Annotated in this window: 54 protein-coding genes, 1 tRNA gene and 2 pseudogenes (1 of these 57 running past the window's edge); 23 read left to right on the forward strand and 34 right to left on the reverse strand. The window is 71.9% G+C overall.

The annotated features are described in order from the left end of the window. Window positions 1-91: 91 nt before the first annotated feature. The gene (locus ACI79T_RS15835) at window positions 92-868 is read right to left on the reverse strand and encodes a hypothetical protein (protein WP_456611038.1); all 777 of its coding nucleotides are present in this window, start codon (window positions 866-868) and stop codon (window positions 92-94) included. Between the two features lie 357 nt (window positions 869-1,225). Here ACI79T_RS15835 and ACI79T_RS15840 point away from each other — a divergent pair, with 357 nt between their 5' ends. Then, on the forward strand, window positions 1,226-1,774 hold the full coding sequence (locus tag ACI79T_RS15840; RefSeq protein ID WP_456611039.1) for a copper resistance CopC family protein: 549 nt from the start codon (window positions 1,226-1,228) through the stop codon (window positions 1,772-1,774). After that, window positions 1,771-3,165 (forward strand): copper resistance D family protein, encoded by a 1,395-nt coding sequence (locus ACI79T_RS15845; RefSeq protein WP_456611040.1) that lies wholly within the window; start codon window positions 1,771-1,773, stop codon window positions 3,163-3,165. The genes ACI79T_RS15840 and ACI79T_RS15845 overlap by 4 nt, the downstream gene beginning before the upstream one ends. 22 nt (window positions 3,166-3,187) lie before the next feature. Here the strand turns inward: ACI79T_RS15845 and metH are convergent, their stop codons facing one another. After that, window positions 3,188-6,988, reverse strand: a complete 3,801-nt coding sequence (metH, locus tag ACI79T_RS15850) for a methionine synthase (RefSeq protein WP_456611041.1) — start codon at window positions 6,986-6,988, stop codon at window positions 3,188-3,190. Between the two features lie 221 nt (window positions 6,989-7,209). Here metH and ACI79T_RS15855 point away from each other — a divergent pair, with 221 nt between their 5' ends. Then, window positions 7,210-8,079, forward strand: coding sequence for a PAC2 family protein (locus tag ACI79T_RS15855; RefSeq protein ID WP_456611042.1), 870 nt, complete (start codon window positions 7,210-7,212; stop codon window positions 8,077-8,079). A 76-nt stretch (window positions 8,080-8,155) separates the two neighbouring features. On the opposite strand, the gene ACI79T_RS15860 is transcribed toward ACI79T_RS15855, so the two are convergent. The 3 genes from ACI79T_RS15860 to mshC form a co-directional block, all read right to left on the reverse strand. Then, window positions 8,156-8,488: a hypothetical protein gene (locus ACI79T_RS15860; RefSeq protein WP_456611043.1), complete on the reverse strand. Its 333-nt coding sequence runs from the start codon at window positions 8,486-8,488 to the stop codon at window positions 8,156-8,158. A 103-nt stretch (window positions 8,489-8,591) separates the two neighbouring features. Continuing rightward, window positions 8,592-9,644: an HD domain-containing protein gene (locus ACI79T_RS15865; protein WP_456611044.1), complete on the reverse strand. Its 1,053-nt coding sequence runs from the start codon at window positions 9,642-9,644 to the stop codon at window positions 8,592-8,594. Further along, entirely contained in the window at window positions 9,644-10,894 is a 1,251-nt protein-coding gene (gene mshC / locus ACI79T_RS15870) for a cysteine--1-D-myo-inosityl 2-amino-2-deoxy-alpha-D-glucopyranoside ligase (RefSeq protein ID WP_456611045.1), read from the reverse strand. The genes ACI79T_RS15865 and mshC overlap by 1 nt, the downstream gene beginning before the upstream one ends. Window positions 10,895-10,999: 105 nt before the next feature. Here mshC and ACI79T_RS15875 point away from each other — a divergent pair, with 105 nt between their 5' ends. Beyond that, window positions 11,000-11,716, forward strand: a complete 717-nt coding sequence (locus ACI79T_RS15875; protein ID WP_456611046.1) for a maleylpyruvate isomerase family mycothiol-dependent enzyme — start codon at window positions 11,000-11,002, stop codon at window positions 11,714-11,716. A 20-nt stretch (window positions 11,717-11,736) separates the two neighbouring features. On the opposite strand, the gene ACI79T_RS15880 is transcribed toward ACI79T_RS15875, so the two are convergent. The 5 genes from ACI79T_RS15880 to ACI79T_RS15900 all read right to left on the reverse strand — a co-directional run bounded on the left by ACI79T_RS15880 (window position 11,737) and on the right by ACI79T_RS15900 (window position 14,623). Further along, window positions 11,737-12,012, reverse strand: coding sequence for a hypothetical protein (locus ACI79T_RS15880; protein ID WP_456611047.1), 276 nt, complete (start codon window positions 12,010-12,012; stop codon window positions 11,737-11,739). Next, window positions 12,009-12,395 carry a VOC family protein gene (locus ACI79T_RS15885; RefSeq protein WP_456611048.1) on the reverse strand — a complete coding sequence of 129 codons (387 nt, stop codon included), beginning with the start codon at window positions 12,393-12,395 and terminating at the stop codon, window positions 12,009-12,011. The genes ACI79T_RS15880 and ACI79T_RS15885 overlap by 4 nt, the downstream gene beginning before the upstream one ends. Before the next feature lie 156 nt (window positions 12,396-12,551). Next, window positions 12,552-13,301 (reverse strand): SCO1664 family protein, encoded by a 750-nt coding sequence (locus ACI79T_RS15890; RefSeq protein WP_456611049.1) that lies wholly within the window; start codon window positions 13,299-13,301, stop codon window positions 12,552-12,554. Between the two features lie 14 nt (window positions 13,302-13,315). Next, complete coding sequence (locus ACI79T_RS15895; protein ID WP_456611050.1) at window positions 13,316-13,867, reverse strand: DUF3090 family protein; 552 nt, start codon at window positions 13,865-13,867, stop codon at window positions 13,316-13,318. 57 nt (window positions 13,868-13,924) lie between these two features. Next, a complete protein-coding gene (locus ACI79T_RS15900; protein ID WP_456611051.1) occupies window positions 13,925-14,623 on the reverse strand; it encodes a histidine phosphatase family protein in 699 nt (232 codons plus the stop codon). Between the two features lie 183 nt (window positions 14,624-14,806). Between ACI79T_RS15900 and ACI79T_RS15905 the strand changes: the two genes are divergently transcribed. After that, the gene (locus ACI79T_RS15905) at window positions 14,807-16,366 is read left to right on the forward strand and encodes an AMIN-like domain-containing (lipo)protein (protein ID WP_456611052.1); all 1,560 of its coding nucleotides are present in this window, start codon (window positions 14,807-14,809) and stop codon (window positions 16,364-16,366) included. A 127-nt stretch (window positions 16,367-16,493) separates the two neighbouring features. On the opposite strand, the gene ACI79T_RS15910 is transcribed toward ACI79T_RS15905, so the two are convergent. Beyond that, on the reverse strand, window positions 16,494-16,970 hold the full coding sequence (locus ACI79T_RS15910; RefSeq protein WP_456611053.1) for a MarR family transcriptional regulator: 477 nt from the start codon (window positions 16,968-16,970) through the stop codon (window positions 16,494-16,496). A 50-nt stretch (window positions 16,971-17,020) separates the two neighbouring features. On the opposite strand from ACI79T_RS15910, the gene ACI79T_RS15915 reads away from it, so the two are divergent. Then, window positions 17,021-17,863, forward strand: a complete 843-nt coding sequence (locus tag ACI79T_RS15915; protein ID WP_456611054.1) for an alpha/beta fold hydrolase — start codon at window positions 17,021-17,023, stop codon at window positions 17,861-17,863. 12 nt (window positions 17,864-17,875) lie between these two features. Here the strand turns inward: ACI79T_RS15915 and ACI79T_RS15920 are convergent, their stop codons facing one another. Beyond that, entirely contained in the window at window positions 17,876-18,742 is an 867-nt protein-coding gene (locus ACI79T_RS15920) for an undecaprenyl-diphosphate phosphatase (protein ID WP_456611055.1), read from the reverse strand. 160 nt (window positions 18,743-18,902) lie between these two features. Between ACI79T_RS15920 and ACI79T_RS15925 the strand changes: the two genes are divergently transcribed. Both ACI79T_RS15925 and ACI79T_RS15930 read left to right on the forward strand, forming a co-directional pair. Continuing rightward, the gene (locus tag ACI79T_RS15925; protein WP_456611056.1) at window positions 18,903-19,883 is read left to right on the forward strand and encodes an aldo/keto reductase; all 981 of its coding nucleotides are present in this window, start codon (window positions 18,903-18,905) and stop codon (window positions 19,881-19,883) included. Further along, the gene (locus ACI79T_RS15930; RefSeq protein ID WP_456611057.1) at window positions 19,880-21,829 is read left to right on the forward strand and encodes an AAA family ATPase; all 1,950 of its coding nucleotides are present in this window, start codon (window positions 19,880-19,882) and stop codon (window positions 21,827-21,829) included. The genes ACI79T_RS15925 and ACI79T_RS15930 overlap by 4 nt, the downstream gene beginning before the upstream one ends. A 2-nt stretch (window positions 21,830-21,831) precedes the next feature. On the opposite strand, the gene ACI79T_RS15935 is transcribed toward ACI79T_RS15930, so the two are convergent. The 3 genes from ACI79T_RS15935 to ACI79T_RS15945 form a co-directional block, all read right to left on the reverse strand. Further along, window positions 21,832-22,635, reverse strand: coding sequence for a DUF2470 domain-containing protein (locus tag ACI79T_RS15935; RefSeq protein WP_456611058.1), 804 nt, complete (start codon window positions 22,633-22,635; stop codon window positions 21,832-21,834). A 68-nt stretch (window positions 22,636-22,703) separates the two neighbouring features. Beyond that, window positions 22,704-23,024: a hypothetical protein gene (locus ACI79T_RS15940; protein ID WP_456611059.1), complete on the reverse strand. Its 321-nt coding sequence runs from the start codon at window positions 23,022-23,024 to the stop codon at window positions 22,704-22,706. Window positions 23,025-23,127: 103 nt separating this feature from the next. Further along, entirely contained in the window at window positions 23,128-23,400 is a 273-nt protein-coding gene (locus ACI79T_RS15945; RefSeq protein WP_456611060.1) for a hypothetical protein, read from the reverse strand. A gap of 135 nt (window positions 23,401-23,535) precedes the next feature. Here ACI79T_RS15945 and ACI79T_RS15950 point away from each other — a divergent pair, with 135 nt between their 5' ends. Continuing rightward, on the forward strand, window positions 23,536-23,739 hold the full coding sequence (locus tag ACI79T_RS15950) for a DUF5703 family protein (RefSeq protein WP_456611061.1): 204 nt from the start codon (window positions 23,536-23,538) through the stop codon (window positions 23,737-23,739). Here the strand turns inward: ACI79T_RS15950 and ACI79T_RS15955 are convergent. Next, a complete protein-coding gene (locus ACI79T_RS15955) occupies window positions 23,736-24,560 on the reverse strand; it encodes a pentapeptide repeat-containing protein (RefSeq protein ID WP_456611062.1) in 825 nt (274 codons plus the stop codon). The genes ACI79T_RS15950 and ACI79T_RS15955 overlap by 4 nt on opposite strands. A gap of 39 nt (window positions 24,561-24,599) precedes the next feature. Then, on the reverse strand, window positions 24,600-25,556 hold the full coding sequence (locus ACI79T_RS15960) for an NADPH:quinone oxidoreductase family protein (RefSeq protein WP_456611063.1): 957 nt from the start codon (window positions 25,554-25,556) through the stop codon (window positions 24,600-24,602). Between the two features lie 131 nt (window positions 25,557-25,687). On the opposite strand from ACI79T_RS15960, the gene ACI79T_RS15965 reads away from it, so the two are divergent. Beyond that, the gene (locus tag ACI79T_RS15965) at window positions 25,688-26,251 is read left to right on the forward strand and encodes a class I SAM-dependent methyltransferase (RefSeq protein WP_456611064.1); all 564 of its coding nucleotides are present in this window, start codon (window positions 25,688-25,690) and stop codon (window positions 26,249-26,251) included. A gap of 7 nt (window positions 26,252-26,258) precedes the next feature. Here ACI79T_RS15965 and ACI79T_RS15970 read toward each other — a convergent pair whose 3' ends face one another. Next, a complete protein-coding gene (locus ACI79T_RS15970) occupies window positions 26,259-27,068 on the reverse strand; it encodes an SDR family oxidoreductase (RefSeq protein WP_456611065.1) in 810 nt (269 codons plus the stop codon). Window positions 27,069-27,080: 12 nt separating this feature from the next. Beyond that, window positions 27,081-28,406 (reverse strand): M20/M25/M40 family metallo-hydrolase, encoded by a 1,326-nt coding sequence (locus ACI79T_RS15975; protein ID WP_456611066.1) that lies wholly within the window; start codon window positions 28,404-28,406, stop codon window positions 27,081-27,083. Between the two features lie 89 nt (window positions 28,407-28,495). On the opposite strand from ACI79T_RS15975, the gene ACI79T_RS15980 reads away from it, so the two are divergent. The 5 genes from ACI79T_RS15980 to ACI79T_RS16000 all read left to right on the forward strand — a co-directional run bounded on the left by ACI79T_RS15980 (window position 28,496) and on the right by ACI79T_RS16000 (window position 31,674). Further along, window positions 28,496-29,533 (forward strand): diguanylate cyclase, encoded by a 1,038-nt coding sequence (locus ACI79T_RS15980; RefSeq protein ID WP_456611067.1) that lies wholly within the window; start codon window positions 28,496-28,498, stop codon window positions 29,531-29,533. A 68-nt stretch (window positions 29,534-29,601) separates the two neighbouring features. Then, window positions 29,602-29,689: transfer RNA gene (locus ACI79T_RS15985), tRNA-Leu, on the forward strand. A gap of 68 nt (window positions 29,690-29,757) precedes the next feature. Further along, entirely contained in the window at window positions 29,758-30,207 is a 450-nt protein-coding gene (locus ACI79T_RS15990) for a YDG/SRA domain-containing protein (protein ID WP_456611068.1), read from the forward strand. 148 nt (window positions 30,208-30,355) lie between these two features. Then, window positions 30,356-30,817 (forward strand): HNH endonuclease, encoded by a 462-nt coding sequence (locus ACI79T_RS15995; RefSeq protein ID WP_456611069.1) that lies wholly within the window; start codon window positions 30,356-30,358, stop codon window positions 30,815-30,817. A gap of 248 nt (window positions 30,818-31,065) precedes the next feature. After that, the gene (locus tag ACI79T_RS16000) at window positions 31,066-31,674 is read left to right on the forward strand and encodes a TIR domain-containing protein (RefSeq protein ID WP_456611070.1); all 609 of its coding nucleotides are present in this window, start codon (window positions 31,066-31,068) and stop codon (window positions 31,672-31,674) included. Here the strand turns inward: ACI79T_RS16000 and ACI79T_RS16005 are convergent. The 5 genes and pseudogenes from ACI79T_RS16005 to ACI79T_RS16025 form a co-directional block, all read right to left on the reverse strand. Continuing rightward, entirely contained in the window at window positions 31,671-32,537 is an 867-nt protein-coding gene (locus ACI79T_RS16005; protein ID WP_456611071.1) for a DUF4231 domain-containing protein, read from the reverse strand. The two genes, ACI79T_RS16000 and ACI79T_RS16005, sit on opposite strands and share 4 nt — an antisense overlap. Before the next feature lie 263 nt (window positions 32,538-32,800). After that, a pseudogene (locus ACI79T_RS16010) lies at window positions 32,801-33,574 on the reverse strand (transposase). A gap of 184 nt (window positions 33,575-33,758) precedes the next feature. Beyond that, window positions 33,759-35,726 carry a tetratricopeptide repeat-containing protein gene (locus ACI79T_RS16015; protein ID WP_456611072.1) on the reverse strand — a complete coding sequence of 656 codons (1,968 nt, stop codon included), beginning with the start codon at window positions 35,724-35,726 and terminating at the stop codon, window positions 33,759-33,761. After that, entirely contained in the window at window positions 35,723-36,154 is a 432-nt protein-coding gene (locus tag ACI79T_RS16020; RefSeq protein WP_456611073.1) for a TIR domain-containing protein, read from the reverse strand. Before ACI79T_RS16020 ends, ACI79T_RS16015 begins: the two co-directional genes overlap by 4 nt. Window positions 36,155-36,289: 135 nt before the next feature. Next, window positions 36,290-36,856 carry a TIR domain-containing protein gene (locus tag ACI79T_RS16025; protein WP_456611074.1) on the reverse strand — a complete coding sequence of 189 codons (567 nt, stop codon included), beginning with the start codon at window positions 36,854-36,856 and terminating at the stop codon, window positions 36,290-36,292. 518 nt (window positions 36,857-37,374) lie between these two features. Between ACI79T_RS16025 and ACI79T_RS16030 the strand changes: the two are divergent. Then, window positions 37,375-37,773: pseudogene (locus ACI79T_RS16030) on the forward strand (transposase); the annotation flags it as partial. A gap of 260 nt (window positions 37,774-38,033) precedes the next feature. Here ACI79T_RS16030 and ACI79T_RS16035 read toward each other — a convergent pair. Together ACI79T_RS16035 and ACI79T_RS16040 are read right to left on the reverse strand one after the other, a co-directional pair. Next, on the reverse strand, window positions 38,034-39,923 hold the full coding sequence (locus ACI79T_RS16035; protein WP_456611075.1) for an SLOG domain-containing protein: 1,890 nt from the start codon (window positions 39,921-39,923) through the stop codon (window positions 38,034-38,036). A gap of 56 nt (window positions 39,924-39,979) precedes the next feature. Continuing rightward, window positions 39,980-40,654 carry a TIR domain-containing protein gene (locus ACI79T_RS16040; protein ID WP_456611076.1) on the reverse strand — a complete coding sequence of 225 codons (675 nt, stop codon included), beginning with the start codon at window positions 40,652-40,654 and terminating at the stop codon, window positions 39,980-39,982. Window positions 40,655-42,302: 1,648 nt separating this feature from the next. Between ACI79T_RS16040 and ACI79T_RS16045 the strand changes: the two genes are divergently transcribed. Then, complete coding sequence (locus ACI79T_RS16045) at window positions 42,303-43,163, forward strand: Rieske 2Fe-2S domain-containing protein (protein ID WP_456611077.1); 861 nt, start codon at window positions 42,303-42,305, stop codon at window positions 43,161-43,163. A 413-nt stretch (window positions 43,164-43,576) separates the two neighbouring features. Beyond that, the gene (locus tag ACI79T_RS16050; protein WP_456611078.1) at window positions 43,577-45,016 is read left to right on the forward strand and encodes a tannase/feruloyl esterase family alpha/beta hydrolase; all 1,440 of its coding nucleotides are present in this window, start codon (window positions 43,577-43,579) and stop codon (window positions 45,014-45,016) included. 79 nt (window positions 45,017-45,095) lie between these two features. On the opposite strand, the gene ACI79T_RS16055 is transcribed toward ACI79T_RS16050, so the two are convergent. Further along, a complete protein-coding gene (locus ACI79T_RS16055; RefSeq protein WP_456611079.1) occupies window positions 45,096-45,755 on the reverse strand; it encodes a CPBP family intramembrane glutamic endopeptidase in 660 nt (219 codons plus the stop codon). Between the two features lie 59 nt (window positions 45,756-45,814). On the opposite strand from ACI79T_RS16055, the gene ACI79T_RS16060 reads away from it, so the two are divergent. The 4 genes from ACI79T_RS16060 to ACI79T_RS16075 all read left to right on the forward strand — a co-directional run bounded on the left by ACI79T_RS16060 (window position 45,815) and on the right by ACI79T_RS16075 (window position 49,025). After that, window positions 45,815-46,201 (forward strand): hypothetical protein, encoded by a 387-nt coding sequence (locus ACI79T_RS16060; RefSeq protein WP_456611080.1) that lies wholly within the window; start codon window positions 45,815-45,817, stop codon window positions 46,199-46,201. After that, entirely contained in the window at window positions 46,198-46,398 is a 201-nt protein-coding gene (locus tag ACI79T_RS16065) for a DUF6186 family protein (RefSeq protein ID WP_456611081.1), read from the forward strand. The genes ACI79T_RS16060 and ACI79T_RS16065 overlap by 4 nt, the downstream gene beginning before the upstream one ends. 382 nt (window positions 46,399-46,780) lie before the next feature. Further along, entirely contained in the window at window positions 46,781-47,317 is a 537-nt protein-coding gene (locus ACI79T_RS16070; protein WP_456611082.1) for a hypothetical protein, read from the forward strand. Window positions 47,318-47,729: 412 nt separating this feature from the next. Next, a complete protein-coding gene (locus tag ACI79T_RS16075) occupies window positions 47,730-49,025 on the forward strand; it encodes an acyl-CoA dehydrogenase family protein (RefSeq protein WP_456611083.1) in 1,296 nt (431 codons plus the stop codon). Between the two features lie 169 nt (window positions 49,026-49,194). Here the strand turns inward: ACI79T_RS16075 and ACI79T_RS16080 are convergent, their stop codons facing one another. After that, a complete protein-coding gene (locus tag ACI79T_RS16080; RefSeq protein WP_456611084.1) occupies window positions 49,195-49,851 on the reverse strand; it encodes a pyridoxamine 5'-phosphate oxidase family protein in 657 nt (218 codons plus the stop codon). A gap of 155 nt (window positions 49,852-50,006) precedes the next feature. Between ACI79T_RS16080 and ACI79T_RS16085 the strand changes: the two genes are divergently transcribed. Continuing rightward, a complete protein-coding gene (locus ACI79T_RS16085; protein WP_456611085.1) occupies window positions 50,007-50,765 on the forward strand; it encodes a response regulator transcription factor in 759 nt (252 codons plus the stop codon). 51 nt (window positions 50,766-50,816) lie between these two features. Here ACI79T_RS16085 and ACI79T_RS16090 read toward each other — a convergent pair whose 3' ends face one another. From ACI79T_RS16090 to ACI79T_RS16115, 6 genes are all read right to left on the reverse strand, one after another. Next, window positions 50,817-51,215, reverse strand: coding sequence for a hypothetical protein (locus ACI79T_RS16090; protein WP_456611086.1), 399 nt, complete (start codon window positions 51,213-51,215; stop codon window positions 50,817-50,819). 91 nt (window positions 51,216-51,306) lie between these two features. Beyond that, complete coding sequence (locus tag ACI79T_RS16095) at window positions 51,307-52,530, reverse strand: flagellin N-terminal helical domain-containing protein (RefSeq protein ID WP_456611087.1); 1,224 nt, start codon at window positions 52,528-52,530, stop codon at window positions 51,307-51,309. A gap of 418 nt (window positions 52,531-52,948) precedes the next feature. Next, on the reverse strand, window positions 52,949-53,713 hold the full coding sequence (locus ACI79T_RS16100; RefSeq protein WP_456611088.1) for a CPBP family intramembrane glutamic endopeptidase: 765 nt from the start codon (window positions 53,711-53,713) through the stop codon (window positions 52,949-52,951). Further along, a complete protein-coding gene (locus ACI79T_RS16105) occupies window positions 53,710-54,651 on the reverse strand; it encodes an NAD(P)H-binding protein (protein WP_456611089.1) in 942 nt (313 codons plus the stop codon). Before ACI79T_RS16105 ends, ACI79T_RS16100 begins: the two co-directional genes overlap by 4 nt. A 78-nt stretch (window positions 54,652-54,729) precedes the next feature. Further along, entirely contained in the window at window positions 54,730-55,548 is an 819-nt protein-coding gene (locus tag ACI79T_RS16110) for a hypothetical protein (RefSeq protein WP_456611090.1), read from the reverse strand. Window positions 55,549-55,798: 250 nt separating this feature from the next. After that, a protein-coding gene (locus tag ACI79T_RS16115) for a hypothetical protein (RefSeq protein WP_456611091.1) crosses the window boundary here: on the reverse strand, window positions 55,799-55,925 show its end. Its footprint extends 1,478 nt past the window's final position; 127 of the gene's 1,605 nt are visible here — the last part of the coding sequence; its start codon lies off the right edge, out of view — the gene reads right to left on this strand; the stop codon is at window positions 55,799-55,801.

Below are 55,925 nucleotides of genomic sequence, written 5' to 3' on the forward strand. Positions count from 1 at the left end.
CCGCCCCCCCCCCCCCCCCCCGCCCCCCCCCCCCGCCCCCCGCCCGCCCCCCCCCCCCCCCCCCCCCCCCCCCCCCCCCCCGGCAGCCGGATCAGACCTGCTCGGCCTGACGACGGCGGTAGGCGACGGCACCGGCGGCAGCCGCACCGACCGCGGCCAGGGCGCCGACCCCGATGGCGGCCTGGTTCTCGATGCCGGCCGTGTCACCGGCGCCGGTCTCGGCACCACCGGCGGGGGCGGTGCCCATCTGCGCGACCTCGAGCGCACCGCAGGCGGCCGGGGCGGTGGCCTCCATGGGCAGCGACGGGTCGAGGTCGCTCATGACATTCCCGTCGTAGGCGCCGCTGCCGTCCTTGTCGATCCCGTGCACCACGAGCACGGCGGTGCCGTCCTCGAACGCCTGGTGCACGTCGTCGGTGACCTCGAAGGTGCGCTCGTAGCTGATCGAGCCGCCCTCGGCGGTCGGGAAGCGGTCGATCGCCAGGCCGCTGTCCGGGCCGGTGTCGCCGCTGGTGGTCAGCGACGTGCCGATGGCGCCGTAGTACTTCGCGGCCTCGCTGACGCTCACGAAGCCGTCGCCGTCGGCGTCGTCGGCGAGGTCGTTGGTCGGGCACTCGCCCAGGGCGCCGATGTGGAAGTGCTGGGCGTGCGGCGAGCCGGCGAGCAGCCCGGTCGCCTCGACCATGACCGTCGCGGTGTTGCCGTCCAGGGTGACCATCCCGGTGCCGGTGACGCCCGACTGGTTCACCGCGCCGAGGTCGGCCTGGTAGCTGTGGGCGCCCTCGTGGGCGGAGGCCGTGGAGACGGCCAGCAGCGGGAACGCCGCGGCGGCGAGTGCGACGGTCGGGAGTGCGAGTGCCTTGCGCATGGTGTGCTCCTCGTGCTCGGAGTGAGGGCGGCGGTCGGAACCGTCCACCCGTCGTGCCGGCCGGCGCGCCGGTGCGCCGTCCGTGGATCCGGTCCGGAGACCCGGAGCAGCGGCGATCCCCCGCAGGAGGTCCCCCTGCTGTCGCGCTGTCCGACCTGCATTCGGGCCCTGGGGCCGGATCGGTTCACCCCCACCGGAAAACTTTCGACGGCGCGGCACCGGGTTGACCACGAAGGGGTGGTCCCCCACGCTGGCCGGGCCACGGGCAACCGGAAACCCGGCTGCGAACGAAGGACGGGCATGACTCCTCCGCGACGCGCGCCCCTCGACCAGAGCCGCCGGCGACGAGGTGCGGCAGTGCTGCTCGCCCTGGTCGGCGTGCTGTTCCTGGGTGCGACCCCGTCGGCGCTCGCGCACGACGGTCTGGTGGGCACCAGCCCGGCAGCGGGGACCACCGTCGATACGGCGCCCTCCGCCGTCCAGCTGGACTTCACCGGCGAGCCGCTCCCGCTCGGCACCCAGGTCGCGGTGGTCGGTCCCGACGGCACGCCGGTCTCCGCAGGGGCCGCCGAGATCCGCGGTACGTCGGTGGTCCAGCCGCTCGCCGCCGACCTGCCCGCCGGGACCTACCGCGTCGACTGGCGGAGCACCTCCTCCGACGGGCACCCGCTGTCGGGCGGCTTCGACTTCACCGTTGCCACGGCCGGCATGCCGAGCGGTCCGGCGTCCGCGGTGCCGGCGGAGGAGCCGGTGGCGGAGGAGCCCGTGGCGCCGTCGCCGGCGGCCGCGGGCCACGACGTGGCCGCTCCGGCCGACGACGGCTCGGCGGTGTGGCCCGTGGTCGGCGCCATCGTCCTCATCGGGCTCGGCGTCCTCGTGGTGGACCGGCTGCGCAGGCGCGCGTGAGCCCCGCCGGCACCGTGGCGTCTGCGCCGCCCGCACCCGTCGAGGGCCGGCCGCGGCAGGCAGGCCGGGCGCCGTGGCGCGCGGTCCTGCTCACGGGCGGGGGTCTCGCCGCGCTCCTCGCCGGCGCGCTGGTCGTCGGGGGCGGGGCCCCCGCCACCGCACCGTCCGGGCTTCCCGGCGCCGGCCGGCTCGTCGAGTGGGGGCTGCCCGTGGTGACCCTCGCCGGTCGGATCGCCGCCGTCGGCACCGTGGGCGCGCTGCTCGCCGCTGCCGTCCTGCTGCCCGGCCCGGCCGGGCAGCCCGGGGAGTCGCGGCGGGCGCTCCGGGCGGCGTCCGCCTGGGCGCTGGCCTGGACGGTGGCGACGGCGCTGGGCGCGCTGCTCACGGTCAGCCGGCTCGTCGGCACCGCCCCCACCTCGCTGACCGGGGAGTCATTGCGCATCTTCGTCGAGGACACCGGGGCCGGTCGCGCGGCCCTGTTGGGAGTGGCGCTCGGCGGCCTCGTCGCGGTCGCCGCCCGCCGCTGCACCGGCGTGCCCGCCGCGGGCCTGCTGCTGGTCGTGGCGCTGACGGCGCTCGTCGTCCCCGTCGTGCTCAGCGGGCACTCGGCCGGGGCGGAGGACCACCTGCTGGCGGTCACGACGCTCGGCGTCCACGTCGTCGCCGCGACCGTCTGGGTCGGGGGCCTGCTCGCCCTCCTCGTCCACGGCCCACGCGGGGCGGCGGCGGCCGGGGCCGCGACCCGGTACAGCCGGGTGGCGCTGGCCTGCTTCCTGGCGACGGCCGGCTCCGGTGTCCTCGCCGCGGTGCTGGTGCTGGGCGGCACCGCGGCGGCGCTCGCCGCGCTGGGCACCGGTTACGGCGCGTTGCTGCTGGCGAAGACCGCCGGGCTGACCGTGCTGGGCGTGCTCGGCCTGCACCACCGCCGGCTGACCCTGCCCCGGCTGCGCGCGGGCGACGGCCGAGACTTCCGCCGGTTCGCCGCCGGGGAGGTGGTGCTCATGCTCGCGACCGTGGCGCTGGCCGTCGCGCTCGCGGCCTCACCGCCACCGATGGCCGCCGGGCACGCCGCTCCGGGCACCGCCGCCCAGGGGCCGCAGGCGATCGCGACCGCGGACCCGATGGCCGGGCACGACCACGGGGAGCTGTCGGTGGGTGTGCTGGTCGACGCCACGCGCTTCCACGTCGCCGGCCCGGTGGCCGCCGGCTCCCGGGTCACCGTGCACAACGCCACCGACGCCGAGGTGACGCTCACCGCGGCCGACGGGTCGTTCGACGTCACCGTCCCCGGCGGGACGCTGACGACCTTCCTGGCCCCTCAGGAGTCGGGTGAGCACCGGTTCACCAGCCGGCACTCGGCAGCCTTCGCCGACGTGCTCGTCGTCGAGTGACCCCGCCGGATGGCCGGCCGGGTCACTCGTCCTCGGTGCGGTAGCCCAGGTTGGGCGAGAGCCACTTCTCCGCCTCGTCGACCGTCCAGCCCTTGCGCTGCGCGTAGTCCTCGACCTGGTCGCGGCCGACCCGGCCCAGGACGAAGTACTGCGACTCCGGGTGGGAAAAGTACAGGCCGCTGACCGCGGCGCCCGGCCACATCGCCATGCTCTCGGTGAGCTGGATGCCGGTGGCCGCCTCGACGTCGAGCAGGTCCCAGATGGTCAGCTTCTCGGTGTGCTCGGGGCACGCCGGGTAGCCGGGGGCCGGGCGGATGCCGGCGTACTTCTCGGCGATCAGCGACTCGTTGTCCAGGCGCTCGCCGGCGGCGTAGCCCCAGAACTCGGTGCGCACCCGCTCGTGCAGCCGCTCGGCGAACGCCTCCGCCAGCCGGTCGGCCAGCGCCTCGAGCATGATCGCGCTGTAGTCGTCGTTGTCCTTCTTGAACGCCGCGACGCGCTCGGCCGAGCCCAACCCGGCGGTGACGGCGAACGCCCCGACGTAGTCGCGCAGCCCGGTCCGCTTCGGCGCCACGAAGTCGGCCAGCGACTTGCGTGGTGACCCGTCCCGACCCTCCGTCTGCTGGCGCAGCTGGTGCAGCGTCGTCCGGACGGCGGTGCGGGACTCGTCGGTGTAGACCTCGATGTCGTCGCCGTCGACCTGGTTGGCCGGGAAGAGCCCGAACACGCCGCTGGCGCGCAGCCACCGCTCCCCGATGATCCGGTCGAGCATCGCCTGGGCGTCCTCGTAGAGGCGCCGGGCGGCCTCGCCGGTCGCCGGGTTGTGCAGGATGTCCGGGAACCGGCCCCGCATCTCCCAGGCGTTGAAGAACGGCTGCCAGTCGATGTAGCCGCGCAGCTCCTCGAGCGGGTAGTCCGGCAGCGCCTTGACGAACTGGGTGGCCGCGTCGTGCAGGTGGTCGCAGCCGGGACCGGCACAGACGTCCTTGGCCTGCTGCAGGAGCATCCGCGGGCGCGGCGGCGAGTAGTCCGTCCAGTCGATCGGTGGGGCGGCGCTCCGTGCGGTCGCGATCGGCAGCAGCGAGCGGCTGTCCTGGCGCGCGGCGTGCCGCTCCCGCAGCGCCGCGTAGTCCGCGTCGGTCTCGGCGAGCAGCTTCGGGCGCTGGTCGTCCGACAGCAGCGCGGCGACCACCGGCACCGAGCGGGAGGCGTCCTTGACCCAGATGACCGGGCCGGAGTACTTCTGCGCCACCTTCACCGCGGTGTGCGCCCGGGAGGTGGTGGCGCCGCCGATGAGCAGCGGGATCGTGAAGCCCTGCCGCTCCATCTCCGACGCCAGGGTGACCATCTCGTCCAGCGAGGGCGTGATCAGGCCGGAGAGCCCGATGATGTCGGCGCCCTCGGCCTTGGCGGCGTCCAGGATCTTCTGCGCCGGGACCATGACGCCCAGGTCGACGACGTCGTAGTTGTTGCACTGCAGGACGACGCCGACGATGTTCTTGCCGATGTCGTGGACGTCGCCCTTCACGGTGGCCATGACGACCTTGCCGTTGCTGCGCTCGGCGTCGCCGGGCTGCTTCTCCGCCTCGATGAACGGGATCAGGTAGGCGACGGCCTTCTTCATCACCCGGGCGGACTTGACCACCTGCGGCAGGAACATCTTCCCGGCGCCGAACAGGTCGCCGACGACGTTCATGCCGGACATCAGCGGACCCTCGATCACCTCGATCGGCCGGCCGCCGCGGGCGGCGATCTCGCGCCGCAGCTCCTCGGTGTCGTCCTCGACGAACCCGTCGATGCCCTTGACCAGCGCGTGGGTGATCCGCTCCCCCACCGGCAGGCTGCGCCACTCCTCGGTGGCGACCTCCTTGACGGTGCCGTCGCCGGCGAAGTCGCCGGCGATCTCCAGCAGCCGCTCGGTGGCGTCCGGCCGCCGGTTGAGGATCACGTCCTCGATCCGCTCGCGCAGCAGCTCCGGCACCTCGTCGTAGACCTCGAGCGCGCCGGCGTTGACGATGCCCATGTCCATGCCGGCTCGGATGGCGTGGAAGAGGAACACCGCGTGGATGGCCTCGCGCACCGGGTTGTTGCCGCGGAAGGAGAACGAGACGTTGGAGACGCCGCCGGAGACCAGCGCGCCCGGCAGGTTCTGCTTGATCCAGCGGGTGGCCTCGATGTAGTCCAGCCCGTAGTTCGCGTGCTCCTCGATGCCCGTGGCGACGGCGAAGACGTTCGGGTCGAAGATGATGTCCTCGGCCGGGAAGCCGACCTGGCCGGTGAGGATGTCGTAGGCCCGGCGGCAGATCTGCTTACGGCGCTCGAGGTCGTCGGCCTGACCGTCCTCGTCGAAGGCCATGACGACGACGGCGGCGCCGTACTTGCGGCACAGCTCCGCCTCACGGACGAACTCCTCCTCGCCGTTCTTCAGCGAGATGGAGTTGACGATCGCCTTGCCCTGCACGCACTTGAGCCCGGCCTCGATGACCGCCCACTTGGAGGAGTCGATCATCGTGGGCACGCGGCTGATGTCGGGTTCGGCGGCGATCAGCTTCGTGAAGCGGTCCATCGCCTCGACGCCGTCGATCATCCCCTCGTCCATGTTGACGTCGATGACCTGGGCGCCGGCCTCGACCTGCTGGCGGGCGACGGCGAGGGCGGCCGGGTAGTCGCCGGCCTTGATCAGGTTCCGGAAGCGGGCCGACCCGGTGATGTTGGTGCGCTCGCCGACGTTGACGAACAGGCTGTCCTCGGTGACGACCAGCGGCTCCAGGCCGGACAGCCGCAGCGCGGGCCGGGTCACGGCCGGCGTCCGCGGGGTGCTGCCCTCGACGGCCCGGGCGATGGCCGCGATGTGCGCGGGCGTGGTGCCGCAGCAGCCGCCGACGAGGTTGACGAAGCCGGCGTCGGCGAACTCGGCGACGATCGCGGCGGTCTCCTCGGGCGACTCGTCGTACTCGCCGAAGGCGTTGGGCAGGCCGGCGTTCGGGTAGCAGGAGACGAAGGTGTCGGCGACCCGCGAGATCTCGGCGATGTAGGGCCGCATCTCCTTGGCGCCGAGCGCGCAGTTCAGGCCCACCAGCAGCGGCTGCACGTGCCGGACCGAGTACCAGAACGCCTCGGTCACCTGACCGGAGAGCGTGCGGCCGGAGGCGTCGGTGATCGTGCCGGAGATGAACACCGGCCAGCGGCGGCCGCGCTGCTCGAACAGCGTCTCCAGCGCGAAGATCGCCGCCTTGGCGTTGAGCGTGTCGAAGATCGTCTCGATCAGCAGCGCGTCCGCGCCGCCGTCGACCAGGCCGCCGGCCTGCTCCAGGTAGGCCTCGACGAGCTGGTCGAAGGTGACGTTGCGCGCGCCGGGGTCGTTGACGTCGGGCGAGATGGACGCCGTCCGGCTGGTCGGGCCGATGGCGCCGACGACGAACCGCGGCTTCTCCGGCGTGCGCTCGGTCATCGCGTCGCACTCGCGGCGGGCCAGCCGGGCCGAGGCGACATTGAGCTCGTAGGCCAGGTCCTGCATGCCGTAGTCGGCCAGCGAGATCGTGGTCGCGTTGAAGGTGTTGGTCTCGATCAGGTCGGCGCCGGCCTCGAGGTACTCGCGGTGGATGCCGGCGATCAGCTCGGGCTGGGTGAGGCTGAGCAGGTCGTTATTGCCCTGCACGTCGCTCGGCCAGTCGGCGAACCGCTCTCCGCGGTAGCCGGCCTCGTCGGGGCGGTCCCGCTGGATCGCCGTCCCCATCGCGCCGTCGAGCACCAGGATGCGCTGCTCCAGCAGAGCGGTGAGCTGCGCGGTGGCGTCGGGACGGACGGAGGGGGATGCGGGCACGGGCTTCCTCGCGGTTCGATCTGGGGCCGGCCGATCCGGGTGCGGGCCGATCCGGGTGCTGCCGCGCCGCGGTGCCCGGACGGGACACCGGGGGCGTCGACAGCAGCAACGTCTGGGCCATGGTCTCATTCCGCGCGTCCGCGGCCGGGTGTCGGCGCCGGTCACCCGGACGCGTGGCGCGCACCCGGGGCCGGCGACCGGATCGACGTAGGCTGACAGGGGTGATCAGTCCCCAGTCCAGCGCCGCCGACCTCCCGCAGCTCACCGACCCGGTGGTCGTGGTCGCGTTCGAGGGCTGGAACGACGCCGGTGACGCCGCCACGGGCGCCGTCGAGCACCTGGAGCTGATCTGGGACGCCAAGCCGCTCGCCGCCCTGGATCCCGAGGACTACTACGACTTCCAGGTCAACCGGCCGACGGTCTCCCTGGTCGACGGGGTCAGCCGGCGCATCGAGTGGCCGACGACCCGCATCTCGGTGGCCCACCCGGAGGGCCTGGGCCGGGACGTGGTGCTCATCCGCGGCATCGAGCCCAACATGCGCTGGCGCAGCTTCTGCGAGGAGCTGATCGACGTCCTCGAGGAGCTCGACGTGTCGATCGTCGTCGCGCTCGGGGCCCTGCTCGCCGACACGCCGCACACCCGGCCGACGCCGGTGACCGGATCGGCCTACGACGGCGAGTCGGCGCGGGCCCACGGGCTGGAGACCTCCCGCTACGAGGGGCCGACCGGCATCCTCGGCGTGTTCCAGGACGCCTGCGTCCAGGCCGGGCTGCCGGCGATCAGCTTCTGGGCGGCCGTGCCGCACTACGTGTCGCAGCCGCCGTCGCCGCGCGCCACGGTGGCGCTGCTGCAGCGGGTCGAGGAGGTCCTGGAGACCACCGTGCCGCTGGGAGCCCTGCCGCAGCAGGCCGACGAGTGGGTGCAGACCGTCGACGAGATGGCCAGCGAGGACGCCGAGGTGGTTGAGTACGTCCGGTCCCTGGAGGAGCGGGCGACGGAGGTCGACCTGTCGCAGGCCAACGGCGATCAGATCGCCCGCGAGTTCGAGCGCTACCTGCGCCGCCGCGGCGGTTCCGCCGGCGGCGCCTGACGTCCGGTCCGCCGTCGGGTGCCGGCCTGTCGTCGTCCCGACCCGACGGAGGCCGCGACAGCCCGACAGCCGACGCTCAGCCACCCGTGACGAACGCCCGGGCTTCCCGCAGGTAGGCCAGGCAGGCCGCCTCGTCGGGGTCGCGGATCTCCACCCACTCCCGCATGGGACGCCCGGGCCGGGGCGAGCACGGCTCGCCCTGTCCGCCGGCGATCAGCGCGGCGACCCGGTCGGCGGGCAGCTTGACGACCAGTGCGTCCGCGGCGGCGAAGCCGTAGAACTTCCCGCCCGTCCGCAGCCCGGGTGCGTGCAGCATGCGCGCCTGCTCGTCTCCGGGGTGCTGCGCCAGCAGCCGGTCGGCGGCGGCGGCGAACGCGGACGTGCGATCGGTCGGGAGCTGCTGCGCCATGCCGGACCCCTTCGTGGCCGTGGACCCGCTCCGGGCCGGGTCCATCGAAGCAGGACCCGGCCGCGCGCGGGGCGGTCCGCGGCGCGGTGCGGCTGCGGGCCGGTCAGCCGGTGGGCAGCAGCGGGCGCATCTGCGCCGCGGTGTCGGTGCCGAACAGCCGGTCGTGCGTGGCGAGGGCGAACCGGTCGGTCATCCCGGAGACGTGGTCGACCACCTGGGTGAGCGGGTCGGCCTCGGTGTCGCGGTAGGTGGCCGGGATGAGCTCGGGGTGCGCCAGGTGGTGGTCGACGAGCCGGCGGATGACGTCGACGGCCAGGTGCTTCTGGCCCGCGGCGACGTCGGAGGCGTAGACGCGGGCGAACATGAAGTCGCGCAACTCGTGCATGGCCTGCAGCGCCTCGGCGTCCATCACGACCGCGCCGGCCGCGTTGGCCGGGGACAGCGAGCCGGCGACGACGGCGTCGATCATCGCGCCGACCATCTGGCTGCCGGGCTGCCCGAAGACGGCGACGGCGCGCGCCGGCAGGTCTGCGGTGCGGATGACCCCGGCGCGGGCGGCGTCCAGCGCGTCGTGGGACAGGTAGCCGATGCGGTCGGCGTAGCGCACGCACTCGGCCTCCCTGGTGGCCGGCGGCGGGTCGATCTTCCAGCTGTGCGCCCGGATGCCGTCCCGGACCTCCCAGGTGAGGTTGAGGTCCTCGAGCACCTCGACGATCCGCACGCCCTGGGCGGCGTGGTGCCACCCGCCGGGCACGTAGGGGTCGAACGCCTCCTCCCCGATGTGCCCGAACGGCGAGTGCCCGACGTCGTGGCCGAGCGCGATCGCCTCGGCGAGCGGCTCGTTGAGCCCGAGCGCCCGGGCCAGCGAGCGCGCCACCTGGGTGACCTGCAGCGTGTGGGTCAACCGGGTGACGAAGTGGTCGCCGTCCGGGTTGAGGAAGACCTGCGTCTTGTGCTTGAGCCGCCGGAACGCCTTGGCGTGCAGGATCCGGTCGCGGTCCCGCTCGAACGCCGTCCGCAGCGCGTCCTCGGGCTCGGGTCGAGCCCGCCCCCGGCTGGCCGCTGACCGCGTGGCGGCGGGCGCGAGCTGCTCCTCGGCCTGCTCGCGCGCGGCGCGGTCGGTCAGCCGGAACGGGCCGGCGGGGGCGCTGGTCATCAGCTGCCCTGCAGCTCCACGCCGAGCAGCGCGTCGACGGCGTCGCACACCACCCGGGGCGCCTGCTCCTCGAGGTCGTCGCCGTCGGCCAGCGTGCGCTCGGCCCAGGCGTCGACCACGGCGATCGCACCCGGGCTGTCCAGGTCGTCGGCCAGCCGGTCGCGCAGCCCGTGCAGGACCGCGGCGGCCGGCGCGCCGGCGTCGCGAGATACCGCGCGCCGCCACGTCGCCAGCCGCTCCTCGGCTTGCGTCAGCAGCTCCGCCGTCCAGGCGCGGTCGGTGCGGTAGTGGCCCGACAGCAGGGCGAGCCGGATGGCCATCGGGTCCACGCCCTCGCCGCGCAGCTTGGACACGAACACGAGGTTGCCCCGGCTCTTGCTCATCTTCTCGCCGTCCAGGCCGATCATCGCCGCGTGCACGTAGGCCTTGGCGAACGGCTTGGTGGCGGTCAGCGCCTCGGCGTGGACGGCGGAGAACTCGTGGTGCGGGAAGACCAGGTCGCTGCCGCCGCCCTGCACGTCGAAGCCCATGCCGATCGTGTCCAGGGCGATCGCGGCGCACTCGATGTGCCAGCCGGGCCGGCCGCGCGTCCCGCGCGGCCCGAGCCACGCCGGCTCACCGGGGCGCTCCCCTCGCCACAGCATCGGATCCAGCCGGTTCCGCTTGCCCGCCCGGTCGGGATCTCCCCCGCGCTCGGCGAAGAAGCCCAGCATCGCCGGCTCGTCGTAACCGGACTCCGAGCCGAACCCGGGCGCCTGCGCCACGTCGTGGTAGACGTCGCCGGTGCCGTCGTCCAGCACGTAGGCCAGGCCCTCGTCGAGCAGCCGCTCGATGTGCTCGACGATCCGGGGGATCGACTCGACCGCGCCGACGTAGTCCTCCGGCGGCAGTACCCGCAGCGCCGTCATGTCCTCGCGGAACAGCGCGGTCTCGCGCATGCCCAGGACGACCCAGTCCTCGGAGTCGCGCGCGGCGCGGTCGAGCAGCGGGTCGTCGATGTCGGTGACGTTCTGCACGTAGTGCACCGCGTGCCCGGCGTCGCGCCACATCCGGTTGACCAGGTCGAAGGCCAGGTACGTGGCGGCGTGCCCGAGGTGCGTGGCGTCGTACGGGGTGATGCCGCAGACGTACATGCGGGCCGTCCGGTCGGGCGTGGTCGCGACGATCTGCCGCTGGGCGGTGTCGTAGACCTTGAGGACGGGGCCGGTGCCGGGCAGGGTCGGCAGCAGCGGAGCGGGCCAGGAGAGCACGGCACGAGCCTAGAGCCGAGGTCCGACGACGCTGACCCGCCGGTCCGTGCGGGTCATCACGTCGGAGGGGTCGTCCCGGTCCCACCGGCCGCGGGAGGAGGAGCGATGGAGCTCGACGAGTACCTGCCGGCCCTGCGGAGGACGAACGCGCGGTTCGCCGACGCCGCCGCGGAGGCCGTGCTCGCCGGCGGCTGGAGTGCCCGCGTGCCCGGTTGCCCCGACTGGACGCTGGCCGATCTGGTCTGGCACCTGGCCGAGGTGCAGCACTTCTGGGCCTGGATGCTGCGCGTCCGCCCCGAGGCCCCGTCGGCCTACGTCCCGCTCCACCGCCGCCCCGACGGCGAGCTGCTGGGCTACGGCTCCGCGCAGAGCGCCGAGCTGGAGACGGCGCTGGCCGGCGCGGACCCCGGCGGGCGGGTCTGGACGTGGGCCCCGCAGCAGGACGTCGCCTTCGTGCTGCGCCGCCAGCTGCAGGAGGCCACCGTGCACACCGCCGACGTCGAGCAGGTGCTCGGCGACGTCCGGCCGATCCCCGCCGCCGTGGGCCTGGACGGGCTGGACGAGTGGCTGGAGGTCATGGTGCCGGCCGCGCTCCCGGATGGGCCGCCCGAGCAGGCGCACCCGGTCGTCCTGCACGCCGTGGACGCCGACGCCGAGCGCACCCTCTTCCCCGGCACCCGGCCCTTCCCGATCGCGGCGCTCACTGGCACCGCCGGCGACCTGCTGCTCGCGGTCTGGCGCCGGGTGCCGCTGGAGGTCCTCACCGTCGACGGCGACCCGCTCCAGGCCGCCGCGATGATCGGCCTGGTGAGCAACGACTGAACGGGGGCGGCGGGTGGCGATCACTCCTCCACGTACGCCTCCGTGGTCCACGGGTCACCGGGCTCCTGTCGTTCGGCGAGGTGGCCCGATGGCAGCCTCCGCAGGCCGGTCAGCGCCTCCGCGTACCGGGTGAAGACCTCACCGGTGTGCACGGTGACGAGGTGCTCCGGTTCCGCGGTGGTGTTGCACAGGAAGGCCCACGTGCCGTCGTCGTAGTGGATCACCAGTCGCAGCGGCTCCAGGCCACCGAGCACGAACGTGGAGATGATCGAGCGGTGATCCTGGTCCGCCGTCACGGCCAGGTCACCGCGTGGCGGTCGAACTCGTCGCCGGTCTGGACGCCGACCACGCAGAAGACCAGTCCGGCCGGGTCGAGCAGCTGCCAGAACGAACCCATGTCCGCGTGCCGGGTGGCGCCCAGGGCCTCCAGGCGCGCCACCTCGGCGGGGATGTCGTCGGTCTCGACGTCGACGTGCCAGCGCGGCGGCGTCCCCGCGCCCGTCCGCTGCACCTCGACGTGCCACCCGTCGGCGAAGGACCCGAGCGACGCCCACTTCTCGTCGTCCGGATCCGGCTCGGCCGGTCGGCCGGTGGCTCCGGCCCAGAAGGCGCTCCCCGCCGCGTGGTGCTCCGGCGGCAGGTCGAGCAGGAGGATGGAGAGACGGCTGCGATGCGGCATGGCCCGCATCCTGGACCGGCCCACCGACAGCCGGGCGCCCGGACGAGACGAACCGGCGACGACGCACACGAACTCATGGCACGCGAACACGCAGGAACGCGGTAATGGCGGGCCCGATAACCGCGCGGAGACGTATCGGGGCGGTCAGTGGTCAGCTCAGAAGGGCGGCCAGGGCAGGGCGGGCCACTCGCCGCTGGGCTCGGGGTGCCGGCCGGTGCGCAGCAGCTCGGCGACCCGCCGCTGGGTGCAGCGCACCTCGGTGCGGGTCAGGTGCTCGTGCAGCTGCTCCCCCAGCCCGTCCCGCAGCTCGTCGGACAGCCGCTCCAGCACGGCGATCGCCTCCGCGGGCAGCGGCGTGCCCGCCCAGCGCCACAGCAGCGTGCGCAGCTTGGGGTCGACGGAGAAGCAGATGCCGTGGTCGACGCCGTACACGTGGCCGTCGGGCATCGGGATGATGTGCCCGCCCTTGCGGTCGGCGTTGTTCACCACGGCGTCGAAGACGGCCATGCGGCGCAGCGCGGGGTCGTCGCGGCGGACGAACGCGGGCAGGTCGACGTCGGGGTCGCCGTCCACCCAGAGCTGGACCATGCCGGGGCCGAAGGGCCCCTCCCGCAGCACGGTGGGGGGCACGACCTGCCAGCCGGTCGCCTCGGAGACCAGGTAGGCGGAGATCTCCCGGCCGGCGAGCGTGCCGTCGGGGAAGTCCCAGAGCGGCCGCTCCCCCGCGACGGGCTTGTAGACGCACTCGGCGGCGAGGGTGTCCGTCCGGATGGCGCCGACGAGCGTCACGTTGGATGCGTCCAGCATCCGGCCCTCGACGTCGATGACGCCCTCGGTGAGCAGCTGGTGGGTCTCGGTGTCGTCGGCGGGCGGGCGGAGGCCGGGGTCGGCGGGCCGCTCGCTCATCGAGGGGTCGCCGCTCAGCGGCGGTAGCCGTTCTGCCGCGGGCACACGTGGCCCACCGGGTCGAGCGGCAGCGAGCACAGCGGGCAGGAGGGCCGGCCGGCCGCGACCACCCGGAGGGCGCGGGCCACGAACGCCCGCGCGGCCATCGGCGTGATCGTCACCCGCAGGGCGTCGGGGCCCTCGTCGCTGTCGGAGAGGATGGCGTCCTCGTCGATGGGCTCCTCGCCGGCGGCGACGGCCTCGACCACGACCGCCTCCGCGGTGCCGTCCCAGGCCAGGCCCATGGCGGCGACCCGGAACTCCTCCTCGACCGGCGCGGTGAGCGGCTCCAGGTCGTCGACGTCGGCCTCGGCGGGGATGGCGGAGTCGGCCCGGTTGCTGACCTCGTCGAGGAGCTCGTTCATCCGGTCGGCCAGCACCTGGACCTGGGTCTTCTCCAGCGCCACGCTGACCGTGCGGCCGGCGTCGTCGGTGGCCTGCAGGTAGAACGTGCGGTCCCCGGGCTGACCCACCGTTCCTGCGACGAAGCGGCTGGGGCGATCGAAGAGATGGACCTGGCGGGGCACGCGCCCAGGTTACGCGGGGCCGCCGACGGGCCGGGGAGGCAAGTCGGCGTCGGCGGCTCAGGCGGGGGTGCCGGACCCGCCGCCCACCACCGCGTCGGAGGAGGCCTTGCGGCGGCGGCCCTTGCGCGGCGGCGGGATCAGACCCGAGACGTCGCCCCCGGTGTCGTTGATGCGGGCGACGAACGGCCGGGTATCGGTGTAGGAGATCACCGAGATCGATGCCGGGTCGACGACGATCCGCTGGAACTGGTCCAGGTGCAGGCCGAGCGCGTCGGCGAGGATCGCCTTGATGACGTCGCCGTGGCTGCAGGCCAGCCACACCGCGTCGGGGCCGAGCCGGGCGTTCCACTCCCGGACCGCGGCGACGGCGCGGGCCTGGGTCTGGGCGAGCCCCTCCCCCTCCGCCCCGGGGAAGACGGCCGCGGACGGGTGCTGCTGCACGACCTTCCACAGCGGCTCCTTGACCAGCTCCTTGATGCTCCGGCCGGTCCAGTCGCCGTAGCGCGCCTCACCCAGCCGGTCGTCGGTCTGCGGCTCCAGCTCGCGGCCGGCGACGACGGCGCCGACGGTCTGCCGGCAGCGCTCCAAGGGGCTGCTGACGACGGCGGCCAGCGGCACCTTCGCCAGCCGCTCCCCCACCGCCTGCACCTGCGCCTGACCGGTCTCGTCCAGCTGGACGCCGGGCGTCCAGCCGGCCAGCACGCCGCCGGTGTTCGCCGTCGACCGGCCGTGCCGCAGGAGGATGACGGTGGTCACGGGGCGAGCGTAGGCGGTGGTCCGCCCGTCCCCGGGTCCGTGGCCCCGGGGACGGCTTCCTGGGTCCGGGTGGCCCGGTGCACATGACGATCCGATGACAGGAGACCGGATGTGTTGAAGGGGCGCCGTGTGCGGGCAGGGGTCCGAGGGACCGGAAACCCCGAGACCGGAAGCGAGATCGCGATGATGCGACTGCTCCTCGCCGGGCTGGGTGCCAGCACGCTGCTGGTGACCACCGGCTCCACCACGCCAATACCACCGGACGTCGTCCCGACCGGGCCGAGTGGGCCCGGCACGCTCCTGATGGCCGACCAACCACTGCCCCCGGTCGGCGACCCGGGCACCGAGACCGTGGAGACCGGGGACTTCCCGGCCAGCGGCACCCCCGCCTACCTGACCGACGTGCGTGCCGCCGGGCACGAGACCTTCGACCGGTTCGTCCTCGAGTTCGAGGGCGACGAGGTCCCCAGCTACCAGGTCGGCTACGTCGAGCCGCCGATCACCGAGGACGGCTCGGGTCGGCAGGTAGAGGTGGCCGGCTCGGCGTTCCTGCAGGTGCAGGTCAGCCCGGCCAGCGGGGTCGACCCTTCCGGCGAGCAGCCCCGGGAGACCTACACCGGGCGCGAGCAGATCACCGCCCCCGGCGGCCAGGTGATCGCCGAGGCGGTCCAGACCGGCGACTTCGAGTCGTTGCTGTCCTGGACGATCGGGCTGGAGGAGCGGGTGCCCTTCGGGGTGACCACCTTCGCCGACCCGGCGCGCCTGGTCGTCGACGTCCTGCACCAGTCCGGCGGGGACGGCGGCTCCGGCAGCCTCGAGCCCGTCGGCCAGGGCGGCACCGCCGACGTCGACGCCGACGCCACCGGATCGCCGGTCACGCTGACCGACGTGCGGCTGGGTGCGCACGACGGCTTCGACCGGATCGTCTTCGAGCTCTCCGGCGACGGCGAGGCCGGCTACGAGATCGGTTACACCGAGGACCCGCGCAGCGCGGGCTCGGGCAAGCCGCTGGAGGTCCCCGGTGAGGCCACCCTGGGGATCACGCTGTCCAACCTGCTGTATCCCGGTGACGCCCCCGAGGACGTCCAGCCGTGGGACGGCGAGCAGCGGCTGGAGATCGCCGGGACCAGCGTGCTGGAGGCCCTGGTCGCCGACACCCTCTTCGAGGGCCGCTACTCCTTCTACGCCGGCCTGGACCAGCAGCGCCCGTTCGCCGTGGCCCGGCTGTCCGACCCCCAGCGGATCGTGATCGACGTGCTCGACCGAGAGCCGGGCAGCGGCATCTCCCTCGGTGAGACGTGCACCAGCCCGGCCGGGTACGCCGTCGACTACCCCTCGGACTGGTCGGTCAACGCGGGTGAGACCGTGCCGGCCTGCAGCCGGTTCTCCCCGCAGGACTTCGACGTGCCCGACGCCACCGACGTGCGCGTGGCCGCGATCGCCTTCTCGGTCGAGTCGGTGGCCTTCGACCGGGTGACCCAGGAGCAGCCCGGGGAGCAGGCGCGCCGCGAGCTGACCGTGGACGGCCGGGAGTCGGTGCGGATCGAGCGGACCGCCACCGGCGAGGGCTTCTGGCCCGAGGGCACGCCCTCGACCCGGTACGCCGTCCGGCTCCCGGACGGCGAGGACGGCCCGCGCACCCTGGTCGCCGACACCGTCGGTCTGCCGAAGTTCGACCACCAGGGCAACGTCGCGGTGCTCGACGCGATGATCGGGACGCTGGATCTCGACGCCGAGGGCTGAGTTCCACGGCACCCGTAGCGACCCGGAGCCGGTGCGGCTCCGGGTCGCCACCGCGCTGCTCCAACGGTCGTCGTCCGGCCTCGCCGGAGCGGGACCACGTCGGTCACGGAGTGAGCGCAGGGTGTCCTCACCGCTCCCCGGCCGCGCCGTGACCGACCAGGCCGCCCACCGCGGCCACCATGTCGTCGAGGAACGCATCGATCACCGTTCGCTCGTCCGCCGTCCGGGCCGCCAGGACGTCGGCCGTGGCGTCGATGAGCGGGCCGAAGAACGCCCAGCCCAGATCCTTGGCCGACTCCTGCACGACGACGTCGACCCGGCGGCGGTCGTCGGTCCGCGCGGTGCGGCGGACGTGGCCGGCACGTTCCAGGCGGTCCAGCAGGGCGGTCACCGACGCGGTCGTCAGCCGGAGCTCGCCCGCCAGCCAGGTGGGGCTGGCGGGGACGCCGGCCCGCTCCCGGTCCAGCAGGCAGGTCAGCGCCCGGACGTCGGTCGCGGTGAGCCCGTTCCGTGCCGCGAAGGCGCCCGCCGCCGTGTCGAGCAGGACGGTGAGGGCACGCAGCCGGTGGACGGCAGCCGGCGCCGAGCGGGATTCCGGGGCCACCGCCGCAGTCTAGGTTGCCAAGTAGCTAGACAGCCTAGTTACCTGTCGGGGTGGACTTCGCGACGAGCTACGAGGCGGCGGCCGCGCACTGGCCGGCCGGTTCGGCACGGATCGAGGTCCCGACGTCGTGGGGGCGCACGCACCTGCTGGCCGCGGGACCGGCCAGCGCTCCGGCCGTCGTGCTGCTGCACGGCGACGGCGCGACGGCCACCGCGTGGGCCGGGGTGGCCGCCGCCCTGGCCGACCGGTTCCGCGTGCTGGCGCCCGACCAGCCGGGCAACCCCGGGCGCAGCGGCAGCAGCCGCCCGTTCCGGTCGACGGCGGACCAGGCCGGCTGGCTCGGCGAGGTCCTCGCGGGAACCACCGACGGCCCGTTCCACCTGGCCGGTCACTCGGCCGGCGCACACCTGGCGCTCTCCTACGCCCTGGCCGGAGCGGTCCCGCGGCCGACGTCACTGGCGCTGCTGGACCCGACCGCCTGCTTCGCGGGCTTCAGCCCGCGCTACCTGCTGCACGCCGCGCCGTCGCTGCTGCGCCCCTCAGCCACGCGGATCCGGCGGTTCCTGGCCTGGGAGACCGGTGGCCGGCCGCTCGACCCGGCCTGGGTGGAGGTCTACGTCCGCGGGGCGACGGAGTCCCCGCGGACGCCGATCGTGCGCACCCGTCGTCCCTCGGCGGCGGACCTGGCCGCGCTGGACGTGCCCACGCTCGTGGTCGTCGCCGGGCGCAGCCGGGCGCACGACCCGGCCACCGTGGCCGCCGCCGCGGCGCGCCTGCCCACCGGCGAGGTGCAGGTGCTGCCGGAGGCCACCCACCACACCGTGCCCGTCCGGGACGCGACGCCGATCGCCGCGGCGATCGGCGCCCACGCGAACCGCGCGGCGGCGCGGTGAGCGCCGCCGCCGTCAGCGCGGCGCGGGCGAGGGGCTGATCTCGGTCGTGCCCACCGGGTCGAGCACGCCCGCGAAGACCAGCACGAGGATCAACAGGCCCAGCGCGATCCGGTAGACGACGAACGGGGTGAAGCTGCCCCGGTCCAGGTAGCGCAGCAGCCAGGCGATCACCGTGAGGCCGACGCCGAAGGCGATGACCGTCGCCAGGATCGTCGGCCCCCAGGAGATGGCCCGTCCCTCGACGTCGCCGCTCAGCGACTCGTAGACCTGGAAGAAGCCCGACCCGAGGACGGCGGGGACGGCGAGCAGGAACGAGTACCGGGCCGCGGCCGACCGGGAGTAGCCGAGGAAGAGGCCCATCGTGATGGTGCCGCCGGAGCGGGACACCCCGGGCACGAGCGCCATCGCCTGCGCGAACCCGAAGGCGATGCCGTGGCCGACGGTCAGCTCCGGGAGGTCGCGCTGCTTGGCGCCGACGCGGTCGGCCCAGTACAGGATGAACGAGAAGAGGATCAGCGCGACGGCGACGATCCGCAGGTCGCGCAGCGTCGTCTCGATCTGGTCCTGGAACAGCAGGCCGAGGACGACGATCGGCAGGGTGCCGACGATGATCAGCCACCCCATGCGGGCGTCGGGATCACCCTTCCGGCGGCCGGCCAGGGACTGCAGCCAGGCGACGATGATCCGCCCGATGTCCTTGCGGAAGTACAGCAGGACGGCGGCCTCGGTGCCGATCTGGGTGATGGCGGTGAACGCCGCGCCGGGGTCCTCCCAGCCGAAGGCCTCCCCCACCACCCGCAGGTGGGCGCTGGAGGAGATCGGCAGGAACTCGGTGAGCCCCTGGACGAGGCCGAGGACGATCGCTTCGATCCAGCCCATCTCAGCACCCCCCGGGCAGGATGCGGGCGGCCGGACGGAGGCGCGGGCGTTCGGGCACGGGTGCTCACCCTAGGCGTCACCCCGGGACCATCCGGCGCGCCGCCCCGAAGGCCCGGTGCTCCCGGGTGGCCGCCGGCCGGCGGCGGTAGGTTGGCCGGTCGTGGAGCAACGGGCGTTGGGGCGCAGCGGTCTGGTCGTGTCCCGGCTCGCGCTGGGCACGATGACGTGGGGCGGTGACACCGACGAGGACGAGGCCGCCATGCAGCTCACGGCCTTCGTCGACGCCGGCGGGACGCTGGTCGACACCGCCGACGTCTACTGCGAGGGCGAGAGCGAGCGGGTCCTCGGGCACCTGCTCGCCGACGTCGTCCCCCGGTCCGACGTCCTCGTCGCCACCAAGGCGGTCGGGCGCACCGGCAAGGGGCCGATGGGCCGCGGAGCCTCCCGCGGGCACCTGATCTCGGCGCTGGACGCCTCCCTGGAGCGCCTGGGGCTGGACCACGTCGACCTCTGGCAGCTGCACGCGTGGGACGAGACGACCCCGCTCGAGGAGACCCTCGCCGCCTGCGACCTCGCCGTCGCCTCCGGCCGGGCGCGCTACATCGGCGTCAGCAACTTCACCGGCTGGCAGACCGCCCAGGCCGCCACCTGGCAGCGGGCGTGGCCGGGCCGCACCCCGTTGGTGAGCACCCAGGTGGAGTACTCGCTGCTGCAGCGCGGGGTGGAGCGGGAGGTCGTGCCCGCCGCCGAGGCGCTGGGCCTGGGCGTGCTCGCGTGGTCGCCGCTGGGCCGCGGGCTCCTCACCGGCAAGTACCGGCACAGCACGCCGACGGAGTCCCGTGGCGCCTCGCCGCAGTGGGAGGCGTTCATCGACGGGCTCCGGTCGTCGAAGTCCGACCGCATCGTGGAGGCCGTCATCACCGCCGCCGACGGCCTGGGCACCAGCCCGCTGGCCGTGGCGCTGGCCTGGGTGCGCGACCGGCCCGGGGTCGTGGCACCGGTGGTCGGCGCCCGCACCGCCCAGCAGCTGCAGGCCTCGCTCGACGCCGACGTCGTCCGGCTGCCCGCGGCGATCCGCACGGCGCTGGAGGACGTCTCCGCGCCGCCCTTCACCTACCCCGAGCGACGGTCGGACCGGTGACCGCCGACCCCACCACCCCGGGACCGGACCTGGTCTTCGCCGCCTTCTGCACCGCCGGGCTGTGGCCCGGGCTGGGCAAGCGGACGGCGGCGGACCTCCCGGCCGCGGGCATCACCGGCCCCGACGACGTCACGGCCGACCGGCTGATGAAGCTGCCGCGGGTGGGCCGCCAGCGGGCGGAGCGGCTGTTCTCCAGCTTCCTGGCCGCCGCGCCCACCTACGAGGTCGTGGAGATGCTGGTGACCGCGGGGCTGCCGGCGAAGCTCGCCGCGGGCGTGGCCGACGGCCTGGGCCCCGACGCCGCGCGCCGGCTGCGGGACGACCCCTGGGCCCTGCTCGGGCTGCCCGGCGTGGCCCTCGGCGACGCCGACCGGCTGGCGATCGCCGTCCTCAAGGGCGCCGACAGGCAGGACGCCCGCCGCGGCCGGGCCATCGTCGGGCTGACGCTGCGGACCGCCACCCGCGACGGGCACACCGTGCTGCCGGTCGACCTGGTCGTGGCCGCGCTCCGGGCCGAGGGCATCGGCGACCCCGCCGCGGCGGTGATCGCCGCCGTGGACTCCGGGGAGGTGCTCGAGCACGAGCCGCCCCTCCCGGAGGACGACGACGCCGACGAGCCGGCCGAGCCGGACCCCTCGCTGCGCACCCTCTCCCTCGCCCGCTTCGGCATGGCCGAGGAGGCCGTGGCCGAGGGCGTGGCCCGGCTGGCGGCCGCCGCGGAGCGGATCGCCGACCCGGCGTCGGTGCGCTCGGTGGCCAAGGGCCTGGACGAGGCGCAGAAGCAGGCCGTGGCGCAGGTGCTCTCCGCCGGGGTCAGCCTGCTCACCGGCGGGCCGGGCACCGGCAAGAGCCGCACGGTCGCGGCCGTGGTGAAGCTGCTGCAGGCCAAGGGCACCGACGTGGCCCTGGCCGCCCCTACCGGGCGGGCCGCCAAGCGCCTGGAGGAGCTCACCGACCACCCCGCGGTGACGGTGCACCGGCTGCTCGGCGCGCAGGGTGCCTCCGGCGGCTTCTCGCGCACCGAGGAGTGGCCGCTGGACGCCGACGTCGTCGTGGTCGACGAGGCCTCGATGCTCGACGTCGAGCTGACCGCGGCGCTGCTGGAGGCCTGCCCGGACGGCACGCACCTGCTGCTGGTGGGCGACCCGGCGCAGCTGCCCTCGATCGGCCCCGGGCACGTCCTGGGCGACCTGATCGACTCCGGGGTCGTGCCGGTCACCGAGCTGACCACCCTGTACCGCCAGGCGGAGGGCGGGGCGATCGCCCGGCTGGCCGCGGCCGTGCGGGGCGGGGAGCTGCCGCCGGTGGACTCCCCCGACCGCGAGGTGGTCGTGGTGCCCGCCACCGGCAGCGCCGAGGCCTCCCGGCGGGTGGTGCAGCTGGTCACCGACTCCATCCCCCGCGCCCTGGGCATCGAGCCGTCCGCGGTGCAGGTGGTCACCCCCGTGCACCGCGGGCCGGCCGGCACCATCGAGCTGAACAAGGCGCTCAAGGCGCAGCTCAACCCCGGCGAGGGCGCGGTCTTCGGCTTCGACCCGGGCGACCGCGTGGTCGCCACCGCCAACCACCTGGACCTGGAGCCCACCGGCTTCGCCAACGGCGAGGTCGGCGTGGTGACCAAGGCCGGTGACGGCTCCCTCGACGTGGCGTTCGCCTCGGGCCCGGTCACCGTCAACGGGCAGGCGCTGTTCGACCTGCGGCACGGCTGGGCGATCACCGTGCACCGGGCGCAGGGCTCGGAGTGGCCGGGTGTGGTCGTCGTGCTGCCGCCCGAGGCGGGCGGGATGCTGTCGCGCCCGCTGGTCTACACCGCCCTCACCCGGGCCCAGCGGCACCTGTCGATCGTGCACGCCAGCGGTGCGGCGCTCGCCCGGGCGGTCCGCGACGTCGACGTGCGCCCGCGCCGCACCCGGCTGGCGGAGCTGCTGCGGGAGATCGCCGGCTGAGCTCAGCCCTCGCGGACCCGCCCGGCGCGGGCGGCGCAGAGCAGCTGCGCCACCGCCGGGCCGAGCTGGCCGGCGCAGGTGAGCGGCCGCGGGAAGGGGATCCGGACGTCGGTGTCCCCGTAGGGGCCCTCGACCCGCAGCCGGAAGCCGAACCGGTCCAGGCCGAGCGGCCGGACCACGTCCTCGGGGCCGACGAAACCGGCCGGCAGGCGGCCGGCCAGCTGCTGCAGGACGTCGGGGTGGCCGGTGGCGAGGTGCCGCAGGTGGTCGGCCTCGACGCCGGCCAGCAGGTCGGGCGAGGCAGCCGCGAACTCCTGGGGGCTCACGTCGACGCCCTCGCCGCCCTCACCGAGCACCACCTCGGCGAGATCCAGGCGCAGCAGCTCGGCGGTGCCCCCGACGTCGAGCAGCGCCGGGGTCGGCCGGATCTCGGCGAAGTCGAGGACGGCCGCGCGCCGGTCGGCCGGGCGGACCGGCGTCGCCCAGCCCGACAGCCACAGCTGGGCGCGGACGGGCCGGCGCAGCGTCACCGGGGCGTGGTCGCTGATCATCACGAGGGCGGAGAGGTCCTGGTCCGGAGCCACGCGGACCGCCGCGAGCAGGTCGCCGTCCGCCGGGACGACGAGCAGCACCTGGCCGGCCCGGGTGACGGTGTGCGCCAGCAGCCGGCCGCCTTCGACGCCGCGGGCACACGCGGTCGCCGCGGCGCGGGTGGCGACCGTGCGGGCGCGCTCGACGGCGGTGGGGCGCAGCGCGTCGGTCTCGGGACGGCGCTCGGACGCGGGGTGGCTCGGGCAGCTCGGCATGACCCCTCCTCGATCAGTTAGGGCAGCCTAACCAAAGAGGGTGGCCTCGGTAAGAGGCGTCGGCGCGGTCAGCCCCGCGAGGGCGCCGGCCGTCCGGGAGCGCGCTGCCGCCGCTGGGCGTGGATCCGCGTCACCAAAAGGCAGACCGCCCCGGCGAGGACCACCCCCAGGACGGCGGTGATCCCGGTGCCGCGGGCCACGAGCAGCAGGAGCAGGCCCAGCGTGGCGCCCGCCACGGCACCCCGGAGGAACCGGAGCGCGGCCGGCGGCTCCTGCGGCGCCGGGCCCTGCCCCGTCGCGAGGGGAACGCCGGCGGCCCGCGCCCACCGCTCGGTGGCAGCGCGCACCTCGTCCTCGGGAACGGCCGGGCCGTCCTCGTCGCGGGTCATGCGCTCCTCCCTCCACGTGGTCCGGCGTCCACTCTGGCCGGAACGCGGACCCGGGGCAGGTCGGAGCCGGGAATTCACCCGGCCGACGGACCGGTGCGGTGGGTCAACGGGCGACGTCGTCCTCGTCGACCGGGACGGCGGCATCCTGCTCCAGGACGTCGGCGTCGTCGGCCTCGCGGTACCCGATCGGCCCGCGGGGGCTGCCGGCCTCGCCGGGCCGGGCGGCCAGCTGCTGCTCCAGCGCATCGGCCTCCGGCACGTCGCCACCGGGGGGCGTCGCCTCTCCGGCGCGGCCGGGGGCGGGCGGGTCGAGCAGCGCCTCCTGCTCCGCGCGGTCGGCGTCGGGCACGTCGCTCGAGAAACCGGGCTGGGTCACGTCGTCGTCCTCCCTGGGAAGCGGGTGCGGTCGTCCCCCATCGTGCCGTCCGACCGGCGACCCGGCAGGGCGGGGTGGTGTGAGGGAGGTGACGAACCCGTGCCCCGACCGTGAACGGCAGGCACAATCGGCCTGATGGACACGCCCGGGGACTACGAGTTCGCGCCGCTGCGGATCCCGCCGGGCACGTCCCGGTCCGCGGCGGCGACCATGCTGAGCCTGCAGGCCGACGTCGGCGGCTGGGAGCTGGCGCGCCTGCAGCTGCACACCGACGGCACCCGCAAGGTCATCCTGCGGCGCCGCGCGCGGCTCTCCTACCTGCCCAAGCCGGTCATCTAGACCCAGTGCGCCGGGCGGCGCACCGCGGCGGGGATCCGGGTCCCCGCGTCCCCGAGCGCCGCCGAGACCTGCGGCTGGGTGAGGAACAGGCACCGGCTCAGGTCCGCCCCGCGCACGTCGGCCGCGCGCAGGTCCGCGCCCAGGAGGTCGGCGGTCCCCAGATCCACGCCCCGGAGGTCGGCGCCGATCAGGTAGGCGCCCCGCAGGCCGGCCCCGCGCAGGTCCGTGCGCCGCAGGTCCCGGCCCATGAGGTCGGCGCCGCGGCGGTCGCGCGCCCGGCTACCGGCGCGCACCTGGCCGCTCAGCCGGCCCAGCAGCTCCCCCACCTCGGCCCGGAGCCGGCCGACGTCGAGCCCGCTCAGCTCCTCGGCCGTGCCGCCGGCGCACCGCTCGACCTCGGCCCGGAGCCGCTCGACGTCGGACCGCAGGCCGGCCGCCACGGGCAGGGTCCCCGCCTCGGCCAGGTACCAGAGCATCTCGTGCAGCTGCCGCACCACCGGCAGGACGGCGAACTGCGCCCGGGCCAGCTCCGGGGTCTCCCGCCAGGCGCGGCCGCCGAAGGTGCCCTGGGTGATCCGCTGGCCGGCGCCGAAGCAGTCGAACACGGTGCACCCGGGGAAGCCGTCGTCGCGCAGCCGCTCGTGGATGCCGCAGCGGAAGTCGTCCCGCAGGTTCGGGCAGGGCGTGCCCGCCGGCTTGTCGATCGCGAAGTCCGCCGAGGCGGCGAAGGCCGGGGCGACGCAGCACAGGCCGGCGCACCGGGAGCAGTCCGCCCGCAGGTGCGCCCGGTCGTCGACGAGGGGCAGCGGGCGGGACGGCATGGTGGGGACCAGGCTAGGCGCCGGTCCCCACCGGGCCGGTCAGGGGACGAGCACGACCTTGCCGACGGTGTCCCGGGAGGCGAGCCGGGCCAGGGCCTGCGGCGCCTGGTCCAGCGGCAGGGTGGCGCCGACCAGCGGGTCGATCGAGCCGTCGACCACCAGCCGGGTGAGGTCGTCGTGCACCGTGCCGATCACGGCCGGGTCCATCTTCTTGTACAGGCCCCAGTGCAGGCCCACCACGCTGTAGTTCTTGACCAGCAGGTGGTTGGCCGGGGCCTGCGGGATCGTGCCGCTGGTGAAGCCCACGACGACGATGCGGCCCTCGAAGGCGATGCACTTGCGGGACTTGTCGAAGACCTCGCCACCGACCGGGTCGTAGACGACGTCGGCGCCGCGCCCGCCGGTGACCTCCTTGACGACGGGGACGAAGTCCTCGGTCGTGTAGTCGATGACGTGATCGGCGCCCAGCTCGCGGCAGAGCTCGGTCTTGCGGGCACCGCCGGCCGTGGCGATCACCGTGGCGCCGGCCGCCTTGCCGAGCTGGATGGCCGCCGAACCGACGCCGCCGGCCCCGGCGTGCACGAGGAGGTGCTCCCCCGCCTGCAGGTGGGCGCGCCGGTGCAGGCCCACGTGGCCGGTCTGGTAGGTCAGGTACAGGGCGGCCGCCTTCTCGTCGGACATCCCCTCGGGCACCGGCCAGGCGTTGGCGGTGTCCATCAGCGCGTACTCGGCGAACGCGCCCGGCCCGCCGGAGGGGCCGCCGATCACGCGCTGGCCGGTCTCCACGATCTCGCCGCACAGCTCGACGCCGGGCGTGTACGGCAGCGGCGGCTTCTCCTGGTACGTGCCCATGGCCATGAGCACGTCGGGGAAGTTCAGCGCGGCCGCCCGCACCTTCACCAGCACCTGCCCCTCGCCGGGGGTGGGCTGGTCGACCTCGTCGAAGGACATGACCTGGGAGGGATCGCCGAGCTCGTGGACCCGCCATGCACGCATGGCCCCGACCTTGCCAGACCGGTGGTGACGGCGGTCACGCGGCCTGCTTCGCCTGGCCACGGCCCCGGCCCACGTGCCAGGGTGCCCACGAGCGGCCACCCTTCCCTGCCGGTGGCCCGGAGGGGGACCCGATGATCGAGCAGTTCACCGACCGATTGCGCTTCCTGGGCGCGTTCCTCGCCAACCCGCGGCAGGTGGGCGCGGTGCTGCCCACCTCACGGGCGGCGGTGCGGGACATGCTGGACATGGCCGACGTGCCCGGCGCCGAGCTGGTGGTCGAGCTCGGCGCCGGCACCGGCGCGCAGACCCAGGAGATCCTGGCCCGGCTGCGCCCCGGCGCGCGGCTGATCACCCTCGAGATCGACCCCCGCCTGGCCAAGCTGCTGGACGAGCGCTTCGACGACCCGCGCGTCCAGGTGGTCTGCGACTCCGCGGAAAATCTCGGCGCCCACCTCGGCGACGCGCGGGCCGACGTGGTCGTCTCCGCGCTCCCCTACACCTCGCTGGAGCCGGGGCTGCGCCGCCGGATCCTCGACGTGCTCCCCGGCGCGCTGGCTCCCGGCGGCACCACCGTCGTCATCCAGTACTCACCGCTCCTGCTGCCCGAGCTGCGCGCACGGTTCTCGTCGGTGCGGTGGCGGGTGACGCCGTGGAACGTCCCGCCGGCGTTCCTCTTCGCCTGCCGGCAGGACTGACCCGCGCTCAGCGCATCGACGGCGGACGCAGCGCCTCCGGGACGACGGCGGTCTCGCCGGTCGCGGTCCTCGCCGCCGGCACGCCCTTGAACTTGTAGGGCACCGTGCCGACGCCGGGCTGGATGACGTAGGCGGCGCCGGGCTCGGCCGAGGTCCAGGCCATGACCATCGCGTCGGCGACCTCCTCGGCGGTGAGCACCGGGAACTTGGCCGCGGTGAACTGGTCACGGATCCGGTCGATGATCGCGGTGTCGGCGAACCCCGGGCAGATGGCGGAGATCGTGATGCCCTCGCGGTCCAGGCGTGGGGCCATCGAGCGGACGAACGCGATCGCGCCGCCCTTGGCCACGCTGTACCCGGGGTCGCCGGCCATCGGCGAGAGCCCGGCCAGCGACGCGGTCACCACCATCGCGCCGCCGCCGGCCCGCCTGATGGCCGGGCGCGCGGCCTCGACGCCGTAGACGACACCGAACAGGTCGATGGCGACGACCTTCATGAACTCGTCCATGTCGAGGGCGTCGTCGCTCTTGGCCGCGGAGATGCCGGCGTTGAGGTAGGCGGCGTCCAGGCGCCCGTGGTCGGCCTCGATCTGCGCGACGAGGGCCTCGTTGGCGGCCTTGTCCGTGACGTCGAGGACGGCGAACTCGCAGCCCAGGTCGGCGGCGACCGAGCGGTTGCGCTCGCTGTCCAGGTCGGCGAGGACGACGGTGACGTCCAGCGCCCGGAGCTTGGTGGCGAGGGCGCGGCCGAAGCCGCCGGTTCCTCCGGTGATCAGGGCGACGGATCCGGCGGCGGGTGCGGGAGTGGTGTCGGTCACCCCCGCATCGAATCACGCGTTGCGCAGGAACCGGTCGAGCACCCGGACGCCGAACTGCAGCGACTCCACCGGCACCCGCTCGTCGATGCCGTGGAACAGCGAGGCGAAGTCCAGGTCGGCGGGCAGCCGCAGGGGCGAGAAGCCGAAGCAGCGCATGCCCAGGCGCTGGAAGCTCTTGGCGTCGGTGCCGCCGCTCATGGTGAACGGCACCGGACGGGCGGCGTCGTCCTCCGCCTTCAGCGCGGCGACCATCTGGTCGACCAGCGGGCCGTCGAACGTCGTCTCCACCGCCTGGTCGTGCACCAGCCACTCACGCTGGACCCCCTCGCCGATCAGCGCGGCGAGCTGGCGCTCGAACTCCTCCTCCTGCCCGTAGAGGAAGCGGCCGTCGACGGTCGCGCTCGCCGTCCCGGGGATGACGTTCGCCTTGTAGCCGGCGTCGAGCATCGTGGGGTTGGCGGTGTTGCGCAGGGCCGCGCCGATCATCCGGCTGATGCTGCCCAGGCGGGCCAGTGCGAGCTCGGGCTCGCCCGCGTCGATCTCGACGCCGTAGGCGTCCTCGACCGCCTCGATGAACTGGCGCATCGGCGGGGTGAGCGTCAGCGGGAAGCGGTGCGCACCGATGCGGGCGACGGCCTCGCACAGCCGGGTGACGGCGTTGTCCTCGTGCAGCATGGAGCCGTGGCCGGGCTTGCCGGCGGCGGTCAGCCGCATCCAGGCCAGGCCCTTCTCGGCGGTCTGCACGAGGTAGAGCCGCAGGTCGTCGCGGACGGTGATGCTGAAGCCGCCGACCTCGCTGATCGCCTCGGTGCAGCCCTCGAACAGGTCGGCGTGCTCGTCGACCAGGAAGTGCGCACCGAGCTTCCCGCCGGCCTCCTCGTCGGCGACGTAGGCCAGGACGATGTCCCGTGGGGGCTGCACGCCGGTGCGCGCCCAATCACGGACCAGCGCGAGCACCATCGCGTCCATGTCCTTCATGTCGACCGCGCCGCGGCCCCAGATGTAGCCGTCCCGCTCCTCGCCGGAGAACGGGTGCACGCTCCACTCCGCCGGGTCGGCCGGGACGACGTCGAGGTGGCCGTGCACCAGCAGCGCCGGCCGGCTGCGGTCGGCGCCCGGGATGCGCGCGACCAGGCTGGCCCTGCCCCGCTCGGACTCGTGGATGACGCTGCTGATCCCGGCCTCGTCGAGCTTGCCGGCGACCCACTCCGCGGCTCTCCGCTCCCCCGCGCTGGTGGCGGTGCTCCCGGTGTTCGTGGTGTCGATCCGGATCAGGTCGGAGAGCAGCTCGGCGACCTCGTCCTGGGCGCCGGCGAGCGGGGCGGGGTTCTCGGCCATGGGCCGATCGTCCCCTACCGGATCGCCGTCTGCCCCTGACGGGTGATCAGGTGCTGAACTGATCGGTACCTGTAGCCGATGGACCTGGAGTGAGGTCGTTGCGCGCCTACGGCGCCCGAGAGCCCCGTGCTGCCGTCGCCAATGCCCGGGTGCTGCTGGTGGCGAGCGCCGCCATCGTGATGGTCCTGCCGGTCTTCCACGAGTCCGACGGCGGCACGCCTGCGTTCGTCGTCCACTGGACCGGGATCGCCGCCCTGCTGGGTGCCGCGCTCACGTGCCGGCTGGTGTCCCCGGAACGGCTGGACCGGGCGCACATCGGCCTCGTGCTCGGGCTGGGCGGCGTGGCGCTGACCGGAGCGCTGAACGTGCTGACCTCCGACGTCTCGGCCGGCTCCCAGGCCTTCTACGCGTTCCCGGTCCTGTGGGCCGCCGTCCACCTCCGCACGCCGGCGGTGGTCCTCGTGACGGCGAGCGCCCTGGTCACCTACCTGCTCTCGCTCCTGGTCCTCCTGCCGCCTGCGTCGGCGCTGGCCGACTTCGCGTTCTTCGGCGCCCTGCTGGTGGTGATCGCCGTCCTGCTGGTGCGCGCCCACGACACGCAGGACCAGCTCGTCGCTGCGCTGCGGCGGCAGCTGACCGTGGACTCGCTGACCGGCCTGGCCACCCGCCGCGCGTTCGACCAGGCCCTGGAGTCGGCGATGGGCCGGTCGGTCCCCGGCGGCACCGCCCTGGTGCTGATCGACGTCGACTCGTTCAAGTCGATCAACGACACCCACGGGCACCCGGTGGGCGACGACGTGCTCGTGCACCTCGCGCAGGTGCTGCGCGGGCGGATCCGGACCGACGACGCCGTGCTCTCCCGGCTGGGCGGCGACGAGCTCGCCGTCCTGCTGCCCGGGTGCGGCCGCGACATCGCGGCGCGGCGCGCGGAGGAGCTGCTGCACGCGGTGCGGGCCGAGCCGCTGTGCCTGCCCGACGGCACCCTGCTGTCCCTGTCGATCAGCCTGGGCGTGGCGCACGTGCCGCAGGGCTCCCGGGACCGGCGCGGGCTCTACACCTCGGCGGACGCGGCGCTCTACGACGCCAAGCGGGCCGGGCGCGGACGGGTGGCGCTGGCCCCCGTGTGACCCGCCACGACCACGTCGGGGGGTGCGCGATCGGCCCGCGACGGTCAGGTAGTCTTCTCCACGCACTCGTCCGGGTGGCGGAATGGCAGACGCGCTAGCTTGAGGTGCTAGTGCCCTTTATCGGGCGTGGGGGTTCAAGTCCCCCCTCGGACACCACAGTTCTGCACGCCGAGCTCTTCGAGCGTGACGTTCAGGCGCGGGGCGCCGGCGACCGTGACCTCCAGATGGTCTGGGAACAGGGCAACCTCCTCGACCAGCTCCTGAACGAGGACGCGGCGCTCCTCCTGGCTCGCCTCGAGCCACACAGCTTCGACGTCGAGGTCCGCGAGCACCGCGGCAACGGCCTCGAACTGAGCAGCCAGGTCGTTCCGCTGCGCAACCTCGGCCTCTCGAGCACGAGTCTCAGCCGTGCCTCAGCAACTGCCTGGCTTTCCCATCGGAAGCACCTGGAAAACCGAGACGATCTGGCCGCCTCGCAAGTCCACCGCCCAAACCAGGGCGGGATTTGCGGCACCAAGGCCACAGGTGCGGAGTCCATCGTCGTGAATGGCGCGTACGCCGACGAAGACTACGGGTCCGAGCTGATCTACACGGGCGCTGGCGGCCGCGACGCAAACACAAGCAGGCAGGTCGCAGACCAGACCCTCGACCAGCCCGGGAACGCCGCCTTGTGACGAACCAACTCGAGGGCCTGCCGGTTCGCGTAGTGCGTGGCTACCGCGGAGACCAGAGCTACTCCCCACAACGGGCTTTAGATACGACGGGCTGTTCCGCGTCTCAGACCACGAAAGTTGGATCGGCAAGGACGGTTTCCGACTCTGGATGTTCCACTTGGTCAAGCTGGCCTCGGACGAGGCGGCTCCGTACGTACCACCCGTCAACCTCCCGGAAGGTAACCCGACGCCGACGAGCACAACCGGAGTGACTACGAGGGTCGCTCGAAGCACGCGCGTCTCCCAGGCGGTCAAGCAACTGTACGGAGGCGCCTGTCAGGTCTGCAAGGAGACCTTGCGAGTCCCTGGCGGAACTCTCGCCGAGGGAGCTCACATCGTCGCGCTGGGTGGAACGCACGCCGGGCCGGACGTGCCGGAGAACGTCCTGTGTCTCTGCCCGAACCACCACAGCCTGTTCGACGCCGGCGGTCTCTACGTTGATGACGCTCTGATCGTCCGGGACTTCGCGGGCACCACAGTCGCCACTCTCGCCGTGCACCCCGCGCACACCATCAGCCAAGAGCACTTGCAGGCTCATCGCCGGCGGTTCCGGTTTGAGTCGGATGGCTGAGCGACTTCGATGCAGTTTGCGGGTGCTGTGTTACAGAGCACGCACCCGCCGCCGTACGAGTCCGACGGCCCCGTCCCTGCAGGCTCGGCGCCCACCGCGGCCGACAGGGTGTCCGCTCCGCCGCGCGGCAGCTACGGGGCCCCGACAGCCGTGTGTTGCCCAGCGTCTGCTGCTTGCGTGTCGGGCGGCATCTGTCGTACCCGCTGGCTAGCGTCATGCCGGGAGGTTCCACCATGTCATTTGAAACTATGCGTCGCGCACAGCAGCGACTCGTAGAGATCGGCCAGGCAAACGAGCACGTTCTCGAGTACAAGGCTGCCGACGGCAACGTCCGGCACAAGTGCTTCCTGAGCTACCACGCCGCCGACGCCGAGGAGGTGCTCGGGTTCGTGGAATCCTTCGATTCGGTCTTCATTCCAAAGTGTCTCGGCGTCGACGAGGACGACCCGTGGATCGATAGCGAGGACACCGACTACATCATGGACCGAGTCCGCGATAAGTACCTGTCGGAATCCACAGTGACGATCGTGCTTGTTGGCAAGTGCACGTGGGCGCGCAAGTTCGTCGACTGGGAGATCTATTCGTCCCTGCGGCGGGACCGGGTGAACCGACTGAACGGTCTTCTCGCCATCCAGCTCCCTAGCGTTGCCGCGGGTGTCACTCTTCCCGATCGAGTGTCGGATAACGTGCTCCGCGACCGTCAAGGAAGCGACTTTGGTTACGGTCGGTATTACGTGTACCCCTCTAGCAAGGCAAGCCTGCAGAGTTGGATTCAGGACGCTTTCGACGCTCGTAGGACGCGTGACCAGCTCATCAGGAACGGCCGCGCTCGGAAGAAGTACAACTCGGCCTGTTAGACCACGCCTGGCGCTTTCCGTCCCCGACGTGCGAGCCACATCGTGTGTTCGCGGGAGATAGCCTCCTCTGCGTCGTCGACCGCTGCGGGCCAGTCTGCCTCTGAATGCAGCGTCTGGAGCTGGTCCCGGACCATCGCAAGTTCCTGCGCCGCGAGGCTGTACGCGGTGGCGAGTGTCCGGTGCTGCTGTGCCTGACCCCACGCCGCGATGGCGGCGGCCAACGCAGCCAGGACGCCCATGAGGTCGAGCTCGAGCCAGTTCACGACCTGGGCGAGCGCGGCCGCAGCTCCTATGCCTGTAACAACGGCAACCGCAATCCCTAGGCGCCGCTCCCTGTCTCGATGCGCCGTTGCCTTTTTCGAGTACCACTCGAGTTGATCGACCACTCGTCCTTGCACGTACGCCTCCCAGCGTTCCTCCCACGTGCTGGCGCGGAGCGCACGCATGGCGCCCGTGATTTGCTCCGTAGGAGTGACTGGTTCCCAGGCGATTCCGGGAAGCTGATCGGGGATGGATGAGAGTCGCTTCAGTAAGCGAGCATCTGCATCGGGCGCACCCACCGGATAAGGCTCACCACCGACTGCGTAGCGCCACGCGAGCGTCTTCACGGACTCAGCTCCGGCACGACCCTCGTACCACTGTGCTTCCGGGCGTCGAGCCGCCGTAGATAGCCCTAGCACGAGCGCCGCAAGAAAGCCCGCAGCGGCGACCAGCGCGCCGATGTCGAACTGAGCGTCATTCGACTCCCAGTTCCCGGCAGCTCCCCCAGCAGCTAGTACGAGCAGGCCGAGGTAGACCGCCATCCGGCGAAAGGTGCTCTGCCGGCCGCGCTTGGACGACTCGTCGGTTGCCTTGAACATCATGGGTAGCTCAGAGTCACTCAGCGGACGGGGGCGGCCCTGCGATACGGAGTCTGCTGCGTGCGCCACGGAGGCAAGCTATCCGGTTGTCGGTGGCCCTTCCTGCCTGACGCCCCGCCAGATCACCAGCCACCAGGCGCATCCGGTGAGTCGGTCCGCTCGTTCCACGCTCGACCCGGTGGAAGTCCTGTCCGCTGTGTCGCTCAGGGGGACCCGCGCACCCGGTAGCGCCCATCCCCGGCGTGTTCGGCTCCGCTGAGCGGGGCCTAGCCACCGCCGGCAGGCAGGGACCAAGACTCCAGGCGCCACGTGCAATCTGTTGACGTCGGTCCTCGGACACACACGATCGGGTGAGCGGTGTTCAAGCACCGTGAAAGACGCCCGAAGGAATCTCCATGAGGTTCGCAGCTGCCAGGCCGCGCCCAGCAGGACGGCCCGCGGACCTTCAGTAAGCGCAGCAACGCGGTCCAAAAGGCGCCGTCCTCGATGTCGCCGATGGCGAACCCGAGCACCTCCCGGTGCCCGTCAGCCGCGACCCCGGTGGCGATCACGACGGCCTGGGAGACCACGCGGCAGTTGACCCGCGCCTTGCAGTAGGTGGCATCCAGAAACGCGTAAGGGAAGGGCTGCTCGGCCAGGGAGCGGTCGGAGAAGGCGCTGACTTCGGCGTCCAGATCGGCGCAGATCCGGCTGACTTCGGACTTGGAGCTGCCGGTGTCGGCGACCAGCGCCTCAAGCAGGTCGTCGACCTTCCGCGTCGACACCATGCAGGTAGGCCTCCATCACCACCGCGAACGCCCCTGGTCGATCCGCCGCCGGCGCTCCAGCAGCGAAGGGAAGAACGACCCGCCGCGCAGCTTGGGGATCCGCAGCTCCCGCTCCCCGGCGGTGGTGGAAAGTGTCCGCGGCCGGGATTCGACGCGTTGCGTGACCCGGGCGTCGGTGCGCTGGTGCGGCGCGGCGCCGATCACCGCGGTGGGCCCAGCCTCGACCAGGCTGGTAGGTCGTGGTGGTCGCCGACCGGATCCGGTCGTCGACATCGGCGGCCTTCAGTGCGTCGACCACCTCGAGCAGGGAAGACAGGTTAGGGCGATTGTGTGCTGTGAGCTTCCGCGAAAACCTTTGGCGTGGTTTCGCTGACCATCACACGATGGCCCCTCGCACGTGATCACCTACGCGGTCAGTGACCCGAACTTCCGCCACCTCGCGGGACGCCACCCATGCCTACCGACCTGCAGCCACGAGATCAGCGAGCGGTTCGATGACATCCGGGTCATCGCCACACATCAGCAAGAACTCAAACTGGTCCACGGCGGCACGCAGATTGTCTTTGGCCACTGGTAGAGCCACCGCCAACGCGTACGCGGATGCCGCCTTGTTGATCGCGGCCTCCCTTTCCTGCCCATCAAGCAGTAGCGCCCGGTTCAGGTGTACGTCGGCCACGCTGGCCGCTGGATAGAATGCGCTGGAGTCCTGTATTGCTTCGCGCTCTGCGAAGAACAAGGCTACGGGAGCCACGCTAGATGCCTCGGTCAACACAGTTTCGTCTCCGCTGAAGTGCTGGGCTTGGATTCGTAGTCCCGCCAGTAGATTGACCCCCATGTATGCGTCAGGCTCAACTACCCAGCCGCGGCGGTAAAGGTCCACCATGCGCGCGATGTGACCAGAAGCCCTAATGTGATTACTGGATCGCAGGGCGGCAATAGCACGTCGCTTCGCCAACCCGGCGGTGATGCCGCACGTCTCACTGCTGTCGCCAGCGGCAGACAGGGCTTCTTGCAGCAGCGATTCAGCGTGCGAGAAGTGTTGCTCTGGGTCGTTACCATCCCTGATGGCCGCCTCTCCCAGTCGTCGGTACGCCAAGGATGTCTGCTGGGCCCAGAGCAGCCAGAGAGGGCTCTCGGGAGCCGGCTGCGCAAGCTCCAGTAAAGCCTTCGCCTCCGAATACTGTCCTTCGGACAACAGGCCAGCGCCCAGTTGGATGCGTAACCCGGAGCGGGCCGACTCCGTTAGCTCGGGTGTCTCGTCGAGGCGCAGGAGGGCCTCCTGCATTCTCTCGGCATTCGACGAGCGAAGGGCGGCCTGCACCTCGCTACGTATGCCTTGTTCAATCGACGCTAACGCCGCGGCGCTCGAACGAGTCGTAAGCCGACCCGAGCCGGAGGGAGCGAACCAGGCGTGAACAGGGCTGTCTACTTCCTGCGGCTCGGTCGGGCGCAGTGCGGTGTTTAGGTAGTCGCGCAGCGCCCTGATTCCTGCCTCAGCCTGGGTTTCAGTAAGGCGAGCGCTCCGCGGAAACCTCACATGCCTAATCGGCATGACATCGAATGGCGGAGTTTGATGCTTACCTGACGGAGTCAAAGTGGGAAACACCAGAAGGGTGGATTTGTCCGCTAGGGCATGTCGCAGGCCGGTTTCATACGCTACATTGACATTCCCAGCCGATAAGTCACAGATGACTAAATCGCTCGTTGCAAGATCCTGGATCATGCCGACGTGAATGACGCCACTGTCAGTTTCAAGGTCGGCGCGCTTCCAGTGCGTGTCGAAGTCCTCAAGGACGGGCACGTAAACGCGATTGAAGGTATCATCGCAGTTTATGGTTCTGCGCGTCACGGGGTCGAACTTTGACCCGTAGGGCATTGCCACGAAGACCGTAGGCTTTGCGTCAGGCACAGGTGCAAGGTCGAGGACGAGCTGACCTCGGTCAGTGGCCCTGCTGGCCAAGTCATCCGTCACCGTGCCGCTGCTGCCCGAGGGTCTGACGACGACCGTCCAGATTCGCTCGTCCTCCTGCGCGACAGACTGTGCGTGGTCGAGCAGTTCGCCGTTGTGCTGGAGGTAGACGTCCCCGTCCTCGGGATCCTCATAGCCCTCGACTACATCGTTCCTGCACTGGTCCATTAGGCGGTCGTAACGCGCGACCCACTCCGGCCCTCTGTCTTCCACACTTGTAGAGCGGAAGACGTTCTTGGCGAAGGGGAGCACCACATGAACCTCAACGCTCTCCGCTAGTGCACCCTCAATGACCAGAAGGTCGGTTCCATTTGCAGCGGCTCCCACGGCGATCCGCGGCTTTAGGTGTGCTAGAAGCGTACGCAGTCTTTCCGCTACCTCGTCGACAGCCGAAGCCGGGAAGCGATTCTGCTCGGCATCCCGATCTACCTGAACTCCACCGAATACGATGATCATGCTGCGCTCAGTGCGTGCCGACGCACGGCAGCAACGAGGCTGGCAGTTGTCCAGCCGACCAGTTCGACGGCTGCATCAGACACAGCGACGGGTGTGCGATTCGCGCCGCGGGGCTTGAGCCCGATTACTGGTTTACCCCACCCGGAGGCGATGTCAATCTCCGTCTGAATCCAGTCAGACTGAGCCACGTACATCCCGGCAATCACGATGACGGCATGCGTCCCGCGGATTTGGTCCTTGAGTTCCTGTGTCAATTCCGCCTTAGTGGCTCTGCGGCCAGCCGGCACGGCCGGTCTGGCAGTCGGAGCGCTATAATTTTTCCAGGAGAAGTAACTGCTGCCACTCAGCAGACCAACTGCCTGCTCATAGGCGTCCGAGTAGTCCCATGCATGCGAGATGAACAAATTGTACGTACGCAGCCCCGGCATGCATCGCTCCCTCGTGACGTCTGTGTTCACAGTGTAGTGGGTCACAGTGACCGGCCTTCAGTTTCGGTGAGTGTTGCGGTGGTAGTGACCGCTAGGCTGCCCATGTGGGGGCCGACCTGTAGGTGCTTGCCGCAGTTACGGACGAACGCGGGCCCTCTCTGCGATCGGTTCGTCCCGCTTCGCGAAGGCTTGTTCGACCAGCCCTGTGGGGTCGGCGCTGAAGTCGTCCCACGACGCCAGAAGGCAGTAGCGGTCTGCCTCGGACCACGAACAGCGACCGTGCGGAATGTAGTAGTTGTAGCTGAACTCCCTGATCGTCGTGCTGTCGTTGATGGCGACATGATTATGTGAACCGCCGCACTCCCAACACGCGTACGTGCCGCCGAACACACTGAGGTGCGCCGCGGGAAGGACGACGCCGAGGATGCCGCTTCTTGTGTTCCCGCTGCCGTCGTACAGCGACGCTTGCAGTTCCCTCTTAATGAACCTCTGCTCATGCCAGCCACGAGTCTCGGCCCCCCAAGACCCAATAAGATGAATCGTGACGGTCGAGTCGGACAGGTACTCATCGCGGATCCTTCGCAGGATGTAGTCCTCGTCTTCTGAGTTGATCGACTCGTTTAGTGACTTGTGGATGCAGTCCAGGTGGGGCATCTTCAAGACTGCGTCCTTGTACGCCAAGTCTTCTGCCTTGAACGACACATACGTTTTGTGGGCCACTGGCCCTCCTCTGCTGCCCTCGGTTCGGATGGGTCGTCGGACCGTAACTGCGGCCACCGACACTTCCGCGTGATGGGTCGAGCGCCTGGCGAAGCCTGCGGAGGGACTGTCCAGGGCCCGGTTGACTCCTTAACTGCGAGGCTGCGGCCTCGCGGGAAGGATCAGCAGCGTGCCCAAGCCGTTCGCCAAGGTGTTTCGGCGGGACGTGATCGCGGTGGCCCGGCAGGGCGACCGGTCGATCGCGGAAGTCGCCAGGAGTTTAGGGTCTCTGAGTCCTGCTGCAGCGCTTGCTGAAGATCGCGGACCGCGACGACGGCCTCACCGGTGGAACCCCCGCGGCGGCCGCCTCGGGCGCCGGCGTCGACTTGGAGGCGAAGAACCGCGAGCTGCGCAAACGGGCCAAGCAACTGGAGCAGGACAACGAAGTTCTGCTCCGCGCGACGGCCTACTTCGCCCGCGACGGGCTCCCAAAAATGTTGTACCCGCTGGTCCAAGCCTTCGTCGGCTACTCCATCGGCGCCCGGATGACCGCCGATCTCGCGGTCAACGCACTGCGCAACGCCCTCGCGCTGCGCGGCGGGGTCGACACGAGCGTGGACTCGGATGGGGGCAGTCAGTTCCGCTCCCACGCCTCCGTCAGGGTCCTGCGCGAGGCGCAGCTGCGCGGGTCGGTGGGTCGGATCGGTGCCTGCGCGGACAGCGCGGCCATGGAGTCCTTCTTCAGCCTGCTGCAGAAGAACGTCCTGTACCGCCAACGCTGGACCACCCGCGAACAGTTGCGGCTGGCGATCGTCGTCTGGATAGAAAGGACCTTTCACCGCCGCCGGCGCCAAGAGGCCCTCGGCCGCATGATCCCCATCGAGTTCGAGATACTGACCCAGGCCGCTTACGCGGCCTGACCGCCCCTACCGACCCGAGTCAACTGAAGTTCGGGCAGTCCCCTTCGTGACCTACATGGGTCACGTGCCTCGTCGCCACATGGCCATACATGTCTCCCGACTGACCAATACCGGTTCCACTTCCCGTCTACCGGCCACTGTCCGCCGATCAACCACGCTGCCGTTTGCCCTGGCAATGGCCGTCAAAGACCCGCTTGAACCGTCGATGGACGTCGGGCACGTATCGACGTGAGGGCTGCCGCAGTCCGGCTGCGGCTCGCTCAGCCGAGCTCCGGGTCGGCGGTCCGTTGCGCGTCCGCCCACACGGTCTCCGAGATAGCTTCGTAGTCCTCGCTCGTTCGAATTCGCTCGTTCTCTTCGACGCTGAGGGTGTTGCCCAGCGAGGCGTACCTCTCGCGTGCCTGCTTGTCGGCAATGAAGGCGGTGTACCCACCGGCCGCCCCGACGAGATAGGCGCGCAAGCCGGCTTCCCGCCCTAGCTGGAGCTCCTCTTCAAGGCCGGGCTGATGGGTTCCCTCCTCGGCGGTTCGCCCTCCGATGGCGACCACTGCTGCGTAGTCGAGGTCTCTCACCATGCGATGGCGCATGACGGTGAGGGAGGCGGCCCGAGTACCGGCGTCCTGGGTCACGATCACCTCGAGCTCGCCGGCCGCGTCTTGCAAGGCTGCTCTGGCCGGAAAATAGTCCGATTGGTAGACGCGGACACGCGGCTCGCCCACCCACCGGTGACGGGTGGCTTGACGGACAGCCATCGGAACGAAGGTGGGATGGCCGCCCATGGCGACCCGTCCCCCGCGTTCAAGCCAGACGCGGACGACCGTCTCCGCGGCTGCGGTGGCGTGCCCTTGCTCCACGCCTTCCGGGTGACTGCCCAGCAAAAGGAGCCACGGGCCGTGCGGCGCACTGCCCCCCGCCGACTCGAGGGGTTCCGGCTGCACCCGGGCCAGGTAGTCCCGCGCGCTGGCCACGATGGTGCCGTCCGCAGCGGCCCTAGCCGTGACCATGGGCAGGGGATCGAGCAGGACGGCCGCGTCGTAGGCCCGACAGGCCCTGTCGTGCGGACCCATCTGTTCCGCCTCCAACCACGCGACGAGGCTGCGGCGATCCTCATCGCGAGGATGACGCCCGAAGACCTGCAGTACGTCGGTACGCGGTCGCTGGGGCCAGGGTGACGACGTGGTCGGATCGCTCACCTGGTAGATCAGGCGTCGTCCGTCGAGGACCTCAATCTTCTTGCCTCGCGCCTTCGCGCCGGCCCTGATGCCCCGGAACGACGCCAGCGCAGAGCGGGCGTGCTCTTGGGCGACTGTGAAAGCCCAGGCCAATATCTCGTCCGCGACAGCGCCGACGCGGACCGGATCGATTGCCTCCTCCGGCACGCGGACGTGCGGGGTCGTTTGCGGGCGGACCGGCAGCTGGGGACGCGGCCGCGCGCCCGACTCCTCCGGCCCCAGCTGCACCCAGACAATTGGGATCTTTCGTGCCAGCGCCTCCGCGATCTCCAACTGGACCCACGGGGACTCCCCCGTGGAAAAGGTGTCGAGGAGGACTAGGACGTCGGCGACGTCCAGGCTCTCGTCGATGCACCGCTGCGCATCTTGGCTGGCGTCAATGTCGATCAGGTCGCGGAACACCGAGCCTGGATGACGTGCGCTCAGCTCGCGATCGAGCAGCGCAGCGGACTCCTCTCCGTCGTGACGGCGGTAGGAGAGGAACAGCCGCATCCGGTCCGGGACCATGGTGGGAAGCATCTGCGCCAGGACCCTGCGAGCGAATTCCTCGGCGACGGTGCGGACGCTGCTGGCCGGCAAATCTCGGCGGCGCAAGGCGTCCGTCACGTCGAAGCTCTGCCGGCCGGTCACAGGTAGCGGCGGTGACCGATCCGCAGCACCGAGAGCCACCGGGAAGATGACAGCCCCGTTCTCGACCGCCTCGTCAAGAACTCCGCGCACCGCGTCAGGGAGCGGTCGGCGGCTGTTCAGGACGACGACCGCGTCGCCCGGGGCGGGCGAGCACTGGTCGCAGGCCTCCTCGGTTCCCAGCACCGTCACGAGTGACATTTGCAGGAGCGGGACGGCAGCATCTATGAACTCGCGCGCGTCGACGCTCAGGCCAGTCAGTACCGGATCCACAACGAAGATGACACTCACGCCGTCCCCCCAGCTGCAGGTGTCGACCCGACGGGCTGTGGCACGGTGCCCGGCGGTCAGGGCACAGCATGCTCTCGACGCAGTACAGCGAGCACCTCGCCGAACACCTCGACGATACGGCCGGGGGCGAACCGAAGCTCGTTGACGCCGTGGACATTGGCGAAGGACCGGCAGCCGTCTTCGCGGATGACGATCGCTCGGTGGGCACCGAGGAGGGCCTGGAATAGCCCGGTCTCATGGATGACGTTGTCGCCAGCCCGCCCGTCCCCGGCCTCGTTGACTTCCTCCACCGTGTGGACGAGGAGCGCGAGCGTGGCTCGCTCGGCTAACTCCTGCAGAACGGAGTGATTCGGTATCCCGGCACGCACCGCACTTTCGTAGGTGAGGACCTGGACGCCGTGGTGATCGCGTAGATGGTCGGCGAGCTCCCGCCACTGGGGGTTCCTGCCATGCCCGATAAAGACGACCGGGGACGGCGGTTCGGCCGGCGTGGCACTGGGGCCCAGCGAGGCGAAGGCCAGTTCGACAGCCGCGATCGTCGGCAGAGCAACCACCAACGTGGTCGTCGATCCGGCCCCGTCCACACTGAGCCGCAGCGTGCCGAACTCCGACTCCAGGGCTAGGTCGGCCGAGTCCACTCCGGCGGAGAAGTAGGCGAAGAACTCGTCCTCCGATTCAAACTGCCATTGGTCGGCGCCGCGGCTGGCCGAGGCGGCGACGACACCAACCACGCCCGACGAGGCAGCGCGGAAGGCATCGACGAAACGTTGGAGGGTGGGACCAGGGAGAAGTCCGGAGTAGGACGTGCGCCTTCTTGGCACGCTCCCCCACCGATCGTTCGCATCGGCCCTGGCATTCCAGTGCCCGCAGCGCGGTCCTCGACCGCAACAGGATGCTAGCGGGAGGACCTAGGCTGCGGACCGCCCGGACCTGCGCCGAGACGTATGTGTCTTTCGGATCAGCTCGAACCGAAGCCGCTCGGCACGTGCGCCGATCAATTGGGGCATGGTCCGGGTCGCCACCCTCGCAGGATCCTCATCTGGGTCGACGTCGTCCTTGCTGCGGTTTCACGGTGGGGAGTCCCTCACGCGAGTCGTCGTCGTATCGCCCCTCCGCACCCGCGCGACGGCCGCCCACGGGCATGCGGGCGGTGACGACCACGACGCTTCGTGTCGACACGCCGTTCGGCGTCGGACCGTCACCCGCCCGCGCCGCGTGGTTACGAAGCATGGCGATGCTGGCGGTCAGGGTGTGGCAACAAGATGGCGAGGTGCTCAGGGACGGAGCTACCAGTGACAGACGTGATTGTCGCGGCCTTAGCTGTCGGTGCCTCGGTGGGGGGCTACCTCGGTTACCAGTTCGGGAATTGGCGAGCAGCGCGTCGAGCAGCGCGGGCGACCTACCGAACACAACGTGGAATGCGCTGATCCGATCCGGCCCCGCTCCGTCCTACTCGGCACGCCGTGTACGAAGCCAGCATTTCGACCGCTTGGCAGCGCGGTCGGCTGCGCGTCCAGTCAACCGCACGTGGCCACGCCATATTGCTGGCCCGTTGGTCGCGGGCGATGGTCAAGAAGACTTGCATCGGCTGCCCCCGCGGCTGACGCCGCCCACCTTTTACACGACGGCTTGCGCCACGAGCAGCCTCTGTGCCCACGTCGCCGTCGTCGGCCTCGCGATGCCCAGGTAGGCGGGGACCTCGGCCTCTGGACGCAACGCGACCTGAACCCAGATTCCCCGCCACGCAGTGGACGGGCGCGGCGCGCGTTCGGCACCGTGTCTCGCCAGGGCGGTCCGGCGACCCCTCCTCCGTGAGACCGGGCCATCGACACCGCATCAACGGTGCCGCCCTATAGTTCTCGTGTCGGCGACAACTTACGAGGTGCCTCCTAACCGCGTCTGACCGCTGTACATCAGTAACGGGAGCCGGATGTGGTGGGCGTGCCGATCCGCACCGTCCGCTGATCCGCGACGCTGACCCCGCGGCCAGCCGGAGGTCCGGGTACGCCAGCCTGGCGGCCAAACCCTCACACCTACAGGCGTGTGCGTATGTAGCGTGTCGCCCCTCGGACACCGAGTTGAACCCCCACGGCGTCTCGGCCGGCGGGGGTTCTCCTGTTCCCGGTGTCGGCACCTCCGCCTGCTCCCTGTACGAGAACCGCGGGCCGGCTGCGGATCAGGAGCCCTCACGGTCCCCAGACCGGACGGGGTTTGTCGTCCGTGGACATCGGCGGATCCTGTGGTTGAAGAGGCGGGCGCCGGGCCGACCGATGTCCGGTCCCTCGACCGGGACGGACGAAGTCGATGGCGTACTCAGCCGGCACGTCGGTGCGTGACCTGCGGTCGGGTAGCGCGCCTCGCGTCGGGTAGAACCGGGAGATGACAGCCCAGAACCCTCCTGCACCCGCACCGCCCGCCGACGGCGAAATGATCGTGGTCGAGCACGAGGGTTCGGTGGTGGCGGTGGCCATGCTGGCGGGCGAGCTGCGCGCCTTCGACGACACCTGCCCGCACGCCGGCTGCTCTCTCGCAGAGGGCGAGCTGGACGGACAGAACGTCATCTGCCCCTGCCACCAGGCCACCTTCGACGTGAGGACCGGTGACGTCGTGGAGGGCCCAGCGCCGTCCGGGGTCGCCGTCTGGTCGGTCGCGGTCGCCGACGGGGCCGTCGTCGTCAGCCAGCCGTCGAGCTCCGAGCGGAACGGCGACGTTCCGGCGGGCCGCGGCGAGGAGCATCCGTCGGTGGGTCCGGACCTGGACATCACCGTCCTCGTCGAGCTCGAACACGACGCCATGCGGAGCCAGTTCGAGGCCATCGATGCGCTGACCGACGCAGACGAGCTGAGCAAGGCGTGGGCGGTGCTGGCCGAACTCCTCGAGGTCCACGCAAGCGGTGAGGAGGCGGTGCTGTACCCGGAGCTGGCGCGGGCCGCTGACGAGGGAGTCGAGGAGGCCCGGCACGCCGTCCGAGAGCACAACGAGCTACGGGACAGCGTCGCCGCGGTGCAGCAGCACGAAGCCGGCAGCAAGGACTGGTGGGAGGCCCTGCGACATGCGCGACAAGTCAACGAAGAGCACCTGGACGAGGAAGAACGCGACGCCCTTCCTCTGTTCCGGGAGAGCACCGAGCGAGCACACCGGGAGAAGGCCGGCCGGGAATGGATTGCCTTCCACGAGCAGCACCAGCACGCGCGGGGACTCAGCGGCGAGCATGTCGACCCCGAGGACGTGGCGTCATAGCGGTGACGGTCGATGGGACAGGGCTCGCAGGGAGGTCAGCCTCCTGACCGGCCGGACCGTCCACTTGTCACTCGTCACCCGGTCGCAGCCGTGTGCGTATGTGACGAGTCGCCCCTCGGACACAGCGAGTTGAACCCCCAGGGTCTTCGGACCGCCGGGGGTTCTGCTATTTCGGGCGTCGGCACGCCCGCTCGATGCCGGCGGACCGGAGTCGCCGCCCTGGCCTCGATCACCGGTTCCCCGCACCCTTGCCCCGAGCGCAGGTTTCTTCGCGGCACGCATGCTCGAAGAAGGCGCAGTCGGTACCGGCAGCCGGAGAGCCGCTGTGGGTCCACCTGGGACGAGGCCAGACACTTGCTCCCGGACGTGACCTGGGTCACGATCTCGTGGCCCCGTCCGCCAAGGGAGTCCTGATGCGCCTGCGACGACGTACCGCCCTGTTCCTCACCCTCGGCACCGCGGTGGCACTCGCCCTGCCGGCTGGACCGGCGGCCGCACATCCCGGCGGCCACCGGCCCGGCGACGGTCCGGGAAGCGTGCAGTGCACCCCCGACGACACGGTGCACGTGCCGGGCGCGGAGCTGGCCGTCACCGCCTGCTTGCCGGACATCACCACCGCCGGACTGCTCCAGGCACCCGCGGGCCAGTACACCGACCAAGCGGACTGGCTCTCTCTCCATGCGCCCGGCACGGCCAACCCCAGCGGTGTGCCGGGGCTGCAGGTCGACGGCTACTTCCCGGACACCTCGAGCTTCAACACCACCCACGGCTGGAACCACGACAGCCAGTTCGTGCTGCGCATCCCGGACGACTGGAACGGCGGCCTGGTGGTGACCGGCGCGCCGGGCAACCGCAAGCAGTACGCCAACGACTTCCTGATCTCCGACTTCGTGCTCGCTCAGGGCTTCGCCTTCGCCTCCACGGACAAGGGCAACAACGGCACCGACTTCTACCTGGACGGCGACCAGCCTGGTGACGCCGTGGCCGAGTGGCACGAGCGCGTGACCCAGCTCGCGATCGCTGCGCAGGGCGCGCTGCGCGAGCGCTTCGGCCACAGGCCCGAGCGGACGTACATGGCCGGCATCAGCAACGGCGGCTACCTGGTGCGCTGGCAGCTGGAGAACCGCCCGAAGCTCTACGACGGCGGGGTCGACTGGGAGGGGACCCTGTTCACGGCGGACGGGCCCAATCTGTTCACCTATCTGCCCACGGCCGTGCGTTACGTCCTGGGCCGAGTCGGCGCGGAGGACATGTACGCCGCCGGCTTCGCCCGCGGGTCCGAGGCGCTGTGGCCGTACCACCAGCAGGTCTACTGGGGTCTGACGCAGAAGATCTACCGGGCCGAGTTCGACCCGGCGTACGACCCGGACTGCCCGGGGTCGACGGCCGGCACGACGCTGCCCGAGATCCTGGCGCCGTGCGCGAGTGACGCGGCCTACGACGCGTGGTTCGCCGACCCGCAGTCGGAGGCGGTGCACGACGCACTGGCTCGGATCAGCCTGACCGGCAAGATCAAGAAGCCGCTGCTGACCCTGCACGGGACGCTGGACACCCTGCTGCCGATCGGCACCGACAGCGACGTCTACGCCCAGATGGTCGCCGACGAGTACCGGAGCCGGCTGCACCGCTACTACCGCATCGAGGGCGGCAACCACGTGGACAGCCTGGTGGGGCTGGACCCGGACACCCTGCGCCCGATGCTGCCCTGCTTCCGGACCGCCTTCGACGCCCTCACCGCCTGGGTCGAGGACCGCCAGCGTCCGCCGGCGAGCACGACCGTGCCGCGCCCGGCCGGCAACGGCGCCACCGATCCGGAGCTCTTGAACACCTGCTCGCTGACCTCCGGGAGCTGACCCAGGTCTACGGCCTCCGGGTGTCCTCCTCCCCCCGTTCTCTCCCTCGGCGCCGGCGCAGCGGACGCCCCGGCTGGGCTCATCCGAGTCGGTGGGCGGCGGCTGCGGCCAGCGCACCCAGGCTGTTCGTCGCCAGATGGAGGAGGACGGGGGCCAGCAGGCTGCCGCTCCGGAGGCGCAGCCAGGCGAAGAGAACCCCCGCGGCCGCCGTGAACGCACATCCCAGCAGCACGGCGACGACGAGTCCCGCAGACCCGTCGGTCAGAGCGTTGGCCGTGGTCGCGCTCAGCGTGGGACGGATGTGCCAGAGCCCGAAGAGGGCCGCCGAGGCCACGACAGCCGCACGCGGCGAGACCAGTCGCAGCAGCGCCGCCAGCAGGACGCCACGGAAGGCGATCTCCTCCCACAGGACGGTGCCGAGCGGGATCCGGATCAGCGTCTGGTACGCGACCTCGGCGGAGCCGGCATCGGCGAGCCGTGCATCCGCCAGCAGAGGGCGGACCGCAGGGATCGAGAGGCCGGCCGCGTAACCAGCGGCGACCACCGCGACGCACACCCCGCCCCATCGCAGTCCAGCCCGCGCCCTGCGCCGATCGAATCCGAGTTCCTGCCAGGTGAAACCGACACACCGAGCCGCCACGAGGACCAGGCCCGTCGCCGCCAGGTTCACCGCGACATAGGACTGCGGGTAGCCCGGCATCCGGGTGATCACGACGTTGTTCCAGGTGCCGAGGAGCACGGCGACGGAAGCGGCGAACAGGAGCGCGCCCCGGCGGCCTCCTGCGCGAGCATGCACGGGTGAGGTCTTCCCCGTTCGCGCGCCGGCTCACCTTCGCGGCCGTGTCGCTGTGCTGTGCCGCCGCCGTGATGGCCTGGGGCGAGCTGTCGGTGGGCGCGCTCCTCGTGATCGGCACCGCCGGTACCGCCGTCGTCGTCGTCGCGTTGGTCCGGCATTCGGGCGAGACCGTCCCACCGGTGGGACGACGAGGGCTGCCGTGGCTCGCCCTCGCAACCGCCGCCGTCTCCTGGGAGCTCGTGACGCTCGCCGACGACGAGCTGCCGACGGCGAGCGATCTCGCGGACACCTTCCTCGCCGAACCGCTGCTGCGCGGCGCCGCCACCCTGTGCTGGCTGGCTGTCGGGGCCTGGCTGCTCGATCGCCCGCGGCGCCGGCCACAGCGATGACGAACGCCATCCTCACGAGCTCTGCCGGCTTCCTGGGTCTGCTCGGCGTCGGTCTGGCGATCGAGCTCTGCGCCCGCCTCGGAGTCGGCCCGGCCACCGCGGGTCAAGCTCTGGGCGCCGCGATGCGGACGACGCCCGGCCGCGCCGTCGTCCTGCTCACCTGGCTCTGGATCGGTGTCCACTTCCTGGCCCGTTGATGCGGTCGCACGGGCCGGGTCCCTTGTCAGGACCTCCGGGCACTCGATCGTTCGGTGACGGCGCCGGTCCTCCAGGGGCACGCGTCGCCCCCCAGCACAGCCATCTCGGTCGACGACGCTCCCGACGGCGACGAGCCGGTGGATCACAACTGTCGTCGCCTCACCGGCCTATGGCGAAGTCGCGCCAGTCAACAGACACGCTGCCTGCCGAGACGCTATACACCGTGCGATGAGAGGAGCCACGGTGCTGCGGATGTCGAGGGTGTGGGTGGCGGCGACGTTGATGGCGTCCGGGGGTCTCCTGTACGCCGCATCCCGGGAGCGCTGGGCCGGAGCATGCCCGTGGCGCGGGGATCACGAGACCCAGACGTGCGAGACGCGGATGGACCACCTCTACGACTTCCTCCCACCCATGGAGCCGTGGCTGCCTGCGGGGGCGGCCGCACAGCTGGCGGGTGCGTCCCTCCTCGTCCTTGCCGTCGCCCTCCTCCCCCTGCCCTGGGTCCTGACCGGACGGAAGCCGGGTCTCGCGCCCGCCGCGGCTCTCCTCGCGACCGTGCTGGTCATGATCGACGTCGGACTGGCAACTCTGCGCTCGGGTCTCGACGGCGCCGTCGTCCGCCCCGTGGCCTCGGACGCCACCCTCTTGCTCTGGTTCCTGGTGCCCCCGTTTCTGTTCGGGCACCTCGCGGCTGTGTCCCGAGGCTGGGCGGGCCGCGCGGCGGCGGTGCTGCTGCTCCTGGCATCGCCGCTCGTCGCCGCCTTCACTTACGCGATCGGCCCCTGGGACGCCCAGCCCTGGTGGGAGGCGATCTCGGGCCTGCTGACGTGCGGAGCCGGCGCATGCGTGCTTGTGACGGCGACACGTCGGCTGGCCCGACGTGGCGACGCCGTCGTCGAGCCAGCAGTCGCGATCTGACCAGGCCGCCTCTCCAGACGGACGGCGGTTCCAGGGACCAGCTGCCGTGCGCAGGTCCTGCACCTCAGTGTTCTCCGGCGACGGCGACCGGGACGACCATCGGGTCGTCGAGGGTCCCACCACCACGCTGGCGTCCTCGACGGGAGGACGGCCCCGCAGCTGGGCACCTTCGTCCTGCTCCGGGTCACGGTCACCGGCCTGGGACTTCCCTTCTCGCGCACGGACGCCGACCGCTCGGGGCTGACCGCGGCGGACGCCACCTGCCGCCCCGTGTCCGTCGAGGGCCCGATCCGGTTCGAGCGGCTGACCGCCGCTGTGCCACGCTCGGGGCCCCGTCCTACCGGGACCATGTCGTCGCCGCGCTTCCGGTAGAACCCCTTTGCCGCCGCACGGACCAGCTGAGAGGGACCTGATGCACACCGCTGAGCCAACGGAGCTGTTCGACCTGCGCATGAGCGAGGAGGCCCGGCCGCTCTACGACCGCGTCGTCCGGTTCCTCCAGGACGTGGTCGCGCCGATGCAGGAGGAGTACTTCCGGCTCGGCGCGGGGCACCCCGACCCGTGGACGTACGCACCGGGTCAGCTCGAGGCGCTCGAAGGGGCCAAGACGAAGGCCAAGGAGGCCGGCCTGTGGAACTTCTTCCTGCCCAACTCCGAGGTCGGCGGCCTGACCAACCTCGACTACGCCTACATCGCCGTCGAGCTCGGCAAGTACCCGCTCGGCTCGGAGTCGCTCAACTGCTCGGCGCCTGACACCGGCAACATGGAGGTGCTCGAGCGCGTCGGGACCCCCGAGCAGAAGGCCCAGTGGCTGGAGCCGCTCCTCAACGGCGAGATCCGCTCCGCCTACGCCATGACCGAGCCCGACGTCGGCAGCTCCGACGCCAAGAACGTCCGGCTCCGGGCGGTACGCGACGGCGACGAGTACGTCCTCAACGGCGAGAAGTTCTACATCTCCGGGGCCGGCGATCCCCGCTGCAAGATCATGATCGTCATGTGCCAGACGAACCCGGACGCGCCGGCGCACGCACAGCAGTCGCAGATCCTCGTGCCGATGGACACCCCGGGCGTCGACGTGCTCGAGCCGATGCAGGTCTTCGGCCGTGACGACGCCCCCCACGGCCACATGCACATCCGGTTCACCGACGTGCGCGTGCCCGCTTCCAACATGCTCCTCGGCGAGGGCCGTGGCTTCGAGATCAGCCAGGTGCGCCTGGGCCCCGGGCGCATCCACCACTGCATGCGTGCCATCGGCCAGGGCGAGAAGGCGCTCGAGCTGATGGTCCGCCGGGGCAAGTTCCGGGAGGCGTTCGGCAAGCCCATCCTGAACCTCGGCAAGAACATGGAGCTGGTGTCGCGGGCGCGGATCGAGCTCGATGCCTGCCGGCTCATGGTGCTGAAGGCCGCCAAGGCCATGGACGTGCTCGGCAACTCCCAGGCCCGCGTCTACGTCTCGGCGGTGAAGGCGATGGTGCCGGAGAAGGTGTGCCAGATCATCGACCAGGCCATCCAGATCCACGGCGCCGCCGGGGTGTCGCAGTGGACGCCGCTGGCCAACATGTACACCAGCCAGCGCACCCTCCGCCTGGCCGACGGACCCGACGAGGTGCACCACTTCGTCGTCGCCCGCCAGGAGGCCGGTCGCTACGCCGAACCGGCCCCCGGTCGTTCCGAGGCCCTCGGCGACGGCGTCTTCGCCGGCCCCTGAGCGGGCGCAGGCCCGGGAGCGGAGCGCCTCGCGTCGCAGCCTGACGGGTCGGCAGACGCGTCGATGGACGTCCTCCGAGCCCACCGACGAAGGGCCCGGTCACCGTGGTGACCGGGCCCTGGTGTCGCCGCGGTAGCGGTCACCCGCGCGGTCCCGCGGCGCACCTGATTCAGTGCGCCACCGCGCCGAACGTGGGGCCCGGAGTGGCGTCGACCCACGGGCGCGGGAGGTGCTTCACCCCGAAGTAGTCGCCGCCCTTGCGCGCATGGTCGTCGGTCCCCCACGCCTGGGCGGAGTCCGGCCGCCTCGACATCAGGGGGATGTGCTTGGCGCAGTGGATGTATGCCTCGACGACGTCGACGCGTACCCAGCGATCCGGTCGGCGACCGCCCTGCTGCAGCAGTCCGTCGACCACGTGCTCGGGCAACGGGCCAGCGGACAGCACCTGCTCGTTCTCGAGGATCGTTGCCCGGCCGTTGACGTGCAGCCCGATGGCATCGCCGCAGAAGTCGATGAACAGCATGCCGATGCCCCCGGTCTCCGCGATGTTGCCGAGGCTGCCCATGACGCCGTTGCCCCGGTACTCCGGGTACGCCAGAGTCCGTTCGTCCAGTACGCCGACGAAGCCCGGTGGCCCGGCGCGGAACGAGCAGTCGGCCTGCCCCGACCCGTCGGCCGTGGCGATGAACACCATGTCCATCCGCTCGACGAACCTCTGCATCCGCTCGCTGAGACGCTCGAGCACCTGGTGGTCGTAGAAGGCACGGGCGCGGGTGGACGTCCCGTACCGCTCCTGCAGGCGGTGTTCCCCGCTCGAACCGGGCATGTCTGTCCCCCTCGGGTGACGCCGTCCCTGCCTCAGACCGGAGGCTAGGGACGGCGCGGACGGCGGTCTCTACGCACACGTGCGTACGTCGGCGCCGGCAGCCATCGGGGCCGCGGAAGTCCCCTCGATGCGCCCTGTCCTCCTACCGTTGACGGGTGGAACGCACCGAGCGGTGCTACGCCGCCTGGCTCACGCTCGTCGGCGACCTGCTCCGGGCGGACCCCGACGACAGGTCCCTCCCGCACGACACGGTCGTGGAGCTGCTGCGTGAGTCGTTCGACGCCTCCTCGTGCATGCGCAACGCCGTCGACACGACCTGGACCGACCACCTGATCGGCTGCTGGCCGCACGGGTTCCTGTCCGCACAGGCCGTGGAGCGACCGGTCGACGCGACGTTCCACCCGCTCATCCGCTGGTACGCCGTGACCGGTGCCGACCGACCCCAGACGACGGCGAGCGTCCCCCGGGGCGTCGCCGCCCGGAAGATGACGGCCGAGTGGTCAGCGTTCGCCCGCCCGCTCGGCGTCACCCACCAGCTGTGCCTGCCGCTGCAGGTCGGCGCGGGGATGCACGCCTACGTCGTCGGCCGCTCGGACCGGGACTTCACCGAGGCCGACCGAGCCCTGGCGACGGCGTTGGCACCGGCGTTGGGCGCGGTGCTGCGGCAGCGCGGCATCCTCGCCGGCGTCACGGGTGCCCAGCGATCCTCCGCGCAGCAGCTCGGCCTCACCGGACGGGAGGTCGCCGTCCTGCACCTGCTCGGGCAGGGTCTGACCGCCGCGTCGATCGCCCGCCGACTGGGCACGTCCCCGCGCACGGTGCACAAGCACCTCGAGCACGTGTACCGCAAGCTCGGCGTGCAGGACCGGCTGCTGGCGGTGCTGCGAGCACGCCATCTGGGCCTGCTCGGCTGAGCTCCGGGACGAACGGCGGCGCAGGTGCCGGCCCGCCGCGGCTGCCGGTGGTCATGTGGCCGCGCGGCCGGACGCAGCTAGTCGCCGGGGTCGGCCTGATGGCGCAGCCGCCAGGCCAGGAGGAACGACGGGCTGGCGGCCGCGGGAGGAAGGCGGCGAGCACGAGCTGGTGCGCCTGCAGCAACAGGTGGTCGGACCGCGCTCGGCGAGCTGGCCGGCCACCGACAGCACCAGGTACAGCACCAGCGCCGAGACGAGGGCTGCCACATAGCCGGCGTCACGTGCCGCATGGCGCTGGGCCAGCTCGTACTCGTCGACCTCGCTGGCCCGCCGCTCGGCGATGTCCCGGACCAGGACACGGGCGCCGTCCCAGGCCACGCCCAGCACCGCGAGACTGACCACCCATCCCCACGAGTCCACGGCGGCCGCGATCGGGGTCGCCGGCCGCATCTACGCCGACTCGGTACTCCGCACCGGCGGCCAGATCCCGCTGCGGGAAGCGCTGCGCAGCCGGTGAGACGGGCGCCCGGGGCGCCGCGCGTCAGGCGAGCAGGCGGAGGACGAACTCCGGTCGCCGGTTGGCCTGTGCCAGCATCGCCGCCCCGGCCTGGGCGAGGATCTGGCTGCGGCTGAGGGCGATCGTCTCCACGGCCATGTCCGCGTCCCGGATGCGCGACTCCGCGGCCGCCGCGTTCTCGCCCGCCACACCCAGCGCTCGGATCGTGTGCTCGAGCCGGTTCTCGTAGGCCCCCAGCTCGGCGCGGACCTCGGAGACCCGCCCGATGGCCCCGTCGACGGCCCGGATGATCGCGGCCATCCCGCCGTACACGAAGTACCGGGGACTGAGCTCTTCCGCCTCATCAACGGTCGAGCCGGGGCCGGGCGTGGCACCGGTGGTCGTCAGCCCAGTCGACGTGGCGGTGAAGGGTGCGAAGCCGGGTCCGAGGACTGCCTGTGCCGCGGCGTTGAGCGCGTCGAGGTGCTCCTGCGCTGTCTCCGCACCGGTGTAGTCCACCGAGGAGAGCGAGAAGTCCTGCCCGCCGTACCGCACCACGCCGGTCAGCGCGCGGAAGCTCGCCTGGTACTCGCCGGTGGCGAACTCCTCGCCGGCCAGCGTGAAACTGCCGGCCGCCGGTGTCCCCTCGTCGTCCGACACGGCAGGGGTGGCCGACGACTGGACGCCGACCCAGCCGTTCCCCCACTCGCCGGTGTCCGGATCCTGGTAGCGGGTGACGTGCGCCGTCGACAGACCGAGGTCGGTGGCGGTCGTGCCCTCGCCGGGGGCCCCGAAGGCGATCCGCAGGGTGTCGCCCGGTGCTGCCCCGACCTGCAGCAGGTGGTCGTAGCTGCCGTCGAGCAGCACCGTGCCGTTGAACGCGGTGGTGCGTGCGATGCGATCGATCTCGGCTTTCAACTGATCGAACTCCGCCCCGATCGCCCGCGTCGGGAGTTCGCCCATGACTCCGGTGCTGGCCCCCTGCACCGCCAGGTCGCGCATGCGCTGCAGCATCGCCGAGACCTCGGTCAGGGCGCCCTCGGCCGTCCGCACCACGCTGATGCCGTCCTGCGCGTTGCGGACGGCCTGGGTCATGCCGCGGGACTGGGCGCGCAGCCCCTCCGAGATGCCCAGCCCGGCCGCGTCGTCGGCGGCGCTGGTGATGCGCAGGCCCGAGGACAGCCGGCGGAGGGTCGTCGTCATGCCGTCGTCGGTCTGCCGCAGCAGCCGCGACGCGTTGAGCGCGGCCACGTTCGTCGCGATCCGCATGTCTTCCCCGCTCCTCCCCCGACGCGTCCCTCCGCGACGACGGAGACGACGACCTCACAAACGGCAGACGGGGATGGTTGTTGATCCCAACGCGCTCCGTTGCAAGATCGCAACCGACCGCCCTCGGGCGCCAACCAGATGACCGAGACCAGCACCGCCACCAGTGCCGGCCCGGCCACGAGCAGGAAGCCGGCGTAGCGGAGGGGCAGCCGCAGCAGCGAGGAGATGGTGATGCGGACGGTGTTCGTGAAGCGATCGGCGTTCTCGCCCCGCGCCGGCTCCAGCAGCGACTCGCGCTGACCACGCCACCCCGTACGGGCGCGCTACCGCGGCGAGCCGACCGCCTCCGGGAGCCAGCGGTCGCCGTGACGGTGGTGCGGAGCGTTGCCGAAGGACCGTCGCCGGCCGTCGCCGGCTCTCACCCGGGCGACCGCGACCGCTCCTCCGCGAGGCGGTCGGCGAACAGCGGCGGCAGGTAGCGGAGCATCAGGGCCGACCACACCACGTGCGTGAGCACGGGCGCCTGGATCCCGCCGGTGATCCTGCGCTGCACCGCGAAGAGCAGCCCCATCGGGACGCTCGCCAGCACGAGCGCCGGGTTGCGGGTGGCGGTGGTGGCCAGTCCGTACACCGCGGTCGAGGCCAGCACCGGCCGGTGCGCGCCCGCCGCCGCGTAGAGCGCGCCGCGGAAGAACACCTCCTCCGCCACGCCGTTGGCCAGCGTGGTGGTGAGCACGAGCGGGTTCGACCCCTGGTCGGCGTAGCGGAGCACCGAGCCGATCGCCCGCTCCATCAGCGGGATCCGCCGGGCGACCAGCGCCGCGGCGTAGAAGGCCCCGAAGGCGCCGGCCCCCGAGACGACCGGCGTGATCACGGGCCGGCGCAGCCGGTCCCCGGGCCCGAACATCCGTCCCAGGTGCAGTGGCCCGGACGCCAGCCCCCCGACCACCCAGGTGCCGGCGACCCCGAGGGTCAGCCCGTAGAACCGTGGTGAGCCCGGCGGCGTGGACAGCGACGCCCCCAGCAGGGACGCACCGGTCACCGCGACGACACCGGTGACCCGCCGGCGGCGGCGGAAGGCCGCGTCGCTCTCCCAGTGGTCGCGCGGGACGCTCCGCAGCAGCGGCCCGGCCGCCCGCTCGGCCGCGGCCCGCAGCCCCCGCAGTCGTCGGCCGCGGGTCACCGCCGCGCTCCGCGGCTCAGCCAGCCGCCGCGTCGCTCCCCCACCTGCTGCCGGCGTTCCCGCGCCCGCTCCAGGAGGGCGGTGAGCACCATCTCGTCGTAGTCCACCGGCTCGAACGGGACGACCGAGCGGATGGCGGGGTCGGTCACGACCACCTCGATCGACATCGAGTCGATCAGCGAGCGGCCGGTGGCCACGTCCACATCGGTGACCAGGGCCAGCCAGCGCGAGGACAGCTGCGGGCTGAGCAGCGGCACGGGGACCACGAACAGGTGCCGGTTCTGCAGCTCGGCGACGCGGGTCAGCATCTGCAGGTAGGTGAGCACCTCCGGCCCGCCCACATCGAACACCCGGCCTTCCGCCTCCGGTGCGTCGAGGACGCCCACCAGGTACCGGACGACGTCGGCGACCGCGATCGGCTGGGTGCGCGTGTGGACCCACCGGGGGGTGACCATCGCGGGCAGGTGGGCCACCAGCTGGCGGGTCATCTCCCACGACACCCCGCCGTGGCCGACCACGATGCCAGCGCGCAACACCGTGACCGGCACCCCGGTGCCGCCCAGGAGCCGCTCGACCTCGCGGCGGCTGCGCAGGTGCGGCGACAGCCGGTCGTCGTCCTTGCCCAGGCCGCCGAGGTAGACGATCCGACCGGCCCCGGCCGCGGCGGCGGCCCGGGCGAACGCGCGCGCCGCGTCGGCGTCCTTGCGCTCGAAGTCCGCGTCGCCGAGGGAGTGCACCAGGTAGTAGGCGGCCTCGCAGCCCTCGAGCGCCGCCCGCAGCGATGCCTCGTCGCCGACGTCGCCCGCCACCGGGGTGCCGGCCCCCTGGTAGCTCTCCGGCCGTCGGGTCATCGCCCGGACGTCGTGGCCCGCCTCTTCCAGCGCGGTGGCCAATCGGCTGCCCACGAACCCCGACGCGCCGGTGACCAGGATCCTCACCCGTCCAGCCTCACCCGGGCGGGCGGCGGGCGCGACCCGTACCGCGTCGGGCAGGCGGCTGCCGACCGAGGGGATTGCCTAGTTCGCCGACGTGGGGCCCTGGTCGCGATCGGTCTGCCCCGGCATCCGCGACTGGTCCGAATGCGAGCCGGTCGGGTCCTCGTCGCCGAGCGCCTCGGCCTTCAGCTGCGCCTTCAGCGCATCCTGCTGGCGCCGGCGCTTGATCTCCGTGCGGGCGAGGACCGCCGCCAGGATGATCGGCCAGACGTACGTCATCTTGTCGGCGAGCCAGCTCACCCAGCCCGGGACCTGCCAGTCCGGCAGGTCGACGTCCGGCCACGGGATCGACGGCAGGTCGACGTCCGGCCACGGGATCGACGGCAGGTTCCAGTCCGGCCACGGGATGGCGATCGCCAGCCGGACCGCGAGGAGGCCGAGCAGCAGCGGGACGACGACCTTGCCGACGCCTCCGGCGACGGTCACCGCCGCGTACCGTCGAGGATGCCGCCGGATCCGTTCCTCGCGGAGGGCAGCGGGCGACCCGGGCTCGGGATCCAGATCGATCCCACCCGCTCCGAGCAGGGCCCGGGTGGAGGCGCTGACCTCGCCGTCAGCCTGGTACCAGGTGACCCGCCTGGGTCGCCCGAGGGCGGTGAACTTCACCCGGATCGCGCCGACGTCCGGGAGTTCCTCGGCATCCGCGTCGGTTCCCGAGCCGCTCTTCTCCAACCGGTCACCCGGCTCGAGCCGCACGGTGTCCTCCGAGGACTTCTTGACGGCGACCAGTCGCCCGTCGACGTACCAGGTGACCGTCCGGGAGAACGAACCGGTGATCTCCACGCGATGCCGCTGGCCATGTACTGACAGGTCCCAGCCCTGGACGTCGTCGCCGGACACCCTCAGAACGTAGCGGCGCTGCCGGCGTGGGCGAAAGCGACAGCCGTGTTCGACGGCTCAGGTCGACAACATCCCCGCTCCCCCGAACGCCGGGACGCCATTGCCGTCCTTCGTCGCCTCACCGACGCCTTCGATCGTATCGATCCCGGACTCCTGGCCCAGGATCTGCCGTACCGCTCCTCGGTCGATGGCGCGCTCCGGCCCCGACCCGCTTCGGCGGGTCGGGGCCGGAGTGACCGCAACGTCGCGCTCAGGTCTGGCGTCGCCGGGACACGAGGAGCAGGCCGCCACCCGCGGTGAGCGCGAGCATGCCTGCCCCCAGCACCGGCAGCGCCGTGAAGCCCGTGTCGGCCAACACGGCACCGGTCCCGTCAGCG

The organism is Blastococcus sp. SYSU DS0619, from assembly GCF_054051035.1.

Bases quoted from the DNA above. Each gene is read 5' to 3' on its own strand.
- ACI79T_RS15965 (WP_456611064.1), top strand. From the start codon at position 25,688: ATGATCGAGCAGTTCACCGACCGATTGCGCTTCCTGGGCGCGTTCCTC.
- ACI79T_RS15990 (WP_456611068.1), top strand. From the start codon at position 29,758: ATGGTCTGGGAACAGGGCAACCTCCTCGACCAGCTCCTGAACGAGGAC.
- ACI79T_RS16070 (WP_456611082.1), top strand. From the start codon at position 46,781: ATGGACCACCTCTACGACTTCCTCCCACCCATGGAGCCGTGGCTGCCT.
- ACI79T_RS16045 (WP_456611077.1), top strand. From the start codon at position 42,303: ATGACAGCCCAGAACCCTCCTGCACCCGCACCGCCCGCCGACGGCGAA.
- ACI79T_RS15975 (WP_456611066.1), bottom strand. From the start codon at position 28,406: ATGGCCGAGAACCCCGCCCCGCTCGCCGGCGCCCAGGACGAGGTCGCC.
- ACI79T_RS16065 (WP_456611081.1), top strand. From the start codon at position 46,198: ATGACGAACGCCATCCTCACGAGCTCTGCCGGCTTCCTGGGTCTGCTC.
- ACI79T_RS15995 (WP_456611069.1), top strand. From the start codon at position 30,356: ATGTTCCACTTGGTCAAGCTGGCCTCGGACGAGGCGGCTCCGTACGTA.
- ACI79T_RS15905 (WP_456611052.1), top strand. From the start codon at position 14,807: ATGATGCGACTGCTCCTCGCCGGGCTGGGTGCCAGCACGCTGCTGGTG.
- ACI79T_RS16095 (WP_456611087.1), bottom strand. From the start codon at position 52,530: ATGCGGATCGCGACGAACGTGGCCGCGCTCAACGCGTCGCGGCTGCTG.
- ACI79T_RS15890 (WP_456611049.1), bottom strand. From the start codon at position 13,301: ATGAGCGAGCGGCCCGCCGACCCCGGCCTCCGCCCGCCCGCCGACGAC.
- ACI79T_RS16050 (WP_456611078.1), top strand. From the start codon at position 43,577: ATGCGCCTGCGACGACGTACCGCCCTGTTCCTCACCCTCGGCACCGCG.
- ACI79T_RS15950 (WP_456611061.1), top strand. From the start codon at position 23,536: ATGGACACGCCCGGGGACTACGAGTTCGCGCCGCTGCGGATCCCGCCG.
- ACI79T_RS15835 (WP_456611038.1), bottom strand. From the start codon at position 868: ATGCGCAAGGCACTCGCACTCCCGACCGTCGCACTCGCCGCCGCGGCG.
- ACI79T_RS15860 (WP_456611043.1), bottom strand. From the start codon at position 8,488: ATGGCGCAGCAGCTCCCGACCGATCGCACGTCCGCGTTCGCCGCCGCC.
- ACI79T_RS15940 (WP_456611059.1), bottom strand. From the start codon at position 23,024: ATGACCCGCGACGAGGACGGCCCGGCCGTTCCCGAGGACGAGGTGCGC.
- ACI79T_RS16000 (WP_456611070.1), top strand. From the start codon at position 31,066: ATGCGTCGCGCACAGCAGCGACTCGTAGAGATCGGCCAGGCAAACGAG.
- ACI79T_RS16005 (WP_456611071.1), bottom strand. From the start codon at position 32,537: ATGATGTTCAAGGCAACCGACGAGTCGTCCAAGCGCGGCCGGCAGAGC.
- ACI79T_RS15935 (WP_456611058.1), bottom strand. From the start codon at position 22,635: ATGCCGAGCTGCCCGAGCCACCCCGCGTCCGAGCGCCGTCCCGAGACC.
- ACI79T_RS16020 (WP_456611073.1), bottom strand. From the start codon at position 36,154: ATGCCGGGGCTGCGTACGTACAATTTGTTCATCTCGCATGCATGGGAC.
- ACI79T_RS16090 (WP_456611086.1), bottom strand. From the start codon at position 51,215: ATGCGGCCGGCGACCCCGATCGCGGCCGCCGTGGACTCGTGGGGATGG.
- ACI79T_RS15885 (WP_456611048.1), bottom strand. From the start codon at position 12,395: ATGCCGCATCGCAGCCGTCTCTCCATCCTCCTGCTCGACCTGCCGCCG.
- ACI79T_RS15920 (WP_456611055.1), bottom strand. From the start codon at position 18,742: ATGGGCTGGATCGAAGCGATCGTCCTCGGCCTCGTCCAGGGGCTCACC.
- ACI79T_RS16075 (WP_456611083.1), top strand. From the start codon at position 47,730: ATGCACACCGCTGAGCCAACGGAGCTGTTCGACCTGCGCATGAGCGAG.
- ACI79T_RS15865 (WP_456611044.1), bottom strand. From the start codon at position 9,644: ATGACCAGCGCCCCCGCCGGCCCGTTCCGGCTGACCGACCGCGCCGCG.
- ACI79T_RS16080 (WP_456611084.1), bottom strand. From the start codon at position 49,851: ATGCCCGGTTCGAGCGGGGAACACCGCCTGCAGGAGCGGTACGGGACG.
- ACI79T_RS15955 (WP_456611062.1), bottom strand. From the start codon at position 24,560: ATGCCGTCCCGCCCGCTGCCCCTCGTCGACGACCGGGCGCACCTGCGG.
- ACI79T_RS15875 (WP_456611046.1), top strand. From the start codon at position 11,000: ATGGAGCTCGACGAGTACCTGCCGGCCCTGCGGAGGACGAACGCGCGG.
- ACI79T_RS16015 (WP_456611072.1), bottom strand. From the start codon at position 35,726: ATGATCATCGTATTCGGTGGAGTTCAGGTAGATCGGGATGCCGAGCAG.
- ACI79T_RS15960 (WP_456611063.1), bottom strand. From the start codon at position 25,556: ATGCGTGCATGGCGGGTCCACGAGCTCGGCGATCCCTCCCAGGTCATG.